Annotated in this window: 37 protein-coding genes, 2 tRNA genes and 9 pseudogenes (2 of these 48 running past the window's edge); 25 read left to right on the top strand and 23 right to left on the bottom strand. The window is 34.2% G+C overall.

What is annotated here, in order from left to right; genetic code table 11:
• Positions 1–160: the start of an alanine--tRNA ligase gene (alaS, locus tag OPR50_RS07120; protein WP_265023999.1), read on the bottom strand. It extends 2,474 nt beyond the left edge of the window; only the first 160 of its 2,634 coding nucleotides appear in the window; the start codon lies at positions 158–160; its stop codon lies off the left edge, out of view.
• Between the two features lie 165 nt (positions 161–325).
• Between alaS and OPR50_RS07125 the strand changes: the two genes are divergently transcribed.
• The 7 genes from OPR50_RS07125 to gpmI all read left to right on the top strand — a co-directional run bounded on the left by OPR50_RS07125 (position 326) and on the right by gpmI (position 5,706).
• Positions 326–769: a PAS domain-containing protein gene (locus tag OPR50_RS07125; protein WP_010962890.1), complete on the top strand. Its 444-nt coding sequence runs from the start codon at positions 326–328 to the stop codon at positions 767–769.
• A 98-nt stretch (positions 770–867) separates the two neighbouring features.
• Complete coding sequence (gene rpmI, locus OPR50_RS07130) at positions 868–1,074, top strand: 50S ribosomal protein L35 (protein ID WP_007548610.1); 207 nt, start codon at positions 868–870, stop codon at positions 1,072–1,074.
• A gap of 20 nt (positions 1,075–1,094) precedes the next feature.
• Entirely contained in the window at positions 1,095–1,460 is a 366-nt protein-coding gene (rplT, locus tag OPR50_RS07135) for a 50S ribosomal protein L20 (RefSeq protein WP_064125369.1), read from the top strand.
• A gap of 12 nt (positions 1,461–1,472) precedes the next feature.
• Positions 1,473–2,372 carry a methionyl-tRNA formyltransferase gene (fmt, locus tag OPR50_RS07140; RefSeq protein WP_265024000.1) on the top strand — a complete coding sequence of 300 codons (900 nt, stop codon included), beginning with the start codon at positions 1,473–1,475 and terminating at the stop codon, positions 2,370–2,372.
• A gap of 80 nt (positions 2,373–2,452) precedes the next feature.
• Positions 2,453–3,964, top strand: a complete 1,512-nt coding sequence (gene purH, locus OPR50_RS07145; protein WP_265024001.1) for a bifunctional phosphoribosylaminoimidazolecarboxamide formyltransferase/IMP cyclohydrolase — start codon at positions 2,453–2,455, stop codon at positions 3,962–3,964.
• A gap of 116 nt (positions 3,965–4,080) precedes the next feature.
• Positions 4,081–4,152 (top strand) — tRNA-Asn (locus tag OPR50_RS07150).
• A 33-nt stretch (positions 4,153–4,185) separates the two neighbouring features.
• Positions 4,186–5,706: a 2,3-bisphosphoglycerate-independent phosphoglycerate mutase gene (gpmI, locus tag OPR50_RS07155; protein WP_264339077.1), complete on the top strand. Its 1,521-nt coding sequence runs from the start codon at positions 4,186–4,188 to the stop codon at positions 5,704–5,706.
• 39 nt (positions 5,707–5,745) lie between these two features.
• On the opposite strand, the gene fabD is transcribed toward gpmI, so the two are convergent.
• Positions 5,746–6,726 (bottom strand): ACP S-malonyltransferase, encoded by a 981-nt coding sequence (gene fabD / locus OPR50_RS07160; protein WP_155969147.1) that lies wholly within the window; start codon positions 6,724–6,726, stop codon positions 5,746–5,748.
• A gap of 128 nt (positions 6,727–6,854) precedes the next feature.
• On the opposite strand from fabD, the gene rpmE reads away from it, so the two are divergent.
• The 3 genes from rpmE to OPR50_RS07175 all read left to right on the top strand — a co-directional run bounded on the left by rpmE (position 6,855) and on the right by OPR50_RS07175 (position 9,342).
• Complete coding sequence (rpmE, locus tag OPR50_RS07165; RefSeq protein ID WP_007548602.1) at positions 6,855–7,058, top strand: 50S ribosomal protein L31; 204 nt, start codon at positions 6,855–6,857, stop codon at positions 7,056–7,058.
• Between the two features lie 38 nt (positions 7,059–7,096).
• Positions 7,097–7,891, top strand: coding sequence for an NAD kinase (locus OPR50_RS07170; protein WP_006280584.1), 795 nt, complete (start codon positions 7,097–7,099; stop codon positions 7,889–7,891).
• An 83-nt stretch (positions 7,892–7,974) separates the two neighbouring features.
• Positions 7,975–9,342 carry a hypothetical protein gene (locus OPR50_RS07175; protein ID WP_264339076.1) on the top strand — a complete coding sequence of 456 codons (1,368 nt, stop codon included), beginning with the start codon at positions 7,975–7,977 and terminating at the stop codon, positions 9,340–9,342.
• Positions 9,343–9,539: 197 nt separating this feature from the next.
• Here OPR50_RS07175 and OPR50_RS08955 read toward each other — a convergent pair.
• The 3 genes and pseudogenes from OPR50_RS08955 to OPR50_RS07195 form a co-directional block, all read right to left on the bottom strand.
• Positions 9,540–10,282 (bottom strand): annotated as a pseudogene (locus tag OPR50_RS08955) (IS3 family transposase); the annotation flags it as partial.
• 291 nt (positions 10,283–10,573) lie between these two features.
• Positions 10,574–10,858, bottom strand: a complete 285-nt coding sequence (locus tag OPR50_RS07190) for a transposase (protein WP_041573518.1) — start codon at positions 10,856–10,858, stop codon at positions 10,574–10,576.
• Positions 10,859–10,930: 72 nt separating this feature from the next.
• Positions 10,931–11,583 (bottom strand): annotated as a pseudogene (locus OPR50_RS07195) (IS630 family transposase); the annotation flags it as partial.
• A 63-nt stretch (positions 11,584–11,646) separates the two neighbouring features.
• On the opposite strand from OPR50_RS07195, the pseudogene OPR50_RS07200 reads away from it, so the two are divergent.
• Together OPR50_RS07200 and OPR50_RS07205 are read left to right on the top strand one after the other, a co-directional pair.
• Positions 11,647–12,252, top strand: a pseudogene (locus tag OPR50_RS07200) (transposase); the annotation flags it as partial.
• Between the two features lie 197 nt (positions 12,253–12,449).
• Positions 12,450–13,775 carry an IS4 family transposase gene (locus OPR50_RS07205; protein WP_265024004.1) on the top strand — a complete coding sequence of 442 codons (1,326 nt, stop codon included), beginning with the start codon at positions 12,450–12,452 and terminating at the stop codon, positions 13,773–13,775.
• Between the two features lie 119 nt (positions 13,776–13,894).
• On the opposite strand, the gene OPR50_RS07210 is transcribed toward OPR50_RS07205, so the two are convergent.
• Both OPR50_RS07210 and grxC read right to left on the bottom strand, forming a co-directional pair.
• Positions 13,895–14,767, bottom strand: a complete 873-nt coding sequence (locus tag OPR50_RS07210) for a hypothetical protein (RefSeq protein WP_007550039.1) — start codon at positions 14,765–14,767, stop codon at positions 13,895–13,897.
• A gap of 115 nt (positions 14,768–14,882) precedes the next feature.
• On the bottom strand, positions 14,883–15,221 hold the full coding sequence (gene grxC, locus OPR50_RS07215) for a glutaredoxin 3 (RefSeq protein WP_007550037.1): 339 nt from the start codon (positions 15,219–15,221) through the stop codon (positions 14,883–14,885).
• 68 nt (positions 15,222–15,289) lie between these two features.
• Here grxC and ribF point away from each other — a divergent pair, with 68 nt between their 5' ends.
• The 3 genes and pseudogenes from ribF to OPR50_RS07230 form a co-directional block, all read left to right on the top strand.
• On the top strand, positions 15,290–16,222 hold the full coding sequence (gene ribF, locus OPR50_RS07220; RefSeq protein ID WP_182309507.1) for a riboflavin biosynthesis protein RibF: 933 nt from the start codon (positions 15,290–15,292) through the stop codon (positions 16,220–16,222).
• Entirely contained in the window at positions 16,219–16,695 is a 477-nt protein-coding gene (gene lspA / locus OPR50_RS07225) for a signal peptidase II (protein ID WP_006279329.1), read from the top strand. The genes ribF and lspA overlap by 4 nt, the downstream gene beginning before the upstream one ends.
• Before the next feature lie 29 nt (positions 16,696–16,724).
• Positions 16,725–17,864 (top strand): annotated as a pseudogene (locus OPR50_RS07230) (M16 family metallopeptidase); the annotation flags it as partial.
• Positions 17,865–17,878: 14 nt separating this feature from the next.
• Here the strand turns inward: OPR50_RS07230 and OPR50_RS07235 are convergent.
• Entirely contained in the window at positions 17,879–19,204 is a 1,326-nt protein-coding gene (locus OPR50_RS07235) for an IS4 family transposase (RefSeq protein WP_265023871.1), read from the bottom strand.
• 65 nt (positions 19,205–19,269) lie between these two features.
• Complete coding sequence (locus OPR50_RS07240; RefSeq protein ID WP_265024005.1) at positions 19,270–19,611, bottom strand: hypothetical protein; 342 nt, start codon at positions 19,609–19,611, stop codon at positions 19,270–19,272.
• Between the two features lie 904 nt (positions 19,612–20,515).
• Between OPR50_RS07240 and OPR50_RS07245 the strand changes: the two genes are divergently transcribed.
• From OPR50_RS07245 to OPR50_RS07260, 4 genes are all read left to right on the top strand, one after another.
• Positions 20,516–21,754 carry a hypothetical protein gene (locus OPR50_RS07245; protein ID WP_265024006.1) on the top strand — a complete coding sequence of 413 codons (1,239 nt, stop codon included), beginning with the start codon at positions 20,516–20,518 and terminating at the stop codon, positions 21,752–21,754.
• A gap of 103 nt (positions 21,755–21,857) precedes the next feature.
• A complete protein-coding gene (locus tag OPR50_RS07250; RefSeq protein ID WP_265024007.1) occupies positions 21,858–33,863 on the top strand; it encodes an ankyrin repeat domain-containing protein in 12,006 nt (4,001 codons plus the stop codon).
• Positions 33,864–33,904: 41 nt separating this feature from the next.
• Positions 33,905–35,179, top strand: coding sequence for an ankyrin repeat domain-containing protein (locus tag OPR50_RS07255; protein ID WP_265024008.1), 1,275 nt, complete (start codon positions 33,905–33,907; stop codon positions 35,177–35,179).
• Positions 35,180–35,473: 294 nt separating this feature from the next.
• Positions 35,474–36,940 (top strand): IS4 family transposase, encoded by a 1,467-nt coding sequence (locus OPR50_RS07260; protein ID WP_265024334.1) that lies wholly within the window; start codon positions 35,474–35,476, stop codon positions 36,938–36,940.
• A 17-nt stretch (positions 36,941–36,957) separates the two neighbouring features.
• On the opposite strand, the pseudogene OPR50_RS08960 reads toward OPR50_RS07260, so the two are convergent.
• The 8 genes and pseudogenes from OPR50_RS08960 to OPR50_RS07305 form a co-directional block, all read right to left on the bottom strand.
• A pseudogene (locus OPR50_RS08960) lies at positions 36,958–37,665 on the bottom strand (IS3 family transposase); the annotation flags it as partial.
• A 232-nt stretch (positions 37,666–37,897) separates the two neighbouring features.
• A complete protein-coding gene (locus OPR50_RS07275; RefSeq protein WP_264339614.1) occupies positions 37,898–38,704 on the bottom strand; it encodes an SDR family oxidoreductase in 807 nt (268 codons plus the stop codon).
• A gap of 5 nt (positions 38,705–38,709) precedes the next feature.
• A complete protein-coding gene (locus tag OPR50_RS07280) occupies positions 38,710–39,354 on the bottom strand; it encodes an alpha/beta hydrolase (RefSeq protein ID WP_320110178.1) in 645 nt (214 codons plus the stop codon).
• Between the two features lie 397 nt (positions 39,355–39,751).
• A complete protein-coding gene (locus OPR50_RS07285; protein WP_064125381.1) occupies positions 39,752–40,117 on the bottom strand; it encodes a hypothetical protein in 366 nt (121 codons plus the stop codon).
• Positions 40,118–40,238: 121 nt separating this feature from the next.
• Positions 40,239–41,906, bottom strand: coding sequence for an aminopeptidase P family protein (locus tag OPR50_RS07290; protein WP_265024010.1), 1,668 nt, complete (start codon positions 41,904–41,906; stop codon positions 40,239–40,241).
• Positions 41,907–41,914: 8 nt separating this feature from the next.
• Complete coding sequence (mnmG, locus tag OPR50_RS07295; protein WP_264339611.1) at positions 41,915–43,837, bottom strand: tRNA uridine-5-carboxymethylaminomethyl(34) synthesis enzyme MnmG; 1,923 nt, start codon at positions 43,835–43,837, stop codon at positions 41,915–41,917.
• Positions 43,838–43,947: 110 nt separating this feature from the next.
• On the bottom strand, positions 43,948–44,391 hold the full coding sequence (locus tag OPR50_RS07300; protein WP_264339610.1) for a hypothetical protein: 444 nt from the start codon (positions 44,389–44,391) through the stop codon (positions 43,948–43,950).
• 65 nt (positions 44,392–44,456) lie between these two features.
• Positions 44,457–44,532, bottom strand: a tRNA-His gene (locus OPR50_RS07305).
• 150 nt (positions 44,533–44,682) lie between these two features.
• Between OPR50_RS07305 and murJ the strand changes: the two genes are divergently transcribed.
• Both murJ and OPR50_RS07315 read left to right on the top strand, forming a co-directional pair.
• A complete protein-coding gene (gene murJ / locus OPR50_RS07310; RefSeq protein ID WP_264339609.1) occupies positions 44,683–46,170 on the top strand; it encodes a murein biosynthesis integral membrane protein MurJ in 1,488 nt (495 codons plus the stop codon).
• 3 nt (positions 46,171–46,173) lie between these two features.
• On the top strand, positions 46,174–48,717 hold the full coding sequence (locus OPR50_RS07315; RefSeq protein WP_265024011.1) for an AsmA-like C-terminal region-containing protein: 2,544 nt from the start codon (positions 46,174–46,176) through the stop codon (positions 48,715–48,717).
• A gap of 54 nt (positions 48,718–48,771) precedes the next feature.
• Here OPR50_RS07315 and OPR50_RS07320 read toward each other — a convergent pair.
• A pseudogene (locus OPR50_RS07320) lies at positions 48,772–49,764 on the bottom strand (phage portal protein); the annotation flags it as partial.
• Positions 49,765–49,855: 91 nt separating this feature from the next.
• Between OPR50_RS07320 and OPR50_RS07325 the strand changes: the two are divergent.
• On the top strand, positions 49,856–51,181 hold the full coding sequence (locus OPR50_RS07325) for an IS4 family transposase (RefSeq protein WP_265023871.1): 1,326 nt from the start codon (positions 49,856–49,858) through the stop codon (positions 51,179–51,181).
• A 12-nt stretch (positions 51,182–51,193) separates the two neighbouring features.
• Here the strand turns inward: OPR50_RS07325 and OPR50_RS07330 are convergent.
• From OPR50_RS07330 to lipB, 4 genes and pseudogenes are all read right to left on the bottom strand, one after another.
• Positions 51,194–52,207 (bottom strand): annotated as a pseudogene (locus tag OPR50_RS07330) (phage terminase large subunit); the annotation flags it as partial.
• Between the two features lie 107 nt (positions 52,208–52,314).
• Positions 52,315–53,780, bottom strand: a pseudogene (locus OPR50_RS07335) (IS4 family transposase).
• A gap of 374 nt (positions 53,781–54,154) precedes the next feature.
• Entirely contained in the window at positions 54,155–55,180 is a 1,026-nt protein-coding gene (locus OPR50_RS07340) for an LD-carboxypeptidase (RefSeq protein WP_182309597.1), read from the bottom strand.
• Positions 55,180–55,797: a lipoyl(octanoyl) transferase LipB gene (gene lipB / locus OPR50_RS07345; protein ID WP_265024013.1), complete on the bottom strand. Its 618-nt coding sequence runs from the start codon at positions 55,795–55,797 to the stop codon at positions 55,180–55,182. Before lipB ends, OPR50_RS07340 begins: the two co-directional genes overlap by 1 nt.
• 251 nt (positions 55,798–56,048) lie before the next feature.
• Here lipB and OPR50_RS07350 point away from each other — a divergent pair, with 251 nt between their 5' ends.
• The 3 genes and pseudogenes from OPR50_RS07350 to OPR50_RS07360 all read left to right on the top strand — a co-directional run.
• Positions 56,049–56,282, top strand: a complete 234-nt coding sequence (locus OPR50_RS07350; protein WP_010081986.1) for a DUF6290 family protein — start codon at positions 56,049–56,051, stop codon at positions 56,280–56,282.
• A 65-nt stretch (positions 56,283–56,347) separates the two neighbouring features.
• Complete coding sequence (locus tag OPR50_RS07355) at positions 56,348–56,521, top strand: type II toxin-antitoxin system RelE family toxin (protein WP_231115917.1); 174 nt, start codon at positions 56,348–56,350, stop codon at positions 56,519–56,521.
• A gap of 235 nt (positions 56,522–56,756) precedes the next feature.
• A pseudogene (locus OPR50_RS07360) lies at positions 56,757–56,966 on the top strand (phage portal protein); the annotation flags it as partial.
• Positions 56,967–56,980: 14 nt separating this feature from the next.
• Here OPR50_RS07360 and OPR50_RS07365 read toward each other — a convergent pair.
• A protein-coding gene (locus OPR50_RS07365; protein ID WP_265023871.1) for an IS4 family transposase crosses the window boundary here: on the bottom strand, positions 56,981–57,671 show its 3' portion. It continues 635 nt past the right edge of the window; only the last 691 of its 1,326 coding nucleotides appear in the window; its start codon lies off the right edge, out of view; the stop codon is at positions 56,981–56,983.

Here is a 57,671-nt window from a genome sequence, read left to right on the forward strand (position 1 = left end):
TTTGAGCACCAGTAAAAATATTTTTAAACTGCACCATACCAGCATTTGTGAACATGAGCGTTGGGTCATGTTCTGGAATCAAAGGAGAAGAAGAAACCTGCTCGTGGTCATTATTTACAAAAAATTTTATAAATCTTTCTCTGATTTCGTTTAGCTTCATCGTTTTTATTGAGGTTATCTATAAATAATAAGTTGTAATGGAAATAAAATCAATACCACTCTCTAGATCTCAGAACTTCTAGTGACATGCACCTTGTGGTAAGAAAAAATCAATATATTCACGATAAATTTACCTCATATCTGTGTTTTATATGTGGAAATTGGAATGGAAATTTATGTAGGCAAAGAAAAAAGAATAGCAAATGTGGTGACTCAACACTGGAATGACATAAAAGGATCAGACAGAGATTGGCCAGAAAGGCATGAAATAGACACTGCAGAAATAATGGAATCATGGCAGCATTGTTTTGTCATTGAAGTCAAGGATCAAGGTTATATTTGTGAAAATGCAGGAGAAAAGGCTGTTGAATTCTATGGTTTTGAGAAAAAGACGCGCATTGATAATAAGTATGCAATTGATGCACCATTTTTGCGACTATATAAAATAGATGCAGTTATTGATAAACTTGATACTGTAATAGAGAGTAAATGCCCGATCAATGAAGAGGAAGAAAGTGAAAGTGTTAAAATGAGGCAAGTATTGTTGCCACTTGGGAATAAAGAAGGTATAACACACATATTGGGCGTAATTACTTTTAAACTCCTTTAATATACAATTTTAATTTGATTCTTTAATAAAATTATTTATACTAATGCTTAATTACTATTAAAGAACTCAATAGTAGTGCTTGTAAATTTATTTGGAATATGAAGAAAATAAAATTAAAAACCAAATCTTCTGTGAAAAAGCGCTTTCACCTTACAGCTAAGGGTAAAGTTATTTCTACTCAGTCAGGCAAAAGGCATGGCATGGTAAAGAGAAGTAAATCTAATATTCGTAATCAGCGCGGTACAACGATTCTTGGTAAATCTGACTCGCGTATAGTTAAGCTTCATATGCCTTACGGTATTTAACAAAATGGAGGTAAAATAAAATGGCTCGGGTAAAACGTGGAGTCACTACTCACGCTCGTCATAAAAAAATATTGAAACTGGCAAAGGGTTATAGAGGGCGCGCAAAAAGTTGTTATAGAATTGCATTACAAAGAGTTGAAAAAGCACTGCAATATGCTTATAGAGACAGAAGAACCCGTAAACGTGATTTCCGTAGCTTATGGATAATACGTATTAATGCAGCAGCAAGAGAGCATGGGCTTACTTATGGTAGGTTTATGCATGGTCTTACACTTGCCGGCATTGATTTAAATAGAAAAATTCTTGCTGAGATGGCCGTTAATTATAAGGATGATTTTGCCAAATTAGTAGAAGCTGTAAGTGGTAAATTAGCAGAGAATTCTTAAAGCAAAGACACCATGAGAATTATTTTCATGGGGTCACCAGGATTTGCTGTTAATTCTCTGAGCTTGTTACTGAAATCAAAGAGCGAAGTGGTGGCAGTATACACCAAGGCTCCAAAACCTTCGGGGCGTGGACAGAAGCCAACGAAATCTCCAGTACATGTTATCGCTGAAGAAAGTAACATAGAGGTATGTACTCCTATCTCTCTAAAGTTTTCGGCAGAGCAAGAAAAATTTAGAAATTTCAAACCAGACGTTGCAGTTGTAGCCGCGTATGGGTTGATACTTCCAAGAGAAATTTTGAATATTCCAAAATATGGTTGTATTAATATTCATCCTTCATTACTACCAAGGTGGCGTGGTGCAGCCCCGATACAGCACACAATTTTAGCAGGAGATCAAGAAACCGGGGTTAGCATTATTCAATTGGATGAAGGATTAGATTCCGGCCCTATTTTAAAACAGGAAAAATTTCTTATCGAAAAGAACGATAATTACAAGACATTGCATGATAAATTATCTAAGCTAGGCAGTGATTTACTGCTGAAAGTGCTAAACGAAATTGAAAAACAGCTTCCCTTAAAACAGAACGATAACAATGCATGTTACGCTGACAAAGTGGAAGACTATAAAATTTATGCAAGTGATGCCTGTGAAGTTGCTTATAGAAAGGTTAAAGCGTTTTACCCAAAAGCATTCATTAAGATAGAAAGTAAACGTATCAGGATACTTGATGCTGACTTTGAAGCTCTCGCTTCAGAACAAGGTAAGATTGTTAACGATAATATGCACATAAGTTTAAAAGGTGGCACTTTAATTCCTAAAGTTGTACAAATGGAAGGGAGAAATCCTTGCAGTATTGAAGATTTTATTCGTGGCTTGAAATCAAGCATGGTAAAAAAATTTATAGAATAGACTGCTTTAAATTAGTGTAGAAATGTAATAGCTAAATTTCCTTTTCTTAGATATAATCTTAAAAAACTTTCCATATAAAAATGAAAATAAAAAGAGCTTTAATATCAGTATACGATAAAACGAATATAATTGATCTTGCATCGTTTTTAACGCAGCAACAAATAGAAATTCTTTCAACGGGCAATACTTATAAAGTGCTATCTAGTGCAGGAATAAAAACACAAGAGGTCTCAGATTACACACAATTTCCAGAGATACTGGGTGGTAGAGTGAAAACTTTACACCCTAAAATTCATGGAGGAATACTTTATGATCGAGAAAAGCATAAAAAGGAAGTGCAAGATCTAGGTATTGAGCCAATAGACCTGCTGATAACTAACCTATACCCATTTTGGGAGACAGTAAGTAGCGGCTCAAATGAAGAGCAAATTATAGAACAAATTGATATCGGCGGAGTGGCGTTAATTAGAGCTGCAGCAAAAAACTTTCGTTTTACTTCAGTTATTTCTAGCATTCAAGACTACGAAGCACTAAAAGCTGAGATGATAAAAAATAACAATGAAACAACATTGGAATATAGAAAACACTTAGCAACCAAAGCATTTGCTCTCACTGCACACTACGATTCTAATATTCACAGTTGGTTTTTATCCCAGAGTAAAAATAATGAGTTACCAGAGTTTTTCGCACTATATGGGCATAAAGCACAAGAATTAAGGTATGGTGAAAACCCTCATCAAAAAGCTGCATTTTATAGCAATCAATTCACCAAATATCCGCTGGAAAAAATACATGGAAAAGAGTTGAGTTATAATAATATAGTAGATATAGAGTCCGCACTTAACATAACTTCTGAATTCGAAGAACCTGCAGCAGTGATAATCAAGCATAATAACCCATGTGGCGCTGCTATTGGTAATAATGCTTTGGAGGCATATGAAAAAGCTCTATCGTGCGATGAAGTAAGCAGTTTTGGTGGTATAGTTGCCTTAAACCGGGAGATAGATTTAAAGCTAGCAGAAAAATTAAACGAGATATTTTTGGAAGTAGTGATAGCACCATCGGTAAACAATGAGGCACTAAAAATTTTACAAAGAAAGAAAAATTTAAGAGTGATTATTCATAAATCTTTTCAACAAAATGTGAAATACCAAACTAAAAATGTTGTTGGTGGGTTTTTGGTGCAAGAAAATAATGACCACACAATAAAAGCAGAACAAGTAACAGAATGCACTGCAACAGACAAAGAAAAAAAAGATCTTATTTTTGCCTGGAAAATATGTAAGCGTGTGAAATCCAACGCAATAGTTATAGCAAAAGATGGTTGTGCTATTGGCATCGGTGCAGGGCAAACAAGCAGAATAGATAGTGTGAACATTGCAGTGAAAAAAGCAGGTGAAAAATGTAAAGGTGCAGTGCTTGCTTCAGATGCATTTTTTCCATTCCCAGATAGCATAGTAGAAAGCGCAAAACATGGAATTACAGCTATAATTCAGCCCGGTGGCTCGCTGAAAGATCAAGATGTGATAAAAGCTGCAAATGAAAATAAAATTGCTATGTTTTTCACCGGCATTCGTAGCTTTTTTCATTAGGCTTGTATCTCATGTCAATGTACACTTTTTCGCGCATTTAACATTGTTTTGATCATAATTGTATACAAAAACCATTTACAATCAGCGCTCAATATGATAAATTGAAACCAGTTTATTCCTCGGTAGCTCAGTGGTAGAGCAGTTGGCTGTTAACCAATTGGTCGCTGGTTCGAATCCGGCTCGGGGAGCTCTTCTCTGTGAAATTCTAGTATTGATTTTGTATGAACATTAAATCAGTCGTTTTATGTATACTAGATGGCTGGGGAAATGGAGTAGAAAGCAGTAAATACAATGCTATTAGCAACGCAAATCCACCCTGTTGGCAATATATTAGCTCTAATTATCCAAAATGCAGTTTATCCGCCTGTGGAGCTGATGTGGGGTTACCTGGTGGTCAAATAGGTAATTCAGAAGTTGGCCACATGAATATTGGCAGTGGTAGAGTAGTAATGCAAAGCCTTCAGCGCATTAATCAAGAAATTGGAACAATAGAAAACAATGCAAATCTACAAAGTTTTATTAGTAATCTAAAAAGTAAGAACGGAGTATGCCATATAATGGGATTAGTGTCAGATGGCGGTGTTCATTCGCATCAAAAGCATATTTCAACTTTAGCAAATAAAATATCACAGCATGGAATAAAAGTGGTGATACATGCATTTTTAGATGGCAGAGACACATTGCCAAATTCAGGAAAAAAATGCATTCAAGAATTTACAAAGAGTATAAAGGGAAATGACACAAGAATTGCTACTGTTTCTGGGCGTTACTATGCTATGGACCGTGACAACAGGTGGAAGAGAACAATCGAAGCTTATGAGGCTATCGCATTTGCAAAGGCACCTTGTCATGATAATGCAGTATCGTTGATTGAGAATAACTATCAAAATAACATAACTGATGAGTTTATCAGGCCCGCAGTAATAGGTGATTATCAAGGTATAAAACCAGAAGATGGAGTGCTGTTGGCTAACTTTCGTGCTGATCGAATGATACAATTAGCAAGTATTTTGCTTGGCAAAACAGATTACGCTAAGGTAGCAAAATTCTCTTCAATTTTAAGTATGATGAAGTATAAAGAAGATCTCAAAATTCCTTATATTTTTCCTCCTACTTCTTTCGCTGATACTCTAGGACAAACAATAGAAGACAATAAATTACGACAATTACGTATCGCCGAAACCGAGAAATACGCTCATGTGACTTTCTTTTTCAATTGTGGAAAAGAAGAACCTTTCTCTGGTGAAGAAAGAATACTCATTCCCTCACCAAAAGTTCAAACTTACGATTTGCAGCCCGAAATGTCAGCCTTCGAGCTCACAGAAAAGCTTGTAGAAAAAATTCACTCCCAAGAATTCGCACTGATAGTTGTAAATTACGCTAATCCTGATATGGTAGGACATACAGGTAATATAAAAGCAGCCGAGAAAGCTGTGCTAGCTGTAGATGATTGTCTTGCAAAAGTGCTGAGTGCTGTTAAAAAGTCAAGCAACACCGCGTTAATTGTCACTGCAGACCATGGTAATGTGGAATGTATGTTCGATGAAGAAAATAATACACCTCATACAGCACACACTCTAAATAAAGTGCCATTTATTGTGTCTTGCAATAATCTAAAACTAAGAGACGGAAGGTTATCTGACATTGCCCCTACTATTTTACAGCTACTTGGAATTAAAAAACCAAACGAAATGACAGGCAGTTCGTTGATTTCTTGCATTACCCTCTGTCATTCCAGCTAGGCAGCGTTATGCACCGGAATGACATCAAATAGATGTGTTTTAACTTAATCCAACTTTTAAATTTTTCGCTGTTAGTACTAATGATTCATTAAAGAAGCTGTCAATATCACCAATACTATCTATATTTTTTGTACTGATAGATTGGTCAATTCTTTTGACCAAATTAGATAAAACTTTATTAGGGCCAATTTCAACAAATTTGTTAATGCCACGGCTTGACATATACAAAACCATTTCTCTCCATTTCACTCTGCTTACAACTTGCTTGGCGAGTAAAGTTTTTATAACTTTGGGATCACTCTCCTCTTTAGCTGTAACATTTGATATCAAAGGAACTATAGGACGGGTTATTTTAATACCCTTCAAAAACTCCAAAACTTTTTCATCAGCAGGTTTCATAAGAGATGAATGAAAAGGCCCACTAACCTGTAATTTAATTAGTTTCCTCACACTCGAGTTTTTGAATAAATCGGGTAACATTTCAAGAGCTTCTCTAGTGCCACTTATAACCACTTGTCCGCCACCGTTATCGTTTGCAATTTCACAAATTCCGTCAATTTGAACTGATTTCAATATATCTTCCACTTCATTTATCTCTGCTCCAAGCAACGCAACCATTCCGCCTTTACATTTCAGTGAAGCTTCATGCATTGCTTCGCTGCGAACTTTCAGCAGCTTGATTGCAGACTCAAGCGTTAACGCTCCTGCAGCACACAGCGCTGTATATTCGCCAACTGAATGCCCACAAACATATTTAACATTGTGATCAGTGAAAAGAGATTTGCCAAACACATGCTCCATAACACGTAGCATTGCAATTGATACTGCCATTATAGCTGGCTGAGCGTTTTCTGTAATGGTTAATTCTTCAATAGGACCGTTGAAGATTAAATGAGACAGCTTTCTATCCAATATGCTATCTACTTCATTAAATACTTGTCTTGCAACGGAAAACTCACTATATAAGCTCTTTCCCATTCCTACAAACTGAGAGCCCTGACCAGGGAAAGCGAAAATCATGATAATTATTACTTATTCCTTATTAAGTATAAGATTTTATTTATTTTTTGTCAATATTTTAGAATAATGATTGACTTAGTGAATTAAGTTCACTAGAATGTTAACTGACTAAAAGTTTATAAACAACAATGAATTATCATAAAATTATTATAGTTATGACAGACGGTCAAGAGTTTGAAACTCGTTCCACTTATGGAAAGGAGGGAGATAGGGTAAAACTTGATAGAGATCCTCTTACTCACCCTGCATGGACTGGAAGTTTGACAAGCGGGTTAGCAAGTAAAACTAGCAAATTAGCTAAGTTTAACGATAAATATGGAAGCATTTTCTAATTCTCCTCCTCTTTAAGTTTTAGAGAGTTTACTGAAGCATGCATAAATACAAAAATATAGGCTATGTTGCTTCTCCATCACCAAAATCGCAGGAAGTATCTAAACTATTAAAGAAACTTAATTTTATCAATATAACAGAAGAAAATAAGTCCGAAATCGATCTATTGATAGTTGTTGGCGGTGATGGCTTTATGCTACGCACTTTGCACAATTACGTCATAGAAAATAAAAACATGCATGTGTATGGGATAAACACTGGCAATGTTGGGTTTTTGATGAATAAATGCTTTAGCTGCAGTGAAGATTTAATTGATCATATAGAGCATGCAACTTCAACTCAGTTAACTTTGCTAAAAATGGAAGCAACAGACACAAGTGGCAAGAGATATCATTACATAGCAGTAAACGAAGTATATGTTTTTAGAAAAGCAAACCAAATAGTAGAAATGAATATCACTATTAATGATAAGCTAAAAGTAGAAAAATTTAGAGGGGACGGAGTAATATTATCTACTCCCACAGGTAGCACTGCATATAACTTCTCTGCCGGTGGCCCAATCTTGCCGCTAAATTCAAATTTACTTGCATTAACCTCTATCAATAGCTATTACCCAAGGCATTGGAATGGAGCGTTAATATCAAACGATACAATCGTACAAATTGACATTAACGACACAAAAAACCGTCCAGCACTTGTAGTATCAGATTACAAAGAATTTCATGATATATCACAGATAAAAATACAAAAAGACCATGAGAACACAATCACTTTGCTTTTTGACAAAGATTACCCTCTGAATGAAAGAATCTTTGATAGACAATTTCTATACTAATAATTATCCGTAAATTGGTATTTACTATATCTTAATAACTATAGCGTAATCAATGCAGCATAGTAATTAATTTTGGAGTGAATATGCCTGGACCAGTAAATGAAGAACAAACAGTAACATTAATTTCTTCCACATCAATAAGTGAAGATGGCGAGATAACACCAGGAATTTTACCAATACCAGCACTTAGGACAAGTACTCCGAAAAAAAATGATGAAAATACAGCTTTAGAAGCTTTGTTAGAGGAAGAATTTAAAGAGAAAAAAAACAGCAATGCTAATTCAAGAGATCCGTTAACTCTTGAGACTCAAGTATCACCTCCTTCCCTAGAAGAAACAAAAGGTGAAGAAACTCATGTTGACGTGCCACAAAATTCAACTCTAAGCAGATCACCTTCTCAAGAGACAGTATTTAGTCCACCTTGGAATAGTGAAATATTAGAAGATTTACAAAGAACTAACAGCTCAAGTATACCTCCAACTGGCTCACTACCATCATACACAAGCGCAGCAGATGGCTCTAAAAAGTCTTTGCTTACAAATAGTAAATTTAACATAAATGACGATGCAATTTTAAAAAATAAAAAAACAAACAGATTCTTGCCAAGAGCAAAGTATGCCATGCAGCAGAAGGGTTTTATAATTTTTGGTGCAAGTGCTATTATACTCAGTATATCTGCAGCTTTATTATATTTACAAGATAAAGCAAAATTTATTGCATTTTTTACAAACAGCCCAAAATATATCACTATACCAGTTATCGCACTTGCTGCATTGCTTGCAATTGGTCCAATATTTTTTGCAACAAGGCAATTTATAGATACTGAAGAACATTCCATTCAAAAAAAAGATGCGGATAAAATTTTAGCTGAGGTGTTGGAGCACCAGCCAAAAGATAAAGCTATAAAATCTGTAAGACTGGAATATAGCAATGGCACTCATTCAAATTTTGTACTTAATGCTTGGGAAGCTAAACAAGGCTTCACTAACATTGACGAAAAAGTAATTACTAGAACTAATAAAATAAAATCAGTAATTAACGACAGACCAATATTTACTGCATTATTTACTGGTGTAGTTGCTGCAAATATAGCGTTTCCTCTAGGGCTACTTGCAACACATGGTGTTAATGGTGTACAAAAATTTTACCAAAACCCTTTGACTAATAACATAGGATTATCATTACTTATAGGTTCTGGTATACTTGCATTATCAATTATATGTCTTGGCGTGCATTATTATAGAAAAACAAATTGCACTAACCTTATATATTCTGAAGAAGAGATTGATCCTAAAGATGTTAATGGGAAATTCATTGAGGAAATAAAACGAGAAAGAACAAATGTTCTTGGGGAAAATCACAGTAAAGACGCTAAACGCAGCAGCTTAACGCTTGAGCAAGTTGTGGTTCAATCTCATAATTGTAAGGATATTGTTTATAGTGTCGGTTAATAAAATGCATGATATAGCTAGTGCAGCCCTACGTCATACCGCTGCAGACCGTCATACCGCGATTCATTCGCGGTATCTCTAGATCCCGCTAACACGTAGCGGGATGACGATTGTCAGGGTAGCACCTCCCTCCCCTGTCATCCAAGTAGCTGACTGACCTTACCCAGAAAAAGTGGAGAGAAAGTTTGGAATGTTTTTCACAAAGAGAATGATGAATCAAAATGCTCAGGAATGCAATAGTTAATAGTGACGTTGTTTGTTATAAAAAATTTCTATGTATTCAAATATTGCAGTTCTAGTTTGTTGAGCAGAGTGTTGTGAAGTATCAATAAGTATTTCTCTTTTCAATGAGCTAAAGAAGCTTTCCACAACAGAATTGTCGTAACAACAACCTTTATAACTCATCTATGTTTTTTATGGATAAGAGATATTGATAACCTTGCGAAGTATATTGTGAACCTTGATCACTATGTAATAGTAGATTTTTGGCAGGTTTACGCTTGTTAACGGCCATTAATAAAGAGTCCATAACCAATTGTTTATTTATTGAACTGCTCATTAACTACCATGCGTGAATATAGATCGATTATTGTTGCCAAATATAGCCATCCTTCTTTGGTTTTTATATAAGTAATCCCATACTTTATTTGGTTGATCGACAATAAAGTTTTGGTCTAATATATTGGGAGCTACTGTCCGTTTGTTGTTTCTTAATTTTAAATTTTCTTCTCAATATAGCCTGAATACCATTTTTCTGCATAATACTTTGCACTGTTTTTAAGTTGCAACTTTTACCCAAAGCCTTTAATTCAGCATGAATTTTAGGAGCTCCATATCTACATTTAGAAGCTTGATATATTTTTTGAATATCTGCTAATAACTCTTTATTTGCTGATTCTCTACTGCTTATTTTCCTTGTAGTCCACTTATAGTACTTACTATTACCCACAAATATAAATGTTTGTTGCATAGCTCTTAATGGCATAACTTTTGCTTGAAATAACTGTTTATATGGTGCAATTTACAGCTTTTAGTTGCTAAAATTATAACTCTTAGTTTAATAATTTTAATCTAATAAGCTTTCAGGTTAATAAAATTAAATTATTTGAGTAAATACAATACTATGTTTTTATTTGTGGGTAATAGTAAGCTTATAGTAGCCACTAGCAGAAAACCCTACATAATTCCTGCACTTTATAGTGTTTACTATGCTCTTTTATGAAAAAATATTTTACTCTTTTTGACTGGCCAGGGCTTTTTTTAAAATGTCTCTTTCTCTTGTTACTTTTGCTAACTCTTTCTGTAAATCAAATCTCTCTTTGTCATAAGGTGCTACATCTGGAAATGCATTTGCCGCTGACTTTTTTTCGTTATATTTCTTCATCCATTTTCCTAATACACTATCCCTTATTCCTAGATCTCTTGCTACTTTTGCAACTGGTTGACCTACCTTTCTTTGTTCATTTGCCAGCTTAACAGCTTCCAATTTGAATTCTGCCGTATATTCTCTTACCATTTCTAATCCTCCAAAATTTTATTTTACCCGAAAAAACTCCTTTCTTTCTCTCCACTTTTTCTGGGTAAGGTCAGTCTGTCCAGGTTCCAAGATCGGTGTCAAAAATTGCTCAAACCATCCATTAAAAACATCCATATTACAGTGGCCTTCAAAGGTTAACGGAACAACTATCTTTCTTCCACTTAAGGCTGCAACCATACTGATTCGTTGAGTTTTCTTTCCAGATTTTAAGGCATAAAACCGCTGTCCTTTCTGGCAATATCCGTAGGGGTAGTCTTCGGTGTTATCAATGCCAGACTCATCTATATACACTAAGTTTTTAGGTTCTTTTGTCGCTATAATTTTCAAAAATTCAGCACGTTTTTCTTCGTTTCTTTCCTTGTATCCATATGTCTTTTTTTGCGCGTAAATCCAATTTTTTTAAGGGCTCGATAGATCGTTTGGATACTAACGTTGTTCCAAAGTTTAGCCATTTCCGATAGAGTCTTTCCTCCGTGTTCTCTGGCAAATTTGGCAAGGGTATCCCAGTCGGTAATTTTGTGATTGTAACCCCCATTTCCAAGTTTTTTTGATTGAAAGTCTCCTGTTTCTTTTCTTCTTTGCTGCCACTCCCATAAAGTAGTTCGTCCAATCTTAAATCTTGCTGCCACTGTTTCTCTGCTTTCTCCTTCGTCTAGCGCTTCCATTGCTTTTTTTCTTAAATCATAACTATATGCTGCTGGCATTCAACCTCCTTATCATCATCTACCCTTATCCTATCACATCCGGACTTTTATGGAAAGAGCTATAATATGGAAGATATCGAAATTGCTATAGACAGTACAGGAATTAGTATATACAACAACACACAGCAAGGAAAATAGCACTGACAGAAAATATCGTGGCTATGAGCAAACGAGAAAATTGCACGTAATGTTGAATATAAACAACAAAAAAGCCATAGCTGTAAAATACAGTAACGGTGTCTACTCTGATCACTATGGAGCTTGTGATTTGCTAAAAGAAGTTGATTTTCAGCATGCTATAAAAGCACTATATGCAGATAGAGCGTGTGATAGGCGCAAGTTTTATAAGTTGTGTAACGAATATGATATAAAGACAAAAATTCCACCAATAAACAATGCGGCAGAACATCCAGAAATAGATTATATGTCTAACAGGAATGCTGCTATTAGGTTAATAAAATTATACGGTGAAGATGGCATGAAAGAATGGAAAAAAGAAGTAAATTATGGGAAAAGATCTTATATTGAAGGGTTTTTCTCAAGATTAAAGCAAATATTCGGATTTAGTTTTAGGAATAAATCTGAGATAAATCGAGAAAAAGAACTAAATGCTATTTGCTTAATAAATTCACTGATATTGGTATGGCTAAATTTGAGATAGTTACATGAATTTACCATAAATCACCATCTCATAAAGTGTGATGCAACAAAGCCATCCCAGTGTCAAGCACTGGGATGACATCATCCTTTTTTGGATTCCAGACTGGAATGACAGCCATACGCGTCAAGTTAAGGAAATAAAGGTATGAAAGAGATAGAATAATAAGGTATAAGTTCTCCCAGATATACTTTTAGTGAGAGAACCAATGAATAAAATAACTTGCTTATCAAAAAAGCTCAAAGAATTTTTTAATGAAAAAGCAGAGAAAATCTCAATTACAACAAGGTTTATGAAAAGAAAGAGAAAGCTAAAAGGTTCATCATTCGTAAAAGCCATGGTCTTGGGTAATATAGGAGTTGATAATTGTAGCGTAGAAACAATGTGTCAATTACTAAACGAGGACTCGATAGATATAACAAAACAAGGTTTGGATTTTAGATTTACTGAAGAAGCAGTGGAATTTATGAAAAGGATGTATAATGAATCTGTGATTCTCTTTAAAAATATCTTGCAAGTTGATTGCAAAATCTTACAGCAATTTAATAGTGTTAAATTATTGGACAGTAGCTATATTACTCTACCTAACAGTATGGAAGAGATGTATAAAGGTTATGGTACTAGCTACAGTGGCTATGAAAGCAATACTAAGTCTGGAATAAAGTTACAATTAGTTTTCGACTACATGAATCAGATAATAGACCAACTTAATTTAACGGAGGGGGTAAGATCAGACCAGGGATATAGGAAACATTTAAGTAATATATTAAGCAATGATTTGCTAATATCTGATCTCGGTTATTTTGTGCCAAGTTCTTTTAAACAAATCAATGAAATAGGAGCTTATTTCATAAGTCGTTATAAATCCGATACCAACATATATGATGTAGAAACAAATCAAAAAATGGAGTTATTAGAATGTTTAGAGGATAAGTTATTTTTAGAAAACGAGGTATTGTTAGGAAAAGAAGCAAAAATTAGAGTAAGAATTATATGTCAGAAACTAACTGAAGAACAGTCTATGGCCAGAAGAAGGAAAGCTAATAGATTAGCAAGATCGCAGGGATATACATCCTCTAAAAGAAATCAAAAATTGTTGAACTGGTCAATATTTATAACTAATGTTCCAGAAAATAAAATTAGTGCTGAGCAAGTATTAACGATTTACAGAGTAAGGTGGCAAATTGAGTTATTATTTAAATTGTATAAAAGCCATATCAGGCTTGATAAGCTAAAAGGAAAGCCATGCAGAGTATTATGTGAACTATATGCTAAATTGTGCGCAATTCTTATATTTCACGGCATAGTTGGTTGCACAGAAGTGAAAAAGAATACAGAACTTAGCTTAACAAAGGCATTTATTGAGCTAAAAAGGCGGGTTAGAGAGTTATTTTTAGTATTAACCAAAATTAATAGTTTAAAAGCATTTCTTAAAAAACTCACTATAACTTGGTCGCGATTTTCATTAAAAGACAAACGTAGAAGGGCTAGAGTATCCACTTTAACCTCTCTAAATTTGCTCACAATCTCTTAACTTGACGCGTATGGTTCATACAGCTATGTACATAGCTGGAACCCAAAAAAAGAACCAAGTAGCCAAGGCTACTTGGATGACAAAAGGTAATACAAGAAATCTATTGGCTCTCGTATATCTTAGTGAAACTTAACAAGTTTATCTATAGTTTTAGTGATGATTCTTGGAGTATCCGGAGAAACTGCTGAGCTCAGCCTATTTAACCGCTCTATAGCGAACTCGCTATTCTCATTTGCTATGAAATCACATAAAATATTTTCTATATCCTTAGTAACACTTTCATGCTTTCTCAGAGGATGATTATGTGGATACCTACTGATGGTTTTGATACTGGAATACTCAACAAAAGCTTGATCCTTAAAAGCAAGTTGTCTCAATTTCTCTTTGAATTTTCCTTCTTCCTCTTTTGCTAAAAGGCGAGACTTTATCAGTGATTTTATAATCAAATTTATAGCTTGATGTATTTCAGAATGCACTATAACTTTAATGGTATTTTCTTCTACTATACAATCATAAATATTTTTTTCGCTCTGTAACGACTCTATTAATTTCTTGCTACTTTGTGAATTCAATTCCAAATTCTCCTCACTCATAGGAGTTATTATGAAGGTGTTCTTACTCACTCTGATGTTAAATTGTGGAGAGCCTTCAGAAAAGGAAAATGCTACATCCTTAAATTCAAGTGCATGATTGTATGCAGCAAAAAGGGTGTGTGCTATAACACTGCTGGGCACCTTCATTCCATGTTTACTCAGGTGGTTCAATACATTTTCAACCTCATGATATGTAAAGTCTGTATCTTTTAGCAATTCAACAACTTCTATGCCGTTGTGTTGTTTATACTCTATTCTCACTTCTTCTGTAAAAAGTGTTTTAGCTGCTATATGTTTATCAAGCACTGTGAAAATCTTGATGAAATTCTCTAAATCTTGTTTGTTAACTAATTCGATACTAATTAAGTTTCTGCTAATAATTGAAATATTTTTTGTCATTTTTTCCCACTAAAAAAACTCACTTAATGAATTGTATTTTTAATTCATTAAGAATTGTTTAAAGTGAGCATACTAGTTTTCATTTACGTATTACACGACAAAACAAGATAAAAAGTTACATAAAATCATCATGTGGTATAACACACTCTCCACATTCATCATTGCTGTTTGTGTAGGTTGTGACATCAGTGTGATTGTCATTATTATTTAGCATATCATCCAACTTTCCTTCTTTTTCAAGATCCATCAATTTGTCACACCCCCCAATGTGCTTATCGTTGATAAAAATCTGTGGAACTGTTCTAACGTTATACTTTGATTTTATGTCGTTAAATAGATCTGAGTTTTTGAGCACATCAATTTCTTCATACTTCACACCTTTTTTATCTAGTAAATCCTTTGCCCTTATGCAGTATGGACAGCCCTTCTTTACATATATCACAACATTTTTCACAATTTATCTCCGTAGCTTACTAAAATATAGTTATTATATATAAGAAACATGTAAAAACATCAAATTGTATGAAAATTATTTATAATTGTGAGCAAGGAATAGAAAATAATATAGCACTAACCTTCGGAAATTTCGATGGCATTCATTTAGGACACGAGTTTGCAATTTCTACTCTAAAGAAGGTAGCACAAGAAAGAGGATTACCCTCTGCAGTTTTAACTTTTGAGCCTCACCCATCAACTGTTTTATTTGGTAGAAACAATTTTAGGTTAATAGACCAAGAACAAAAAAAGGAACTGATCAGCAGCTATGGTATAGATTACTTGTATATTATTAATTTTAATAGAGGTTTTTCTGAGGTTGGCTGCGATGACTTTATCAGTAAGATTTTAATAGATAAATATGGCGCTAAACACATAATTGTCGGAGAAAATTGCACTTTTGGTCATAAACGATTGGGTAATATATTAACTCTAGAGAAATATTCTGAAACGTATGGATACTCTTTGACTAAATTAGAGCCATTAATAATTGACGGCAAAATTTGCTCTTCTTCTTCAATAAGGGAGTATGTACAAAGGGGCGAAATAGAAATTGCTAATAAATTGCTCGGCAGGCCTTATCAAGTTTCTGGTGTTGTGACACAAGGTGCATGTAGAGGTAGAGAAATAGGATTTCCAACCATAAATATTCCTATAGAAGATTGCATGATAAAACCTAAATTTGGCACATATTACGCTAGAGTGACTTTTCCTGATAGTAATCCAAATTGGTTATATGGAGTAGTCAATATTGGTATGAGACCTACTTTTAAGGATCTGAAAAAGCCTATAATAGAAATGCACATATTCGATTTTGATGAAGACGTATATAGTCATAAAGTCAATATACAACTTTTAAAATTCATAAGGTCAGAAAAAAAATTCCATAGTATTGAGGAGTTAACAAAACAGATAAATTATGATATACTTAAAGTTTATAGGTTAAAGGCAAATTTATGAAAAAGTTATGCTTAGTTGTTATATTAATTATAGTATTGATTGACCAAACGAGCAAATTGTACATAAACTCATTGATTGATGAAGGAGAATCAATTGAGATCGCTAGTTTTATAAAACTAGTTGAAGTTTGGAATTCAGGTATTAGTTTTGGAATGTGTAGCGCTTTACCACATGGCGGTTTCTTTTTTTCAGCATTTTCAATACTAATAATTGGTATACTTGCATATTTGATATACAAGTCTGACGATCAGTCAACTTACCTTGGTTTTTCTCTGATGATTGGTGGAGCAATCGGAAACGTAGTTGATAGGATCTATTGGGGAGCTGTATATGATTTCATATATTTTCATATTGATGATTGGTATTGGCCAGCCTTTAATTTAGCAGATTTATCTATAGTTTGTGGAATGTTTACATTGTTATATAAGTGGTATATATACGATATGCTTATTTCTAAACAAAATGAGGAATAAAATAATTGTTTTTATATTAGGTCGAAATAATGCTTCATAAGTTTTTTAGTTTTCTTATACTACCTGTACTTTTTTTTACTTACCCAATTTCTTCGAATGCTTTAAACATAGAGCACAACATAAAATATACTAAACTCAGTAACGGACTAGATGTTTATGTTGTTTCTAATCATCGGATTCCAGCCGTTTTACATGCAGTAATATACAAAGTTGGGGGAATGGATGATCCAATCGGCAAAGCAGGATTGGCTCACTACTTTGAACATTTAATGTTTGAAACTACAGGAAAGTTCACAGATATAGAAGCCACTATGAGTAGCATTGGGGCTCAATTTAACGCGTTTACCACTAAAGAATATACCTGTTATTATGAGTTGGTCCCCAAAAAAGATTTACCACTGGCAATGGAAGTTGAAGCAGATAGAATGGGAAACTTTAATGTTACTCAAGACAAAATAGATAGAGAAAAAAACATTGTACTGGAAGAAAGAAAAATGAGATTTGATAACCAACCTCATAACTTGTTGTGGGAAGAAATGGATAGTGCATTTTACCGTAATGGCTATGGTAGATCTGTTATTGGCTGGGAGAGCGATATCAAAACTTACAATCAGAATGACATAGTGAGGTTTCACGATAGTTATTATCACCCTGGTAATGCAATATTGCTGATTGTGGGTGATGTGGAGTTTGATGAAGTAGTGAAATTAGCAGAAGAAAAATATGGCGAAATTAAAGCTAAGCCTGTAATGAGACATTACCCAAATCAGGATCCAGTGCATAATGCAGGTCTATCGGTGACCTTAGAGAGCACTGAAGTAAAAGAATCAGTTTTATATTTTCGTTATCGTGTTCCCTTATTTGATCACATAAATGAAGCCTCTGCTGCTCATTTAGCGGTTGACATTTTAGGTGGCGGCAAATCCAGCAAACTGTATAAAGATTTGGTTTTAGATAAAGATGTGTCAGTATCAGTGTTTGCTTATTATAATAGCCTAGCTTTTAGTGATGGCTACATTGATATTATGATAATTCCAAAAAGTGGCGCTAATTTAGATATTGTTGAAAGAGAGTTAGATAATGCTATTAATGGCTTCGTATCTAAAGGGGTGACGAGCGAGGAATTACAAAGCTCAAAATATAGGTATAAGGCAGCACAGTTTGATAATCCATACGCGTCAAGTTAAGAGATTGTGAGCAAATTTAGAGAGGTTAAAGTGGATACTCTAGCCCTTCTACGTTTGTCTTTTAATGAAAATCGCGACCAAGTTATAGTGAGTTTTTTAAGAAATGCTTTTAAACTATTAATTTTGGTTAATACTAAAAATAACTCTCTAACCCGCCTTTTTAGCTCAATAAATGCCTTTGTTAAGCTAAGTTCTGTATTCTTTTTCACTTCTGTGCAACCAACTATGCCGTGAAATATAAGAATTGCGCACAATTTAGCATATAGTTCACATAATACTCTGCATGGCTTTCCTTTTAGCTTATCAAGCCTGATATGGCTTTTATACAATTTAAATAATAACTCAATTTGCCACCTTACTCTGTAAATCGTTAATACTTGCTCAGCACTAATTTTATTTTCTGGAACATTAGTTATAAATATTGACCAGTTCAACAATTTTTGATTTCTTTTAGAGGATGTATATCCCTGCGATCTTGCTAATCTATTAGCTTTCCTTCTTCTGGCCATAGACTGTTCTTCAGTTAGTTTCTGACATATAATTCTTACTCTAATTTTTGCTTCTTTTCCTAACAATACCTCGTTTTCTAAAAATAACTTATCCTCTAAACATTCTAATAACTCCATTTTTTGATTTGTTTCTACATCATATATGTTGGTATCGGATTTATAACGACTTATGAAATAAGCTCCTATTTCATTGATTTGTTTAAAAGAACTTGGCACAAAATAACCGAGATCAGATATTAGCAAATCATTGCTTAATATATTACTTAAATGTTTCCTATATCCCTGGTCTGATCTTACCCCCTCCGTTAAATTAAGTTGGTCTATTATCTGATTCATGTAGTCGAAAACTAATTGTAACTTTATTCCAGACTTAGTATTGCTTTCATAGCCACTGTAGCTAGTACCATAACCTTTATACATCTCTTCCATACTGTTAGGTAGAGTAATATAGCTACTGTCCAATAATTTAACACTATTAAATTGCTGTAAGATTTTGCAATCAACTTGCAAGATATTTTTAAAGAGAATCACAGATTCATTATACATCCTTTTCATAAATTCCACTGCTTCTTCAGTAAATCTAAAATCCAAACCTTGTTTTGTTATATCTATCGAGTCCTCGTTTAGTAATTGACACATTGTTTCTACGCTACAATTATCAACTCCTATATTACCCAAGACCATGGCTTTTACGAATGATGAACCTTTTAGCTTTCTCTTTCTTTTTATAAACCTTGTTGTAATTGAGATTTTCTCTGCTTTTTCATTAAAAATTTCTTTGAGCTTTTTTGATAAGCAAGTTATTTTATTCATTGGTTCTCTCACTAAAAGTATATCTGGGAGAACTTATACCTTATTATTCTATCTCTTTCATACCTTTATTTCCTTAACTTGACGCGTATGCTTGGACTAATAGGGTAATTTTTCCAATATAAATCACTATCATCAGTTTCACTCTGATACGACAATGTATGTTTTACACATGTGTCAACAGCCTCCCTAGTTTCATGTCTCTGATCAAGGTCATAACATTCCGAACGATTACTTATTCCTTGAACAAACAAACTATAATCATCTAAATCTGTTATGTCATCTTCAGGCGTTGGTCCCTCATTGCTATTACACTCAATTTTTGAATACCATGGCTCAGTATTTAATTCCTCTCCTAGCTTTTGTTCACTGATAGATTCTACAACATATTTTACTGACTCTGTAACCATACTACCTCCTAGCCTAGATATAGAATATATTATGTACAATATATAATATTGGTCAAGCTAATTTCAACACAATCTTTTTACTACTCATATTTTTGTTAAGTTTTTATGGTGAGTAACAATGGAGTATATAGAGAGGTTAAAAGTTGCTTATGACTCCAAATTTTAGCCAGTTTTACTATAGATCAACAAAATTGAGAAGCACTAGCGATATTTAATATATAGGAATATGATGCTTTAAAGGAGTGCAAAAACTGCTGAAGCTTATACAGTAACCTGCGGAGCCACTTCAGCAGAATAAACAAACATATGCCAGTATTAGTAGAGAATTATTTATAAGTCAACTAACTTTTTAAAAAAATATTTTAGTGAAGATACCATGCTAGCTAGTGTTATAAAGAATTCAATTGTTTACTCCTTCAAAAAAGGGCGTATATTTGTGAGAACAAGTTGCGTAAAAATAGGGTTGTAAAAATAGAAATTTGAAATCTTTGCAATAAAGTTAGGCAAAATAGTTCGTATGTAGATATGGATGAAATGCGCTAATATGGCTAGCTTTAGCGTATAGCAAAATCACTATATTAAAAAGTTCGTATGGTACACATGGTAGACCATCCCATCCCAAGAAAAACACTTCTCACCGCCCCTGGTTTTGGGTCTTGGAAATGGTTAATTTGCTTGAGATTTTAATAATATATTTTGCTGAATTAATATTGATTTACTTGCGGAAGAATAATTAAGGTAGACTTATAAAAAACAGAATTAAAAAGTGAACAAAAGACTGTATATTAAGCCTTTTACTGAAGACTACTTTAGGTTAGAAAATTTTTCTAAAATAGTAATTGACAAAGTTTTAAAGGTAGAGCAATATGCCTAAAATATATTAAATCTTGTTAGGGCGGTAAGTATGGATTACAAAAATGTACAAAAGGTATTACTAACATCTATCAAAGAAAACGATCCTCATAAAGGATTCAAGGAATTAGAAATTAAGAGGTATTGTATTACATATCAGACGTTATTGCGTAAATGGGATAGGACAATAATAACACCATTTATTAAGGAAATTTTAGAAAGCGAAATTTGTTGGAAAGCCGATGATACCTTAGGTTATATTAAACTCGATAGGTATGCACTAGGGAAAAAATTGTTAGACTTGAAAACTGAAGATGAACAGAAATCTCTTCTTGATTCCTTTGACCGTTACAGAATTGCCTGCTGGTGTTGTTTTGAAGACGAGATAAGAGCTATTTTTGAGGAATTTAAATTAACATTAGGTAATAAGCCAGTAGAGAGTTTAGTTAAGGGATGTGATAACGGGGCTTTAATGGTCTACTGGTCACATGCTATGAATAACCAGGAACATCAGTTAGAATTAAATAATGAGCATCCATACGTTTACGCTTTTAAATGTGCAATGCTGGAAAAGCATGTTGAAGCTTTGGAATTCTTCTGGAATAAGTTACAGTCAATTGGTTCTGTATCCCCAAAAAGGAAAGAAGATTTATTAATGGAGGTAGCATATAATAAAGGGCGTTTTTCCACTGACGATGTTGGTATGGTTGATTTCTGTCTACGTTACCTTCATGAAGATAAGTATCATGAGTTATTGAAAAGGGATTTTAAACAACATGGGTGTTATTATACTTTAAGTATATTAAGAAGAAACCATTCTTTCGAAAATGCTAGAAAGCTATTTGAACATTTAAAGCCAGAAGATTTATCTCCTGAAGCTTATAGTACATCAATGTTTTCGGCATTAAACTCGCTTGTTTCTGCACCAGATGATAATTTTATCAAATCTGGTAGTGATATGCTTACCTCTATGTGGAATAGTCCTGGCTTTGAGTCTCATAAACAACACTATTTAAATAAGCTAAGCGAACAACTCTCATCAACCAGAGATTTGGTTGCTTCTCTTATTAAGGGAAATAAAGCTGTTAAAATATTATCTGAAATTGTTAACTCCCTTAGCCAAGAGCAAATGTACTCTATTATGGAAGAAGATAAATCAGAATATGAGCTGTTTATGAGAGTTAGAAACACGCAATTGCATCGTGGGGCAGGTGATACTCAGTTACCAAGTTCATCATTAGATGTAGAAACTATACAGCAGAAGGTAAGTGGTGTTAGAGGCGAAGTGTAGAGTTTCTCTTTTGGAAAATTCAGTTACTTGGACTTATAATGAAAGCATGCAAAGAGTTTAAATAAGAGTAAAAATTGTAAAAGGTTAAAATCAGGAGGAGGTTATGGTTGATAACAATCAACAGCAAGAAAAACCACAAGGTTTCGAGTTAATTGAGTTGCTTTTGGGGAAAGTAGATTCTTCAACTTCTAATGCAGTAGATCAATCTTTTGAAGCAAGATATCAGTCGTTGGTTGATCAAATACAATCTTATTTACATTCTAGTGAAAAGCCTGGCTTTTTTCCTCATCGATTTTTAGGTTCTTTTTCCAGTGTATTAGATACTAAACTTAATGACAAGTTAGGCATAAAGAAATTGCACTTTCGTTTTGAGGGGGCGAGAACTTTAAAAGTTGTAGCAGAAACAGAATCCAAAATACATGTTTTTATTTTCACTGAAGATATAGAAGCTCAACATTCTAAACAAACAAATACTAAGAATTTCGAATTCACCACAGGTGAGTGGAAGAATGTGATGGGTAGAGATTATACTAAATCAGATGCGCATAAGCTTCAAATTGATGTAATAAAAATTTTAAAAGATAAGTATGAGTTAGTAAAAAGCAAGCCTAAATCAGACAAAGATGTTAAATCAAAGAAGTTATACTTATATCTGAAAAGGGATGGTGTGCTAGAGTATAAAGCTAAGAATGTATATGGTAATGTTAAAACAATCGAGGTTAGTCGTGACCAATTGAAAGGCAAGGTTTTCGATGAAGTCAAGCAGTTTCTAGGTAAGCAAGGTAAAGATCTTAGTGATGATGCCAGGAAGGAGTTATCAAGAATCACGTCAGCAAAAGGATATACCTTAAAGAGTGATGGAGAAGATGAAAAAATAAACATTAAGGTAGAAAGTAAAAAGAAGATTGTAGATCAACCCATCGAGCCTATAGTGAAGTTTCAGGAAGTGACAAAAAGGTTGGGTAAGTCTGTTTATTTAGAAAGTTATATTGAAAAGCTTGCTAACCCAGATGCAGAAATAGATCAAGTTCAGGAAAATCTTAAAGCCATTCTAAATTATATTAAAAAAATTCATACCAATTTAGACTTACAAGCTAATGTTTATGGCATTAAGGCTCGTGAAGCTGATCAACATGGTTTTGTAGCAGGAATATTCGATAATTTTCGATATCGTGATAATACCAAACTCTATTTGGAACAATTTGCTGGAGGGGGTTACGCTGATATTGTTTTGCTTGTTCGTGGGCCTAATCGTGCTGTTGATTCAGTTCCAATTCTTATTGAACTCAAGGCTGGAACTGAAGGACAAATTGATCCAAGTGATGCACTTGAGCAAGCTAAAGATTATATAAAAGGTTTTAGAGCAAATAAGATGAGGATTTTAACCAATGCAGATAATGCCATTGCTGTTGGGTTAAATTTAGATGACGCGGAACCGTTTAAAACTGAAGTACAACCTATTAAACAACCACCAGCTCCTTTGATGGAGGAATTTGTAAAATTAGCTCAAAGATGGAATAATCAACAAATTTCTGAAGAAGATTTTAAGCAGGAGATAGCAGGTTTGTTATCAAGTGAATACCATACTTTTCCAGCAAATAAAGAAACAAAAGATCATTACTATTTCAGTAGAGATATGTTAGGTCAATCAATTTTAATCAACAAGATTGGTCAAGATCGGGGTAACGTAAAAAAATATATATACTCATATGATGAGTACCCGCTCGAATGGTCTCGGGGAACAGAATACACTTTATCTAAAAGCCCGGTTATGACATTAATATTTGTTCAAGGTAATGAAGGGCAAGAGAAAACAGCATTTATTTTTCATATACGAGAGTCCAATACAAAAGAATTCTATGCTAATAAAAAAATTCCAGTGCTGGACATACCTGGAATAGGAATAGTAGGTAATGTCATAGAAATTAAAATGAGTCTCAAAAAACATGAGACAGGGTCAAATTTTGAAGAACTTTTTGAGATAAAGCAAATAAGTAACTATAGTCCAAGTGGCACCGTTCAGCAATTTAGAGGTAGTTTTCTTGAGATACCTCATGCTGATGAATTAAGGGCAAAACTTGATCAAGCAATCACTTCTCAACATGCTTCTGACGGTGAGGGTTCATTGCAAGCGTATAAAGTGTTGCTTACTGAAGTAGCAGATACGATTTACCCTATTAAAGATTTGATTACTAATGAAGCAAGGTTACAAGCTGTTCTTAATGGTTTACTTAGTAGTTACAGTGATTTGAAGCTAAAAGAGACTTCTACAAAACAACAAGATTCTGCAAAGACTGTAATTATACCTGAATTTCAAGTAGGAGCAGGTGGTCGTGTAGATATGGTAATTCAAGGTATTGGTCCTTCACCTCAGGGTACTAAAGAATACACTCCTATAGCGCTAGAATTTAAGCTTATAGATAAAAACTTAGATGAAGAAGGAATGAAAAAAGAAGTTGATAAATTAACAAAAGAACAAAATGTTAGATATGCTAAAGGGGCGGCACTGAAAGCAATTACAGATAGTGATAAAATGTTTTTCATGGGTGTGGTTGTTAATATGAAGGCTAAAGATAAAAATTCTTTAATATTAACGAGTGATGAGTTTGTTTCTGCTATAGTAGTTCATAGTTCTATTGACATAGCTAAGAGAAAACATTTAGAAGAAATACAAGAGGTAACTCAGAGACTCAAAAATATTGGTATACAAGAGGAGAATTTACGTACATTAGAATCTGCAACAGCAGAACGAGATTATCATTATTGGCTGCAGCAACATGATATAGCTGATATTGCAAGAATAAAATATGGTTATGGAATTGACACATTGTTTGAAATAGTGGGATCACCAGAACATATAGTTAATCAATTGCAACAGTTTCAAGATAGCGTAACAACAAGAGGTGAAAGAAGGCCATTAACTTTAATTGTTAATTTAGATAATAATCACTGGGTTACGTTGGTCATCTCCCATCAAAATGGGCAGTATAATGGATACTATGTAGACTCGTTGGGTAATAATGTTCCAGATAATATTCGTCAAGTTTTACAACAGGCTCAAATTACCGTTAATGATGTTTCTGTTATTCAACAAAGAGATGGTTATAATTGCGGCTTATGGGCGTTAGAAAACGTTAGAGATATTAATACTGTGTTGCAAGGAAATAGATTAAGTAATATTCCTGATGAAATACGTAACCATTTGCGAATTCAAAGAAGAGAAAATCATTTTATACGTATGAGAGAAGGTATTTCAAACACATTAAGTATAGATCCACAACGTATAGCTAACTTAGAGGCTGTACTTGCTGGGACACAAGCACCTAGAAAGAAATTTGACCTGAATAATTGTGTAAAACAAGGTAGTAGAAAAAGAAGAAGTATTAATCCTTGTTTATTTTCATTGGATGATGTAAAAAAGTTTATTAAGGGAAGGGTAGATGAAAATAATATAGATAAGATTATAATTGATAGTGAAAAGTTCCTAACTTATGTCAAAAGTAGTCAAGGTGAAAAGAAAAATGCTCAGCTAGTAGAGTTTGTTGGAGACAAAAATATCGAAGGTAATCATAAGTACTTATTTGATAAGGTAGTTGAAGATCAAGGGTACGGACGTTATATTGAAAATGAACGTATTAAGAATTTGCACGGTGACATTTCACAGCAAAATAGTGGTTTAATAAAAAGCCCGAAATTAAAAAGCAGATTAATGAATGCTGCAGGTGGGATACAATTAATAAGAGGAATCCATGGTGCCATTGTGTCTTGTAAGGATGGAACAGCAACAGATTGTGGATTAAATTTAGGTGGGATAGGATGGTCTTTTGCGTCTCAACCAATTGAGAATGTAATGGTTAAAATTACTCCAAAAGTTGTAGCATCAGCTGAAAAGGTTGCAGGAAAAATTGTATCAGGCACTCTGGGTAAACAGACAAAATTTGCTATTCGGATTGCAGGTGTAAAGTTTGGAAGTACAATAGCAAAAGGTACGGCAGGAGCTATAGCTGGTGTTTTTGATATTGTTGATATAGGTATGTCAGCAAGTAATCTTGTTGATTGTAAAAAAAGAGAGGATAGTGATAATCCATGTGGAGAAAAGGAAATAAGAGATAATATAGCATCTATATCTTTTTCTGGTGTGTCATTTGTTTCTGGTGTTGCTCTTACAGCAGCAAGTATGCCGGTAGTTGGTATTGCAGTTGGGTTTGGGCTCATGGTAGGTTATGGAATTTATAGTGGTGTTAGCAATATCGTGGAGTACGAGAAAAAGTATGATACAACCCATGATGAAAATTGGCGTATTTTTTGGCATACATTTGTTTTTCAACCTGTACCACAAGATGTACAACATCTTGCAGCAAGAAAGGAAATGGTTAATAGTCTAGCTAAAGGAGTTTGGAAAGCTTTAAATAATGACCCTAGTAATGTTGTTGCTTATAGTATTGGTCTTGGAAAAATAAACGGTAATACTCTTCGTCCAGATTATGCAACGATTATGATGAATAGAACAAATGCCAATACAAAAAATCTTTCACGTGTTGTACCTGATTATATCAAAGGTGCTGACAGGATTTGTTTACCACAGATTACTAATCAAGATTATGAAAAAGGTATTAAAAGCTCAGTTAAGTCGGCTGTATACTACTGTGAAAATGCAATGATTATTGACCACGGTGGTAGAGTAAAGATGAAACAGAAAGACAAGACGATTGTTTACGATTTACAAAATGTGGACAGAGGTACCATTGCTGGAAGTAATGTGTGGAACAATAATTTTCTAATTTACTCAGGTACAGCAGGAATAACTGGTGGCAATAATGTAGCAAACAGATTTGTTCTTGTAAATAACCCTAGCTTTTCAGGTAAAATTATTGGTGGAAGCAACTCTACTAATATACTTGATTTAAGCCAGTTAACAAAAGAGAAAGTTATAGGAGTAAATGTTGACTATCGTTTTAAGCCTAGTGCATATGGAAGATTAAAGGTAAAAATAAATAGTCGTTTGTTGATTGATGATTATGTTAGTAATAACCTCTTTAATTACCATTATGTTGGAAGGAAGGACAAGGTAGATAAGATCTTGTGCATGGGTTATTCTGAACACTTTACAGGAACCGATGATCGTGACGTTATCATAGATAGTGGTGGTGGCTCTAACAACAATGAGAAAGATGTAGTTGAAAGTTGCAAAAAAGTAATTATTTCGCCGTATACTAGAGTCAAAGGTAGAAAAAGCAATTATACTTTTTACGTAAAAACTGCAGACTATAAGGGTAGGGGGTTATATTCAGAAATTGACGTAGATGGAACAGGAACTGTAAGTTTTCCTGAATTTGATTTATTAAGTGATTGTGATCAAATAACTTACTCTAAAAACAGTAATACTTTATCTTTGAAAATAAATTTTGGTCAAAATAATCAATTTACTCTCGATATAAAAAATTACGTTGAGCGAAGCAGTAATAAGCCTTACTTTGTACTAATAGATAAAAATGGTAGTAATATTGTTCCTAAGATTGAAAGATCAGATTCATCAACTATAAAAATCACCTCATTTGAATTACATTCAGAACATTCTCTAAAGGGTTTTAGAGCTGTAGAAAATCATTACAAGAAAATTCTAAATAATCATAAGGGTTATAAAGTCTTGAGCGTTGTTAGAGGTAAAACACAAAGTCAAAATAATAGTGTAGTTTCACACATGGTTTTTGGTTCTTCAGGAGATGATATAATTAACTTCGATCAAGGAACTATGTTTGCTAGGGGAGGAGGAGGAAGTGATGTGTATTTTATTAGCAATGATATAAATAGTAGAGAAGTAAAAATTGATAATAACTCAAGTGATAAAAAACTAGATACACTATTTATGTCGGCAGTTGAGAAAGATTTTTCAATCCAGCAATGTGATCTGTATTTAAAATACAATAATAGTAACATTCGAGTGAAAAACTACTTTCAAGATCCTAATTATAGGCATCTTATAATTATGAACAAAAAAGGAGAAACTTTTATCCCCAATATACAATCAATGTCTTGTTCTCCCTTTTCTTCGGGAAAGGATAAATTAGTTCCTTTTTTACAGGCTACACAAACTCAGAATATGTTTTTATTGCCTAAAGATTTTGAAGATGATCATGTAGTGATAGATTCCCGTCTTGAAGATATTGAGAAATATAAAGATAAGGATGATCTCTTATTAATAAGAGAAAGTGAAAATCCTTTTATCATTAGAATAGAAGGATTCTATACTGATCGAAGTAAATGGGAAAATATTTCTTATTCTTTATGGAATAATAATGACCTTTTCCTATCTTCTGGCTTATTAGAAAATGTTGATAATGTAGTGGAGTATAAGGATAAACTTAGAGGTGATTATGAAAGAATTGTAAAAGAATATATTGAAGACTTTAGTGATTCTACTAGTATCATTCAGCACAATCAAAAATTAGAAAAAAATATCTCTACTTCTGTAGGACAAGATGAGGAACGAATAGGAGTAATGGTACTAAAAAATATTACTCCGGATCAGGTTGAAGTTTCTAGTAGTGGTACAGATCTGATATTTCGTGATAAGAAGTCTAATCATACGATCAACATAAACAATTGGAATAATTCTGAATCTTATAGAATTTCCACATTGGAATTCGATCTGGGTTTAGAACCAATAACAATCCGTAAGTTAGATAGGTTTAGTTTGCCTGAGGTAAGAAAAATACAAGCTTTAATTGATAAAGCTTCAGAAAATTATCAAAATAGAAGTAAATATACCCCTAAAGTAGAAAATGACTTTAAATGTTTAATATCAGTTGACGATTTTGAAAGAGAAAATAGAGATCCAGTACATCAATGTCTTGGTTTTCCTTCACTGCAAGACCGGGTTAGCTTTACAGAAAGTTCCTGTAGTTTAGAACAAATTGAGGAATTAAAAAATAAAACGCCAAGTAGTAATCAGATTTTAACATTGCTTGAAAAGTTAGAAAACAACCTTTTGCTGAATGGCTATGATTCAAACATAATAGATCAGTGCAATAAGTGGATGATCACTTCAGGATTGGGAGTATTGAAACCTTTGGTAAGCACAGCAATTTATGAAGGTAAATGGGATGAAGTTAAAACTCTTCTTGATAAAACTGCTAGAAAAAGTAAAGCTGATGTTGAGTATAAAAACCAGTGTTCAAAGAACTGGACGACTTTGAATCATGCTGTTTATAACGGTAATGTGAAATTAAGCGAAAGTATATTTAAATCATTTTTAGAGAAGAAAGGTGACATTAATGCCTTAACTAGTTGTAACAATGATAATTGGGCACTTTTACACTATGCTGTTCATTACAGCAACTTTGATATGGTTAGTTTTCTTGTAGATAAAGGTGCTAACATTGAAATTAGAAGTAAGGAGGGTCAGACACCCCTGCATTTGGCTGTTGAAGAAGCCAAGCAAAATATAATTAATCTTCTTCTTGATAGAGGTGCTGATATCGAGGCTAAAAACAACGATGGTAGAACACCTCTGTACTTAGCTGCTTACAATAATGACTCAGGTGTAATTGAACTTCTTTGTAACAGGATCAAGACTAAAAGTAATGACGCATCTAAAATGATAAAACAGGTTGGATTTTTAAAGAAGGAAGTTGTTAACCAAGCAAATATTCCATCTAATGCAAAAAGATTGGTAGAGTCTTGTATAAGTAGTTTAAGAGATTCAATAAAAAGTGCAGCCAAAAAGGTGCTAAAGGAGGGTATACTGCATAGTCGTAGTGCTTCGACTATTGAACTCATAGATAAGGTTTATAATTTCGATGAAAGGTTGTTTAATGAAGCAATTAAGGAAGCTGTAAATGACACATACGCGGGTGTAGGTATAGAAGGAATATTAAGGTTTATACGCAGTCACCATTATATTGGTCAGTTTATTCCAGGTTATATAGCTGCGTTTGACAAAATACCAAAGAATGATGGTGCAATGTTCAAATTAGCTTACTCTATTAGAGAGACCATGAAAATGCCTAGGGTCAATTCAGAAGAGAAATCTGATCTTGAAAGGCTAAAAAATAAATTACCAGAATCAGTGAGAAATGCAGTATTTTCATCAGAAGTATGTATTAAAAATGTTGAGTATGGAAGGTACTTGTACTCACCTAATAATGATTGTATGTACCACTTAAACAATTGTGACAGGGATAGGCGGTATGTGTTCACTTGGCCTTCAAATGGAAATGGTGATCAATTTAAGTGGAAGGTTGAGCTCAATGGCGATAATGTGTATCTAAAGAATGTTGAGTATGGAAGGTACTTGTATTCACCTAATGATGATTGTATGTACCACTTAAACAATTGTGACAGGGATAGGCGGTATGTATTTACCTGGCCTTCAAAGCTAGGAAACAATGGCAAGTGGAAAGTTGAGCTTGATGGTGGTAATGTGTATCTAAAAAATGTTGAGTATGGAAGGTACTTGTACTCACCTAATAATGATTGTATGTACCACTTAAACAATTGTGACAGGGATAGGCGGTATGTGTTCACTTGGCCTTCAAATAGAAATAATGATCAATTTAAGTGGAAAATTGAAGATTGTGGATCTACTCGCAAGAGACGTAGCATACAAGAATTAAATGGTTATAATCAAACTGTAGTAGACTATCAGTCAATATTGACTGAAGAAAATAGTCAGCAAATAGCAAGTAGAATATCTGCTATAGTTGAAGATGTTGAAAGGCACACCTTTTTAAATCAGTCAAAAAATAAGTTAGATTTAGATATTTATTTAAATAATAGAGGGAGAAGCAATGCTGCGGATTCTATGAGGAGAGATGTATGTAGTGAACTCAATGCAAGTGGGAGAAGAAATATTGTTCTAAGCGGAAACGATGTATGTGCAATTACTTCAGGTTATGAAACACTTGATATTGAAAACTTCCCTATTCAAGAAGTAGTGATTAATGATGATGTCAATGGAAAGAAAAGTTTAAGAAGTACATTAGATTTACATCAGTTGGTGCAACAAGTAGATAGGGATTTGAGTATAAAACCGATACCAACAGTTATTAAAGACAAAAGTGATTTATTAATTAAGTTATCTATATCAGCTACCGGCTTGCAGCAAGATGTAGTAACAGTTAGGCTAAAAGATGCCCTTGTAAATAAGTGGTATAAAAAATTACAAATTATTCTTGATAATGCACCGATGGAAATAGATGATAGTTTAGGTTTAAAGTCTTCGTTCTTTATTTCTGATGAGAAAATTATTGTAGTAACACCTCAAGACGTGGAAGAAAAGAATAAACTAATCATATCTAAAAAAGCAGGGCAGTATACCTATCTTCATGATAAATATGATCTGATAGTTACCAATGCCTTTAATGCTGATATAGAAGCAAGTGAGTTGTGTATTATACATTTTAAAGATTTTTATAAAGAACTTAAAATGGAAACATTATCTATAAAATTTGCTGACAAAGAAATATTATTAAGTAACGAAATAGATAAAATACGTAATTCAGATAGTATTGATGAATTAAATAATGTGAGTTCTATTATTAATTCACAAAAGAATTCTATACCTTTAGAGGCTCCAAACAGTGGAGACATAAATGCTCAAGGTAAACTTGGTAGGACATCTTTGCATCTTGCTTCTGGAGCTGGTGAATGGGATAAGGCCAAACTTCTTCTTGACAGAGGTGCTAATACCGAAATTCAAGACGAGTTTGGTTACACACCAATATTTCTTGCTACTCAGTCAGGTAAATGTAGTATAGTAAAACTACTCCTTGATAGAGGTGCTAATATTGATGCTCAAGATAAGGAAGGTAAAACACTTTTACACTTTGCTGCATCAGGAAATAATTTGGATATGGTTCAATTCCTTCTTGACAGAGGTGCAAGTATCGAAGTTCAAGACGGGCGTGATTGGACACCGATACTTTATGCTGCTCAGTCAGGTAAATGGGGTGTGGTCAAGCTTCTTGTTAGTAACGGTGCAAAATTTAATAATGAGATAACGTATCAGGGAACGCCTTTACATTTTGCTGCTCAAGAGGGTAATCTGGATATAGCTCAATTTCTTCTTGATGAAGGTGCTGACATAGAGTCTCAAGACGACCATAATAGAAAACCTCTACATCTTGCTGTTGAAGCAGGAAGGTTGAACGTAGTAAAACTTCTTCTTGATAGAGGCGCTAGTGTCAATGCTAAAGATGAGAATAATAAAACACCTTTAGACTTAGCTACTAAAGGAGATATGATAGAAATTTTGAAGAAGGCGGAGTTGGATCAAGGGTTATTAATTAATGCAAGGGATGGTAATCTTGATAAAGTAAAAGATCTTATTGCTCAAGGTGCTAATTTAGAAGCTAAAGATAATAATGATAATACTCCTCTACATAATGCTTGTAATAATGGTCACTTTAACGTAGCAAAATATCTTATCGAAAAGGGAGCTAGTTTAAAGGCTAAAAATAAAGACAATAAAACACCTTTAGAGTTGGTTGAGCAAAAGGGTTACACAGATATAGTGGAAATTTTAAAACAAACACAATTAAATCTGGATAGAGAATTATTGATTGCTGTAGAAAAAGAAGATCTTGGTAAAGTTAGAGACAATATCAGACGAGGTGCTAATGTTAATGCTCAAAGTAGGCTGGGTTGGGTCTCTGTGTTCTGGGCAATTCAAAAGGATAATTTAAATATAGTTAAACTTCTCATAAATAACGGTGCTGATATTAATGCCAAAGATAATGAAAGTTGGATGCCTCTTCATTGGGCTGTTCAATTGGGTTCATTAGATGTAGTTAAGTATCTTGTTGAGAGAGGTGCTAATATTAATGCTTTAACTGCCGACGGTAGAACACCTTTAGACTTAGCTGCTCAAAAGAATCGCGTAAATGTAATAGAATTTTTGAAAAAAGCACAGTTAGATTTGGATAAAGAATTATTGACTGCAGTGCAAGATGGAGATCTCAATAAAGTTGAAGGCCTTGCAAATCAAGGTGCTGGATTGAATACTAAAGGTAGTAATGATTGGACACTTTTACACTTTGCTGTTTTTAGCAACAAGTTCGACATAGTTAAGTTTCTTCTTGATAAGAACGCTAATATTAAAGCTAAAGATGTGTATGGTAATACACCTTTACATGTGGCTGCTCAGTATGATAGTAAGCTTGAAATAGTTGAATTTCTTTTAGATAGAAATGCTAGTGGCATTAATGATGTAAATAATAACGGTTCAACACCTTTACATTTAGCTATACAAGGAAATAAACCAAGTACAGTCAAACTTCTTCTCAATAAAGGTGCTAATATTAACGCTAAAGACAAGGATGGTAAAACACCTTTGGATTTGGCTGTGCAAGAAGGTTATACAGATATAATACAAATAATAGAACAAGTACAGTCAGATTTAGATAAAGAATTGCTGACTGCAGTACAAAATGGCGATCTCAATAAAGTGAAGAGTCTTATTAGTCGAAATGCTAATGTTAATACTAGAGATAAGTACAGCTGGACACCACTACATTGGGCTGCATACAAAGGTCATTTAGAAGTTGCAGAGTTTTTGGTAAAGAAAGGCGCTGATATTAATGCTGCAGATAAAGGCCCTTATGGTAAAAAGTCTATACATGTTGCTGCTGAGAATAATAGTAAAGATATCATAGAGTTTTTTCTTAGCAAGGGAGTAAGTATTAATGATACTGATAAACAAGGTTACACACCACTGCACTATGCTGCATGGAGAGGACGTTTAGAGGTTGCAAAGTTTTTGATAGAAGAATACGCTAATTCAATATTTAAATACAATAATGGTAGCACTCTTCCATGTAATGCTTCTTTAGGTAATCATTTAGATATAATTAAATGTTCTATGGGTGAGAAAAATATTTTAGAAATCAGAGATAATAGTGGCAGAGTTCCCCTGCACTGTGCTGCTTCCAACGGTAAATTAGATATAGTAAAATATTTTATAGATGAAGAGAAAGTCGATGTTAATGTTAAAGATAACAATGATGATACCCCTCTGCACCTTGCTACTGGTTATTTGGATGTAGTAAAGTACCTTATAAGTAAGGGAGCCAATATTAATCTAAGTGCAAGGCTGGTGCAACACCGCTAGATATTGCTGCCTATCAAAAACTTAGTGATGTTGTAGAATATTTGAAGCAAAGGCAATTAGACTTAGATAAAAAATTGTTGATCGCAGCAAAAGGTGGTGATCTTAATAAGGCTATAGATCTGATAAGCAAGGGAGCTAATGTTAATGTTAAAGATAACAATGATGATACCCCTCTGCACCTTGCTGTTGGTTATTTAGATGTAGTAAAATACCTTATAAGTAAGGGAGCCAACATTAATGCTAAGTGCAAGGCTGGTGCAACACCGCTAGATATTGCTGCCTATCAAAAACTTAGTGATGTTGTAGAGTATTTGAAACAAACACAATTAGATTTAGATAAAAAATTGTTGATCGCAGTAAAAAGTGGTGGTCTTAATAAAATTATAGATCTTTTTAATCGAGGTGCCAATATTAATGCTGAGAATGAATATGGCAAAAATCCTATACATATTGCTGCTGAAAGCGATTACAAGAATATTATAGAATTTCTTCTTAGCAAAGAGGGAGTAGGTGTTAATGATACTGATGAGCAAGGTCATACACCACTGCACTGGGCTTCTTGGAGTGGTCATTTAGGTATGTTGGAGTACCTAATAGGTAAGGGGGCCAACATTAATGCTAAGTGCAAGGCTGGTAAAACAACGCTAGATATTGCTAGAGATAAAGGATATAATAATATTGTGGAATACTTAGAGGGAAAACTCAAGGAAGAAAGAGAAAAACCTGCACAACGTAAACGCCGTCATCACCATGGAGATCATGATCATCATCGTAGTCACTTATCACGTAATCTTCTTGCTATAGATTCAAGTGGTCAACCTGAAATAGCAGCAAGTAGTGGCACAAGACCATCTTCATGGATAAATGGTTTATTGGGTTGGGTGAAAAGTTCTGTAGGTGGATTATTTTATTCTAGAGCTGCTTTACCTGAGGAAACATTAAGTACTACAAGTTCAATCTCACAAGTTGATGCACCAATAGATGTAAATGGTACAATAATGTTGCTTGACTTATTAATTAGAAAGGTTACAGGTCAGAAGTACATTTTTACAGTAGACCAGTCTATATCTCCACTAGAAGCACAGGGCTATGCATTGAACATTAAAAAGGGATTTAGGAAAGTAGTAGAACAAGCTGCAAGGGATAGCAAAATATCAATACATCGATTAGATATTGACTTTATAAAAGTACAAGAAGAAATTACTAGAAAAGTCATGGATGGTAAATTTAATGAGATTTCAGGGATTTTAAACTCACATCTAGAGAAAGCATGTCCTGGTAGGGAAGCTTACTATTACCCACAAATAAAAACATAGTATTGTATTTACTCAAATAATTTAATTTTATTAACCTGAAAGCTTATTAGATTAAAATTATTAAACTAAGAGTTATAATTTTAGCAACTAAAAGCTGTAAATTGCACCATATAAACAGTTATTTCAAGCAAAAGTTATGCCATTAAGAGCTATGCAACAAACATTTATATTTGTGGGTAATAGTAAGCTTCTAACCCTTACTATTACCCATAAGTATATAAATAGTAAAAAAGCTGATATTTTACTAATTCAACTTTCTATTATAAATGGATCTATGGTCTAAAAATGGAATATATGATGAAAAGAACTATAAATACTTCAACTGGCGAATGGGCAGAAAGTGAATTTGGAATTGTTAATTTTGGTGATATAAGATTAAGTAAAAGGCTTCTAAAAATAGTTAATAGTTTTGCTGAATCGCCTGAGCGTTCAATAAATCAAGCTTGTGAAGATTGGCATCAAAGTAAAGCAGCTTATAGATTTTTCCAAAACGATGCCATTTCTGAGAGAAAGATATTAGAAAGTCATATAATTAAAACTGTTGAAAGAGCTAAAGAATACTCAACTATCTTAGCTATCCAAGACACGAGTTATATCTCATATAAAAATCATAAAAAGACCGAAGGATTAGGGATTATAGCAGCAAGATTAACATCTAAAACAACTAATTTTAAAACACATGGATTAGTGATGCATACAACGTTTGCAGTTACAACAGAAGGACTGCCTATAGGATTATTGGATCAAAAAATTAGTACTAGACCCTCCTTAGCTGAAGACCTAAAAGAGTTGAAAAGAAGAAGCCATAATACTGCTGTTCCCATAGAAGAGAAAGAAAGCATACGGTGGATAGAATCACTTAAATATTCTACTAATCATCCTGGATTAAAGGATATCAAGGTAGTTACCGTCTGTGACAGAGAAGCAGATATGTATGATTTATTTGAAGTTGCTTCCACTAATCAATCTCTTTTTGTAGTAAGAGGAAATCAAAACAGAACAATAAATAAGAAGTCGACTTATTCTGAAAAAGGTGGTGAAAGGTTGTGGGATCTGATGAATCGCATGTCTTGTCAAGGAGAAATACAAGTGAATATTCCTGCTCGCAATGATAAACCTCAAAGAACAACAGTTTTAGAAGTAAAGTTTAGCAACTTTGTGATGAATGCATCAAAAAATAACGCTAGACGTAAAACCCAAAAACTTCCTAATTTAAGTTTAAATGCTGTCTATGCTATAGAAAAATACCCCCCATTTGGCGAAGAGCCTGTGAACTGGATTTTGTTGACAAATATAAATATTAATAATTTTGAAGAAGCAGTAGAAAAAATACAATGGTATTGCTTAAGATGGAGAATAGAGGTTTTTCATAAAATTTTGAAATCTGGTCTTAAAGTTGAAGAATGTAGGCTCCAAGCAGCAGATAGATTAATCCGCTTTCTTACAATAATGAGTATAATTGCATGGAGAATATTTTTTATCACACTAGTAGCTAGAATAAATCCAAATCTTTCTTGCACTTTCATACTGACTGACGACGAATGGAAGGTTTTATATACCAAAATGCTTAAGACAAAAAACTATCCTGAGACACCACCACCTATAAGAGAAATTGTGAGGTGGGTGGCCAAGTTAGGAGGGTTTTTAGCTCGCAAAAATGACTTAGAACCAGGCCCTATAGCTTTGTGGAAGGGATGGAAACGTCTCTTTGATTTAGCAGAAGGATGGAAACTTGCTCATGAATTTTATACTTGTGGGTAATAGTAAGATTAACTACCATACGTGAGAATTATTGCTGCCAAATATAGCCATCCCTCCTTGGTTTTGATGTAAGTAATCCCATACTTTATTTGGTTGATCAACAATAAAGTTTTGGTCTAATATATTGGGAGCTACAGCTCTATTATCTGTTTGTTGTTTTTTAATTTTAAACTTTCTTCTCAGTATAGCCCTGATGTCATTTTTCTGCATAATACTTTGCACCGTTTTCAAATTGCAACTTTTACCCAAAGCCTTCAATTCAGCATGAATTTTAGGAGCTCCATATCTACATTTAGAAACTTGATATATTTTTTGAATAGCTTCGAGTAGCTCTTTATTTGCTGATTCTCTACTGCTTATTTTTCTTGTGGTCCACTTATAGTAGCCACTAGCAGAAAATCCTACATAATTCCTGTACTTTATAGCAGTTACTATATAAAAAAATATTTTACTCTTTTTGACTGGCCAGGGCTTTTTTTTAAATGTCTCTTTCCCTTGTTACTCTTGCTTTGTAAATCAAACCTCTCTTTGTCATAAGGTGCTACATCTGGAAATGCATTTGCCGCTGACTTTTTTTCGTTATATTTCTTCATCCATTTTCCTAATACACTATCCCTTATTCCTAGATCTCTTGCTACTTTTGCAACTGGTTGACCTACCTTTCTTTGTTCATTTGCCAGTTTAACAGCTTCCAATTTGAATTCTGCTGTATATTCTCTTACCATTTCTAATCCTCCAAAATTTTATTTTACCCAAAAAAACTCTTTTCTTTCTCTCCACTTTTTCTGGGTAAGGTCACTATTTCTTAAGTAATTTACACTTCAGAGTTTATCTACTTTAAAGTTTACTCTATTCTGTTTCAGCATTTGTCATAAATCCTTAATTATTTCTGACTTTTTAGTTCAGTTTTTAACCATTCTTTCCTTAACTTAATGGCAGTGACAATAAGCCTATCTATCATTCTGATGTGATTTCAGTTTTGTTTACGTGCAAACTCTCTAATCCCACCTTGTAGTTAGGATAAATTAGAGAGACATTAAGATCTTTTTTAATTTTAACATTACTTACTTTTTTTGATCCTAAATAAAAACTCTGTGCATAATCTGGTAACTCAATTGGCTCTGGAGGGCTAACATTGAGAAGTTTGGCCGCATACATTATCACTTCAGATCGTGTAGTGGGTAAATCGTCTGCACAATTGTATATTTCACCAGGTTTTATGTTTTGCATGGAAGAAAATAAAATATTCGATATATCTTCAACGTGAATACGAGAAAAAAAATGCCCTTCTTTTTTCACATTTCTTGCTTTGCCAAGCTGCAAGTCAATTAACACGTTCCTACCAGGACCGTATATTCCAGCTAAACGAAAAATATGTACAGGCAATCTGCTATTTAGCCACTTCCTTTCAGATTTAAGGCGCTTTTCTCCTCTGATTTCTATAGGTTTTGTTTTACATTCCTCATCAACCCAATTACCAGAGTGATCACCATAGACGCTAGTTGCAGACAAATAACCAAGCCATTTAACATTTTGCAGGCAATCACCGTATCTCTCCACAACATCATCGCCATCTGGAGGAATAGAAATTAAAACGTGCGTTGCACTTTTTAGCAGACCTTGGCTAACTTTCTCATAATTACAGAGGATTACATTTTGTATATTTTTACTTCTTGATGTGCCACTAACTTTCCAACCTAAGTTCAGTAGTTTTTTCGATAAAAATTTAGCTACATATCCATAACCAAAGCAAAACAAGTGCATGAAAATTAATTTTTAAAGTTCTTCTTGATAAATTCTACTCCTAATTTTATTCCCTCTTCATTGATAATATGCCCTAATCCATGAATTGGGTGCCCTTCAACATTTACTCCATTTTCTTTCAGAGCTTTAACCGCTAAGTCGAGGGACGAAAAAGGTACCACGTCGTCAGCATCACCATGGATAACACATATGTTAGGTTTTGATTTGATCTCTGGTGCAGTTTTTGAAGGTAAAAGAAACCTACCAGAGTATGCAACAACTGATGCACAGGATTGAGAGCGGGTGAGAGCTGTATGTATTGCAAGCATTGCTCCTTGAGAAAATCCAACTAAAGAAAGTTGCGTATCTTTTAAATTAAGCTCCTTTAATTTTGTATCAATGAAATGATTTACAATTGATGTAGCATTTTTTACTCCATTATATAGCGCTTCCTCACTACGATCTTCCAAACTGAACCACTGATAATCATCACCTATTTCTCTCTCAAACGGAGCATTGGGTACTGCAAAATATGAACCCAGTAAAAACTTGCTCATAACTTTGGCAAGGTGAATAAAATTATCGCCACTTGAGCCCCAACCATGTAAAAAAATAATCAAATTTTTCTTATTTCCGCCTGCACAAATTTCTGGGCCTTTAAGTTCAATCATTTCTTTTCCTTTTGCGTTTATATTTTTATTTAACACTAATTTTCACATTTGTAAAACCAATGTGCAATTACGTTCCCGATACTACAGATAAAGTAACTTAGGTTCATCGACGATTTGAAAAACCGTCATTCCGCTACTCGTTAGCGGCTGAGATACCGCGAATGAATCGCGGTATGACGTAGGGAAAACCTTAGCTATAAACCTCAGAAATAAGAAAACAAACTAGAAAAAATACCTCACTATAACTGCAGCCTTAAGCAACGTACCTTATTTATTTACGAAAACTGGTATAAATGCTATGCAAGTAGCTACACCACTTGCATGGCATCAATAATTGACCTCGACTTACCGTCCAACTAGAAAGTTGTATATAGAATGACAGAAATCCAGATGTTATTTACTTACTTTCGATCTTTTCTATCAATTTTTTAACTAAGCCTCTTAGCTTTTTACTGGATTCATCAAGCTCTTGAATCTGCGAGCTGTGCTCTTTCATTAGTTCCTTATAGTTACCTCTTATGTAGTCAATCATTTCCTTCATCTGAGCAATCATCTTGTTAACATCCATACTGCCCAAATCAGGTATCATGCCAGGCATAGCCCCTTCTAACATACCGCCAGCCATAAGCTGCTGAGACATTTGCATAAATGGTTTTAAAGTCTGATTAAGCAATTCAGGATCCTTGGCTAATTTTTCTATTTGCTCTTTGCAAGTATCCATATACTGCTTCATAAATTCATCTTCTTGCCCTTTGTCTATCATAATTATAACCTACCTAAAAATACGTGTTCTTTATTATATATTATTTTAAAATTAAAAACAATACAAAATACCTGTCACAATTGCATTAATACTTTTTAAATAATAAAAAATGCTCCTTTGCTTATAAAGGGTCACATACCTTCTTTAACCATTCCTTATCTTTTACGCTATTTTCTAAGTTTTTATAGACAAATTGATGGTAGCCATTTATCCATTCAATTTCATCCTTAGTAAGCATTTGCACATTTATTAGTCTTCTATCATATGGAATAGAGGTCAGTTGTTTAAAGTTTAAGAAGCCATTCTCTTGCCTGTCAACATACATCAGATTTTCAATTCTTATTCCATACTCTCCCGGAATGTAATAGCCAGGTTCGTTGGATAGTATCATACCTGGTACTAATTTTACTTTATTACTTTTTGATATTGCTTGTGGTCCTTCGTGTACTGATAGGTAACTTCCTACTCCATGCCCTGTACCATGCATATAGTCCATTCCAAATTTCCATAAATGCGTACGTGCCAATATATCCAATTCTCCACCAGTAGTGCCGGGGGGAAAGACGACACTTGCTATAGCAATGTGAGCTTTGAGTACTATTGTATAGTGGGTTATTTGTTCATCAGTTGGATTACCAACTACTACAGTTCTTGTCACATCAGTTGTGCCGTCAAGGTACTGGCCACCAGAGTCAATCAAATATAGTCCATTTTTCTGAATTACCTTATTCGTCTTACTGCTTGCACGATAGTGAATTATTGCACCATTTTCATTAAATGCGGAAATTGTTGGAAAGCTCAATTGTTTAAACAAATTCTGCTCTTTTCTGTATTCTAAAATCTTTTCTTCAGCTTCAAGTTCTGTACCAACATTATTTTCAAGCCAATATAGAAAATTTGTAACTGCCACTCCATCTCTGATATGCGCATTTATAGCCCCAGCTATTTCAGTTTGGTTTTTTGCTGCTTTATAAATTAGACAAGGATCTTCTCTCTCAGCTACCTGTTTATCTTTTATTACAGCCATGATACTCATTGGAGTTGTGTTTGGATCTATAACTATTGAATTTAGCTTGTGCAGCGAATTTTCTAGCTCACTAATATCAAAAATATTTATATGGTTGCCTAAATTTGCTTCTATAGTTGAATGTTCTTTATCTTGAATAAACAAATCAACATTACCGCTTTTATACAATATAGCACGGCCCAATATACATGGAGTATATTTAGCATTTTCATTTCTTAAATTTAATAACCACGAAATTGAATTTGGATCAGTTAAAAGCACTGCTTCAGCTTCTTTATCTATACTTTTAGCGACTTTTTCACATTTGTCCTTACTACTTTTACCAGCATATTTAATAGAATGTAAAACCACTGCTTGTTTTCGATAGTCACTTTTTTTTCCAGCTAAACAGGGTATTAATTTACAGATATTCTCATACTTTCTTATATCTTCGATGGTAAAATATTGCAAATAATAACCTAGTGAGGCAGTCGATGTTAAGTTTGCTTTTATCCATTCGCGTGGATCCTCTTCTTGTATATTATATACTTGAAAATTGCCCCGATCGAGCTGATTGCGAGCTTGTGTAATATAGCGTCCATCCGTAAAAAATGGGCACTTGTTGTCTTTTGTAACGATAAGTAGCCCATTTGTTCCTGTAAAGCCACACAGCTTTGTTAGCTCCTCTGAATACTCATTTAAATATTCATCTTTAGTATGCAACATAAATGCATCAACGTTTATCTCGTGCATAAAAGAACGAAATTCTTCGATTTTTGACATAGAACACCTCATACAAAATTAGCAGCCACTTTCGTTTTCCTGTTTCTCAAATACACTAATATGCTCACTATTGCTGCAGGAGTGATGCCTTGTATTTGCTTTGCAATGCCAATCGTCGCTGGTTTTATCGTCTGCAACTTTTCTATTACTTCACTTGACAGGCCTTTAACTTGTGAATAGTTAAAATCAATTGGAATTTGAGTGTTAATTTCCTCTCGTAAAAACTTCATATCCGCTTCTTGTCTTATTAGATAAGGTTTGTATTTTGCTTCAATTTCAACCGCTTCACATATTTCATTCTTAGTTATGCTACCCATTGCGGTGCCATCCCAGCGCGTGATGCTGCTTAACTCCGGCCATATTTCTTGTAATTTATTCCAGTCGATGTTTGGATAGCTAAGTAAATCTAGTGCCGTTTTTCTTATCCCATCATAAGATATTTTGATACCATAAGACCTAAGCTGCTCAGGAGTAATCGTCAGACTCCCTAACTTCTCTTCAAGCTGCTTAATGGATTCAAGTTTATTCTGTAAAACAGAGTATCTCTCATGCGAAACAAGGGAAATATCATAACCTTTTTGTGTTAATCTTCTATCTGCATTGTCTGACCTGATAGCTAGCCTATATTCTGCACGTGAGGTAAATAATCTATAAGGTTCGATCACCCCTTTGGTGACTAGATCATCTATCATTACGCCGATATATGAGTCTGTGCGATGAAGAACAAAGCTTTCTTTTTTTTCAGATGCAGAGAGTGCTGCATTAATTCCGGCAATAATTCCTTGCCCTGCTGCTTCTTCATATCCAGTAGTGCCATTAATTTGGCCAGCAAAATATAGGCCTTTAATTTTCTTGGTTTCAAGAGTATGGCTTAGTTCTCGTGGATCAATATAGTCATACTCAACTGCATATCCAGGTCTTAGTATTTCTGCATTTTCAAGTCCCTTGATACTCTTTATCATTTCACACTGCACTTCAATAGGCAATGAATTTGAAATTCCGTTCGGGTATATAGTATCATCATTCAAGCCCTCTGGTTCTAAAAATATTTGATGACTACTTTTTTCTGCGAATTTTTTAACCTTAGTTTCAATGGATGGGCAGTATCTTGGTGCTATAATATCATCCAAATACGAAGAAGCTGACCTGTGCAGATTCTCTCTAATTATTTTATGCGTGTTTTCATTAGTATGGGTAATAAAGCATGATACCTGAGGTTGGTTAATTTTTTCTGTGAGATAAGAAAACGGCACAGGTGGATTATCACCCACTTGTTCTTGCAATATTGACCAGTTTATAGTGCCACGATCAAGCCTTGGCGGAGTTCCGGTGCGCAATCTACCTAATTTAAAATTATATTTCTTCAACGTATTTGCAAGTTCTACTGCAGGCTTATCTCCCATTCTCCCTGAAGGAGTTACCTGCTCTCCTATATGAATTACACCTTGCAGGAAAGTTCCCGTAGTTAAAACAACTTTACCTGTTAGTATATGTTCCCCTGAGCTTGTTATTACAGCTTTAATGCACAATTCTCCATTGTTATTACTCTCTATAAGGAAATCGTCAACCGACTCTTCTTTTACCGTCAAATTGTTATAATTTAGAATAATTTCCTGTATTGCTTGCTTGTACAATTTTCGGTCTGCCTGTGCACGTGGTCCCCACACCGCCGCACCTCTGCTGCTATTTAAAATGACTGAGTGTATACTTGCTTGATCGATTGCTCTTCCCATTATTCCATCAAGAGCGTCAACTTCCCTGACTACAACGCCCTTTGCAACTCCTCCGATTGCTGGATTGCAGGACATTTCCCCTATAGTTGAAATTTTATGAGTTATAAGCAGCGTGTTTGCACCAAGGCGAGCTGCAGCAGCAGCAGCTTCGCACCCTGCATGACCACCACCTACTACTACTACATCATATTTATGCATGCCTTCTTGAGTAGTTCTTACTCTACTAATATTCTAACTATTAGCGGTTAATGTCAAATCTTGTTATTCCAATGTTGCACACTGGAATAACAGAAACCTTTTTGGTTAGCTTAAACGTCCTGCTTTTTTGAAGAAAAACACTCAACTATAGGAGAGATGATGTATTCATTTACTTTTTCAGCAGCAGATAGTGTAGCTATGGCTGCAAAGACCCCTGCAATTGGTGCTATGGCTCCTATTACAGCACCTGCTAAAGCTGCAGAGCCCATTCCAAGCATTGCGCCAGGAAAAATAGCAGTTGCGGCTGCAGCAAGGCCAACTCCAATTGCAGCACTTGCAACGCAGAAACAAGCAAGCATGAAAAGATCTGTTTTGGAGAATTCTCCTATTTTTACATCATTGTATATCAAATATGCAGCGAATAATATTGAAGGAACGGCAGCAACAATTCCACCTATAACCAAAGGTGACAAAGCTGTAAAACTCAATCCCAAACCTGTCAATGCTCCTATTACTGATACTGCACCTAAAAGTATTAAATCTCCTTTATCCATACAACCTCCATAATAAATTGATATATTACCATTTGTTCATATTTCTGTAAAGTAGAAAACTTTAGTGGGGCGAGCGACCAGGATCGAACTGGCGACATTCAGTACCACAAACTGACGCTCTACCAACTGAGCTACGCCCGCCAAGGTATAAAATTTCTAACATAAGAGCGCAAATAGTCAATTGATTATTTAACTCTCCTTTTGCAGAGGGTTTTAAGTTTAGCCAATAAATATTTTCATTGATACTTTTACCATTATAGTTAATTGTATTGACACTAATGAAGTAGTGGTATGTTTAAAAGTATTTTCACATTTAGTTTTTTTACGGCTATTTCAAGGATCTCAGGGTTAATAAGAGATGTATTGATTGCTACGGTTATTGGTGCAAACTCTCTTGCAGACATATTTTTTTCTTCGTTTCGCTTTGCCAATCTATTTCGAGCATTTTTTGCAGAAGGAGCGTTCACTACCTCATTCATACCGTTATATTCGACAGAATCATATGATAATAAAAAGGCATTTAATTTTGCAAGTAGTGTAATATCCATTACGTTTATCATCTTAGTAATTTTTTGCCTTATCATGCAAACTTTCTCCCCTTATATGATTCAAATTTTTGCTCCTGGATTTGACCAAAGTAAGTTTACCCTTACTGTTACTTTATCAAGAATTATGATGCCCTACATAATCTTTGTTTCAATTGCATCACTTATTGGTGGAATGCTGCAAGTAAAGCAGCATTTTGCTTCAACAGCTATTGCACCAATCGTTTTGAATCTCTGTTTAATCATCAGTTTGTTTGTGCCTTACGTAAAAACTCCAGCGCACAACCTTTCTATAGCTGTCCTTATAGGAGGAATTTTCCAGCTACTTTTGATACTATTTAGTGCATACAAGTTAAAGGCAGCTTTTTCTTTTAGCCTTGAATTAAGCAATGAAGTAAGGTTGTTTTTTAAGCGTGTGGTACCTGCAATTATCAACAATTGTGTAACTCAAATAAGCTTATGGATTGATACAATCATGGCGAGTTTTATACCAAATGCGGTGTCCTATATATATTATGCCGATAGACTAAATCAACTACCGCAGGGAATAATCGGTACTGCAATTGGTACAGTGCTTCTTCCTTTAATTTCAAAACAGGTGGATAATACTGAAAATATAGTCAAAATACAGAACAAGGCTCTCAACATAGGATTAATGTTAATTATGCCAACAACTGCTGCCTTTATCATTATTCCCGACATAATTTTACTTACGCTTTTTTCTTACGGCCGGTTTGATCATTATGCAGTGCAGCAAACTGTTCCTACTTTAATAGCATTTTCTCTTTCTTTACCTGCATTTATTATAAATAAAGTATTGCTACCTACATTTTTTGCTAAAGGCAATCTGAAAATACCAACCATATTTTCGCTAATGTGTCTTGGAATTAATGTAGTGCTAAACCTTTTGTTAATGAACGAGTATCAGCATACGGGGATTGCTATTGCTACTTCCGTTTCCACTTGGATAAACTCTATTCTATTAATTAGTTATTTAACAATAAATAAAATGTATAAGGTTAGCCAAGCGTTATTGTTAAATGTCATGAAAATTTTTGTAGCAACGGCAGTCATGTCAATAGCCCTTTATATTTTTAATTCTTTGTTGGCAGGATTATTTTTTGATAAAATGTTGGCTCGTATTGTTTATTTAACGACTTTAATAGCTTTGAGTGTTATTGTTTATTTTGGTATTCTCTATTTAATATTTAAGGGAAACTTTAAGCATGTGTAAATTATGAGACTTTCTTTATATGCTATATTATCAATCTCACTGCTATTAATTCTCATGCATGTTGCTGCAACTTTTAAGGATTGGAGTGGCTACAGGAAATATATCATAAAAGAGTTAGAGAAGACGTATGATGCTAAAGTGCATATTGGGGGAAAAATTAAAGTTTCGTTGATTACCCCAAAGCTCACTATTTATAATGTATACGTACAATACAACGAAAATAAAGAGCAAAAGTTGTCAGATTTAATTAGTGTAAGAAAAATTGAAATAAGGCCATCGTTCCTATCGTTGTTTTTATTTTCGTTGCAACCAAAGTCAATCACATTGTTTGGCATGAAAAGCAACAAAGAAAATTTACTTAATATTATAAATACAAACGCCAGTGGTAACACAGTCAATATAGTAATAAAAGACAGTCAAGTAAGTTTCAAGAATGATTTCGCTGATATTGTTAACATAAAGGAAGTTGCTGTAAAAAAAAATAAGCAGTTTTTTGGTAAAGTAAAGGTAGGTGATAATAATTACGATTTTTCAGGAAAGGTTAATATCACAAAAAGGAATGTACACATTAGTGTTGAATCAAATTTTGTAAATTTGCTATTTACAGGTAATAGAAATCAAGAAGAACTCCAGGGTAATTTAACATTAACAATTAATAACAGTTCCGGTTCTGTGAGTGATTTAGCAAAAATCATTAATCTTAGCTTTCTCTCTTGTGTTATTCCTAGCGAAAATATCAAGATATCATCCAATATAAGTCTTAATGAAAGTGAGTTTACGGCAACTGACTTAAAAATTGATTCCAAAAGCATGCAAGCCAGCGGTACAATACAAAATGATAGAAAAGGCAATCACACTAATTTCAATATTAGCTTCAGTAAAGTTGATTTAGATTCCATACAAAATGATTCACAAAGAACAATGAATATGAAGGATCTTCTGGAATGTTTTAGAGCAGTTGTGCCAAAGAACTTGAGCTTAAATTTTAATATGGAAGCTTCTAACATTCAATATCAAAACAAAATATTGGACAATTTCCGTGCTGTACTAAAATCCACTGATGGCAAAGTAAAAGTTAATACGCTTCTTAAATTTCCTGGAATCAATAATATATCTTACTTATCAGGAGAGATCTCAAACAATAATGTCCTATCTGAATTCAACGGCGATTTATTAGTCGAAGGAAATGATTTTGGGTCATTCATTTCATGTTTTTTCCCTTCTATAAAGATGAAAGAAAACCAGAAAAATCAATTTACACTAAGTTCTAAACTGCACCTTGCACCAAGAATATTATCTATCTCAGACATTAGACTGCTAAATAATAAGGAATCCTTGCAAGGGTCAATTAGAGTAAGCCATACAAAAAAACACAATGTGGTCAATGGTGAATTTAGCATGCATAATCTTGATGCAGATAAATATGATCATTCATTATTTAGCAGTTTACCTAAAATGCAATGGCTGAAAAATTTTCAGTATGATGCAAATATAAAGGCCCGTGTTAATAACCTTACATTGAATGATACGAAAATTAAAAATTTGGATTTTTTGCTGAAAATGGAAAAAGGTAAGCTAGTTTCAGATAAAATAAAACTATCTGGAGAAGATTTCGATATTACCGGTAATGCAAAAATATTAGCAGATCAAAAATACGCCAAACCTTTATTAGATGTTAACCTTACGGGCAGTAAATTTAATGGAAAAATTATTACATTACCAAATTTAGTAGAGACGAAAAGAAATTCAAGAAATGAGATAGATCAAATTCAATGGTCAACAAAGCAGCTTGATTTTTTGGATGACAAAGAAGGCTTTGATGCAAATGTGCAAATCAATACTGCAGAATTTAAAACCGAGCATAATGTTTTGAAAGATTTTAATTTGGATGCGGTAATGAGAAACAACACTATCACTATCAGGCAGGCAAGTTACGTATTAGAACGCGGGCAAGTGTTTTTTCAGGGTTATTTAAGATCAGACTCAATAAATACAAGGTTTTCTATTGTAAATTTGGACACTAAAAAGATTGGTAAGGTTATAGGAATTGACAATGTAAATGGTCAGGTAAGCTTAAATGGTGAAATCAAAACTCAAGGAAAAAGTTTTCATGATTGGGCTAGTAACTTATCAGGAGATATAAATTTACAAGCACAGGGAATAGAATTTACTAATGTGGATTTTAATTCATTTATCACTAATTTGTTAAGCAGTAAGAATAAGTCTGAAATTTCCACACTTGCTTATATTGATATATATAATGGTAAAACATTTTTTGAAAATATTAGCGGAAAAGCAAGTATTAAGAGTGGTATATGTTCAACTAGTTTACAGTTCGGGATTGATCAAGCATCAGGATCAATCTCTTCTAATTTAACCTTATCTAACTTCACTTTAAATTCTATATTCAGGTTCTTTTTCATATCACCAGGTTATAGTAATCCAATCTATATCGATATGCATTTGGATGGCCCTATTTGGCGTCCTAAGATGAGTTTTGATGTAGACCAAATCTTCACCGCTCTGGTTGGCAAGAAAAATAGTTGATTTACTTAGGCGTACGGTTTAGGGGACAATGAACTCATCTGAACGGATACAAACTTAACCTAACTCATCACCACCTGGCAGTGGTGGCAAGCCAAATGCTTCTCTCTTTTCGTTGAGCGTCATGAAGCTTGCGTTTTCTACGTATTTCCACAACTTTTGTCTTTTTTCCATGAGAATTTCTATTGCATCTTTGTCATACGACAAGCACAGATCTTCACCAAATTTTGGTGTTAGCCAAGAATTCAGGTGACAGATAATATTTTCTAGCGTTGGTAAAACCGTCTGCTCCCAGAGGGATAAGCGTGCTTCGACTAAATTACTATAAGTGTTATCACCTGGTATGCCAAGCAACTGCGGCGGAACGCCAGAAGCCAGGGCAATATCACGAGCTGAACTGTGTTTGGACTCAATGAAATCCATATCCCTCGGCAAAAGACTCATCTCCTTCCACTCCAAGCCTCCTTCAAGCAATATCGGTCTCCCAGCGTTTATAGAACCTGAATAATGATCATTTATCTGCACCTTTAAGCGTTGGTACTGCTCTTGACTTAAACTTCCACCACTTCCATCTTTTGCTGATTTTACAACTATTGCACCACTTGGTCTTGCCCCATTTTGCAACATCGCTTGATTCCAAGCACCCGCCTGATTATGTTGATCTATGCTATATGCAGCTGCCTCAATTGGTGATAACCCATACCAATCATTCAAAGGATTAAAGGTCTTTAAGTGCAACACTGCTGAACATCCAGTTAGTTTATCAACTTTAAAGTCATAACTGTTGTTATTTATGGTATAACGATAGATATAAGGAACGTTATTTCTCCCTGGAACAATTTCAACCCTATCTGGGCGCAGAAGATAAAGCTCTGTTGGTGGTTTTCTACTATTCTGTGACTCAATCATCAATATATAAGAATTGCCGTTAACTAACCGATAAGTTACAATCCCCTCAATAAATTCCGATTTTGATGTCATTGGATTAGGAGAATAAAGTAATTTCAGTAATGGATGGGCTTTTAATTGCGATTTTCCCTGTTCAGTAAGCCATACGCGTCAAGTTAAGGAAATAAAGGTATGAAAGAGATAGAATAATAAGGTATAAGTTCTCCCAGATATACTTTTAGTGAGAGAACCAATGAATAAAATAACTTGCTTATCAAAAAAGCTCAAAGAAATTTTTAATGAAAAAGCAGAGAAAATCTCAATTACAACAAGGTTTATAAAAAGAAAGAGAAAGCTAAAAGGTTCATCATTCGTAAAAGCCATGGTCTTGGGTAATATAGGAGTTGATAATTGTAGCGTAGAAACAATGTGTCAATTACTAAACGAGGACTCGATAGATATAACAAAACAAGGTTTGGATTTTAGATTTACTGAAGAAGCAGTGGAATTTATGAAAAGGATGTATAATGAATCTGTGATTCTCTTTAAAAATATCTTGCAAGTTGATTGCAAAATCTTACAGCAATTTAATAGTGTTAAATTATTGGACAGTAGCTATATTACTCTACCTAACAGTATGGAAGAGATGTATAAAGGTTATGGTACTAGCTACAGTGGCTATGAAAGCAATACTAAGTCTGGAATAAAGTTACAATTAGTTTTCGACTACATGAATCAGATAATAGACCAACTTAATTTAACGGAGGGGGTAAGATCAGACCAGGGATATAGGAAACATTTAAGTAATATATTAAGCAATGATTTGCTAATATCTGATCTCGGTTATTTTGTGCCAAGTTCTTTTAAACAAATCAATGAAATAGGAGCTTATTTCATAAGTCGTTATAAATCCGATACCAACATATATGATGTAGAAACAAATCAAAAAATGGAGTTATTAGAATGTTTAGAGGATAAGTTATTTTTAGAAAACGAGGTATTGTTAGGAAAAGAAGCAAAAATTAGAGTAAGAATTATATGTCAGAAACTAACTGAAGAACAGTCTATGGCCAGAAGAAGGAAAGCTAATAGATTAGCAAGATCGCAGGGATATACATCCTCTAAAAGAAATCAAAAATTGTTGAACTGGTCAATATTTATAACTAATGTTCCAGAAAATAAAATTAGTGCTGAGCAAGTATTAACGATTTACAGAGTAAGGTGGCAAATTGAGTTATTATTTAAATTGTATAAAAGCCATATCAGGCTTGATAAGCTAAAAGGAAAGCCATGCAGAGTATTATGTGAACTATATGCTAAATTGTGCGCAATTCTTATATTTCACGGCATAGTTGGTTGCACAGAAGTGAAAAAGAATACAGAACTTAGCTTAACAAAGGCATTTATTGAGCTAAAAAGGCGGGTTAGAGAGTTATTTTTAGTATTAACCAAAATTAATAGTTTAAAAGCATTTCTTAAAAAACTCACTATAACTTGGTCGCGATTTTCATTAAAAGACAAACGTAGAAGGGCTAGAGTATCCACTTTAACCTCTCTAAATTTGCTCACAATCTCTTAACTTGACGCGTATGGTTGAAACTGCAGTGTCCCAGCTCTGAGTGACATATGAGAGACTATCAGAAAAATTTCTATAGCGCTTCAGCCACTCTCGTTTAATTATACCACTTGAAAGTGGCAGAGGGTTTTGTTGATATTGTCCAGCAAAAGCGTAACTTCCAAGTTCAACCTTTATCATCTCAACTTCTTCTTTTCCTCCATCGAGGGGATATAGCAACTGACCTTCTTCTCTTGAGTATAATATTACGGGTGGTGTCATTCTAGCACTTGATGCTGTAATCCAGCTTTTGTACTCATTTGTAGTTACTCGGGTGACAGGAACAAGAAAAGGAGGCGCTGGCTTTTTGATTGAATAGATAATCTCCTTATTTTCAGATATCATCGGTAAACAAGTATGGTTCCATATGTTTTTCGGTTTGGAGAGAAGGTGCCCGGTTAAATCTTCTTGATGTAGCCTATGCATCACAAGAACAATTACTCCTTTTTTTCTATTGTTGAGCCTGGCTACTAAAGTCTGGTCAAACCAATTTGTAGCACGCTTTCTAAACGTTTCACTCAAAGCTTGGGCGGGACTCAGTGGATCATCCACGATGATGAAATCACCACCTTCACCTGTTAACGTCCCTCCAACTGACGTTGCGATTCTGTATCCTCTCTGCACTGTTTGAAATTTGTATTTGGTATTCTGATCTTTGGATAGTTCTACCTCTGGAAACAGCTCTCTATACCAACTAGACTGCATTATGCATCTTGTATCGAGCGAGTGCTTTTCGCTAAGCAGCCGAGAGTAGCTTGCAACTATTATTCTTGCAGTTGGCTGATTTCCCAGTATCCATGCGGGCCACGCAACACTAGCGCACAGGGACTTCATTGAACGCGGAGGCATATTGAATATTATTCGCCTCATTTTGCCAACATTTGCCGCTTCAAGTCTGTCTGCTATGACTTTTATATACTGATAATCATTATACTCACACCCCGGCACTACCGTTTGAAAACACAGTTCAATGAATTTTAGAAAGTTCATGATATAATGTTGAAACCAACGCGTGACGCTGGGATGACAAAAAAAGGAGCACTGAAGGCTATAGGTGAGACGTTGCGGTATCTCTAGATCCCGCTAACAACTTACTATTACCCACAAATATAAAGTTCGTGAGCAAGTCTCCATCCTTCTGCTAAATCAAAGAGACGTTTCCATCCCTTCCATAAAGCTATAGGGCCTGGTTCTAAGTCATTTTTGCGAACTAAAAACCCTCCTAATTTTGCTACCCACCTCACGATTTCTCCTATAGGTGGTGGGTCTCAGGATAGTTTTTTGTCTTAAGCATTTTGGTATACAAAACCTTCCATTCATCATCAGTTAGTATGGTAGTGCAAGGAAGATTTGGATTTGTTCTAGCTACCAATGTGATAAAAAATATCCTCCATGCAATTATACTCATAATTGTAAGAAAGCGGATCAATCTATCTGCTGTTTGGAGCCTGCATTCTTCAACTTTAAGACCAGATTTCAAAATTTTATGAAAAACCTCTATTCTCCATCTTAAGCAATACCATTGTATTTTTTCTACTGCTTCTTCAAAATTATTAATATTTATATTTGTCAACAAAACCCAGTTCATAGGCTCTTCACCAAATGGTGGGTATTTTTCTATAACATAGACAGCATGTAAATTTAAATTAGGAAGTTTTTGGATTTTACGTCTAGCGTTATTTTTTGATGCATTCATCACAAAGTTACTAAACTTTACTTCTAAAACTGCTGTTCTTTGAGGTTTATCATTGCGAGCAGGAATATTCACTTGAATTTCTCCTTGACAAGACAGGCGATTCATCAAATCCCACAATCTTTCACCACCTTTTTCAGAATAAGTCGATTTCTTGTTTACTGTTCTGTTTTGATTTCCTCTTACTACAAAAAGAGATTGATTAGTGGAAGCAACTTCAAATAAATCATAAATATCTGCTTCTCTATCACAAACGGTAACTACCTTAACATTCTTTAATCCAGGATAGTGAGTAGAGTCTTTAAGTGATTCTATCCACCGTATGCTTTCTTTCTCTTCTATGGGAAGAGCGGTATTATGGCATCTTTTTTTCAACTCTTTTAGATCTTCAGCTAAGGGAGGTCTAGTACTAATTTTTTGACCCAATAACCCTATAGGTAGTCCTTCTGTTGTAACTGCAAATGTTGTATGCGTCACTAATCCATGGGTTTTAAAATTAGTTGTTTCAGATTTTAACCTTGCTGCTATAATCCCTAATCCTTTAGTCTTTTTATGATTTTTATATGAAATATAACTCGTATCTTGGATAGCTAAAATAGTTGAATATTCTTTATCTCTTTCAACAGTTTTAATTATATGACTGTATAATATCTTTCTTTCAGAAACGGCATCATTTTGGAAAAATCTATAAGCTGCTTTACTTTGATGCCAATCTTCACAAGCTTGATTTATTGAACGTTCAGGCGATTCAGCAAGACTATTAACTATTTTTAAAAGCCTCCTACTTAATCTTATATCACCAAAATCAACAATTCCCAATTCACTTTCTGCCCATTCACCAGTTGAGGTACTTATATTTCCTTTCATAATATATTCCATTTTTAGACCATAGATCTATTTATAGTAGAAAGTTAAATTAGTAAAATAGCAGCTTTTCATCATTTATAGATTTATGGGTAATAGTAAGTTGTTAGCTGGATCTAGAGATACCGCGAATGAATCGCGGTATGACGGTTCGTGGTGGTATGACAGTTCGTGGCGGTATGACGGTTCGCGGTGGCATGACGATAACTTCGTCATTCCGCTATGTGTTAGCGGCTAAGAGATACCGCGGCGGTATGACGGTCTGCGGCGGCATGACGGTTAAGCAATTCGTCATCCCGCTACATGTTAGCGGGATCTCTTGTTAGCGGATGAGATACCGCGAATGAATCGCGGTATGACGGTTAAGTACGTGTTAGCGGCTAAGAGATACTGCGGCGGTATGACGTAGAGCTCGCGTTAGCTATAAGATTAGCTAAATTCTGCACGTCCATAAAAAACAAACCTTCTTTTTCGTCTTGAACGCTAATAATAGCGTGAGTGTTAAAAGGTAAAGGATCATTTGTATGTCCATGGCCTACCCCTTTCATAGTAAATACAGGAAAGTTAACACTTTTTGCAAACCTTTCTTTTACAACTTCAACAAGGTTATCGTTATAGCAGTTAACGAAATCCCCAAAGATTACTGCATGTACTCCATCAAAGATGTGAGCTTGTTTTAGGTGATCTAAACTGCGCTCTATTGCGTATGGGTAGACTCTTATGTCCTCTAAAAATAGAATTTTACCTTTCGCATTTATTTGCCAAACAGTTCCTATACTGTTTTCAACTAAAGTCATATTACCACCGATGATTTTAGACTCTAATCTGCCATCTTTTAGTCTAATGCCATTATTTATCGTCTTTAGGTTATCAAATCTGATAGAATCCCGCTTGTTAAGAATTAACTCTTTCAATTTTTCAACAGAGCTTTCAGAAACGGAGTTATTTACTATCATTTCCAACATGGTGCCGTGAAGAGTTTGCCAATCATATTTAGCTTGTAGATAGATGTGCAAGGCAGTTATATCGCTATAGCCTATGAGGATCTTTTTGTTTTGAGCAATCCTTTCTTTTTTATCATTGGGTAACTTTTCTAGATAGGGAATTAACCGAGAAGCCCCTTCTCCTCCTCTGATACACCAGATTATTTTACTATCACCGGTTAGTGCACTAATCAAATCATTTGCTCTGAATTCATCAGAGTTGGAATAAAATGGATTATCATTACTATATATTTTCTCCGAAATATGGGGATTAAAATCCAAAGCTTCTACATATTCTTTTATAGTAGTCAGATCTAATTCTTTTCCCTTCGAAGAAGGAGCAATAATATCAACTTGGTCGATTGCATGAATACCTGTGTTAGCACATAAAGTGAGAATGAAATATAAAAGGTAAACAATCATTAAAATATCTTATAAAACTCTTTTTTTAGTATATCATCCAATTCAGAGAGTGGAACTTTCACTCCTAGTTCTTCCATTGACGTGACGCCATAACCTTGCAACCCACAAGGAATAATACCCTTATAGTGAGAGAGGTCTGGAAAGACGTTAAGCGCTATGCCATGATAAGTTACCCATTTTCTTAAACGGATACCAAAAGCTGCAATTTTTTTTTCTACTCCGTTATGGTTTACCCAAATGCCTATTCTATCTTCTCTAAACTCTCCAAGTATATTAAATTGCTTTAAAACATTTATGATCCACTTACTTAGATCTCTAATATATAGCTTTATATCGCATTTGTTTCTTTTTTTAAGGTTTAACATTAAATATATAATGCGCTGTCCTGGACCATGATATGTGTGTTTACCACCCCTTCCTGTTTTATATATGGGAAATAGTTTTTCAACAATATCATCAGCTGTTGAACTGATTCCTGCAGTGTAAAGTGGAGGGTGCTGGAGTAGCCATACTAATTCGTCTGCTGAATTATTGTGAATTTGTTGAATTTTCTCTTCCATAGATTTTACGGCACAGTTATAATCAATAAGCTGATTAGATATTAGCCATTCTGTCATGTTCAATTTCTTTTTTTTTAGTATAGCAGTTCGTTTTTTCCTGTTATTCCAGTGTGTGACACTGAGCGCAGCCTTTCTTATTCCTAATATACTTAATACTAACTTCTGTGCTATTTCTCCTTAACAAACATAGTACATGACAAATGTTTAATTATTTGTCAACACAGGTCCTCTTTACGTATAGGCAACTTTTTTTATTGAAAAATTCAGAAAAATGTTGTATAATTATTAGTAGATTTTAGGTAAAATATATGGCAAACTCAAAGTTTAGCATAACTTTCAACAACGAAATTTCAGAGTGTCTTGCTGGACTGGCTAAAATAAGAAATAAGTCCATTAAAGAACTAACAGAGAAGCTAATACAAGAAGCAATTGAAAATGAGGAAGATAAAATACTAATTGAGCGTGCTGCTAAACGTAATGTTTCAGGTGTAAAGAAAATTAGAAGTGAGGATGTAGACTGGAATACAATATTATCTTCATAGAAAGCGTTCTTGAGAAAGACCTTCCAGCTCTTCCAAAAACAATAAGATTAAGGATCATAAATGCGATAAATAAGCGCCTTACAGTTGATCCCATTAACCTTGGTGAGCCATTATATTACAGATTTAAAGGACAAAGAAGATTAAGGGTAGGTGATTATCGCGTTATCTATTCCGTAAATATTATAAAATATGAAGTGGTTATCACAGAGATAGGACACAGAAAAGATATTTATAAGTAAGTACATCATATAAATATTAAATATATTTTTACTCCTTCCTGATTCATTTTCTACCTTAGGTGGCTTCGCTCAGCTCAAAAAAAAAGCTCATTCTTTTTGCTACCCCTTATTGTGCCTGCCATTTAACTACTGTGTAGAGATTGCTCTCAAACATAATGTTCGTACGTTAGTATATCCTTCCTGTGACACCAATTGATATAATTCTACCACAAATTCAATTTTTTAGGAGGCATATATGAATCTCAATATTTTTCAAAGAAAAAAAAGCGCAGTATTTACTAAATATTCTGCTTTGCAGCTAATGATGGAGCCAAGTTGGAGTAAGCGTGATTATGTAAGTTTTGCTGAGGAAGGTTACATAAAAAATGTTATTGCCTTTCGAGCAATTAATATGATTGCAAGTGCTGCATCTTCGGTACCTTTTACTCTCTGCCAGCTTACTGAACCATACGCGTCAAGTTAAGAGATTGTGAGCAAATTTAGAGAGGTTAAAGTGGATACTCTAGCCCTTCTACGTTTGTCTTTTAATGAAAATCGCGACCAAGTTATAGTGAGTTTTTTAAGAAATGCTTTTAAACTATTAATTTTGGTTAATACTAAAAATAACTCTCTAACCCGCCTTTTTAGCTCAATAAATGCCTTTGTTAAGCTAAGTTCTGTATTCTTTTTCACTTCTGTGCAACCAACTATGCCGTGAAATATAAGAATTGCGCACAATTTAGCATATAGTTCACATAATACTCTGCATGGCTTTCCTTTTAGCTTATCAAGCCTGATATGGCTTTTATACAATTTAAATAATAACTCAATTTGCCACCTTACTCTGTAAATCGTTAATACTTGCTCAGCACTAATTTTATTTTCTGGAACATTAGTTATAAATATTGACCAGTTCAACAATTTTTGATTTCTTTTAGAGGATGTATATCCCTGCGATCTTGCTAATCTATTAGCTTTCCTTCTTCTGGCCATAGACTGTTCTTCAGTTAGTTTCTGACATATAATTCTTACTCTAATTTTTGCTTCTTTTCCTAACAATACCTCGTTTTCTAAAAATAACTTATCCTCTAAACATTCTAATAACTCCATTTTTTGATTTGTTTCTACATCATATATGTTGGTATCGGATTTATAACGACTTATGAAATAA

It is taken from the genome of Wolbachia endosymbiont (group A) of Epagoge grotiana (genome assembly GCF_947251775.1).
In the GTDB taxonomy this organism is placed as follows: domain Bacteria; phylum Pseudomonadota; class Alphaproteobacteria; order Rickettsiales; family Anaplasmataceae; genus Wolbachia; species Wolbachia pipientis.

Excerpts from the sequence above, each read along its gene's own strand:
- OPR50_RS07125 (WP_010962890.1), top strand. The coding sequence starts at position 326 with ATGGAAATTTATGTAGGCAAAGAAAAAAGAATAGCAAATGTGGTGACT.
- rpmI (WP_007548610.1), top strand. The coding sequence starts at position 868 with ATGAAGAAAATAAAATTAAAAACCAAATCTTCTGTGAAAAAGCGCTTT.
- rplT (WP_064125369.1), top strand. The coding sequence starts at position 1,095 with ATGGCTCGGGTAAAACGTGGAGTCACTACTCACGCTCGTCATAAAAAA.
- fmt (WP_265024000.1), top strand. The coding sequence starts at position 1,473 with ATGAGAATTATTTTCATGGGGTCACCAGGATTTGCTGTTAATTCTCTG.
- purH (WP_265024001.1), top strand. The coding sequence starts at position 2,453 with ATGAAAATAAAAAGAGCTTTAATATCAGTATACGATAAAACGAATATA.
- gpmI (WP_264339077.1), top strand. The coding sequence starts at position 4,186 with ATGAACATTAAATCAGTCGTTTTATGTATACTAGATGGCTGGGGAAAT.
- fabD (WP_155969147.1), bottom strand. The coding sequence starts at position 6,726 with ATGATTTTCGCTTTCCCTGGTCAGGGCTCTCAGTTTGTAGGAATGGGA.
- rpmE (WP_007548602.1), top strand. The coding sequence starts at position 6,855 with ATGAATTATCATAAAATTATTATAGTTATGACAGACGGTCAAGAGTTT.
- OPR50_RS07170 (WP_006280584.1), top strand. The coding sequence starts at position 7,097 with ATGCATAAATACAAAAATATAGGCTATGTTGCTTCTCCATCACCAAAA.
- OPR50_RS07175 (WP_264339076.1), top strand. The coding sequence starts at position 7,975 with ATGCCTGGACCAGTAAATGAAGAACAAACAGTAACATTAATTTCTTCC.
- OPR50_RS07190 (WP_041573518.1), bottom strand. The coding sequence starts at position 10,858 with ATGGTAAGAGAATATACGGCAGAATTCAAATTGGAAGCTGTTAAGCTG.
- OPR50_RS07205 (WP_265024004.1), top strand. The coding sequence starts at position 12,450 with ATGAATAAAATAACTTGCTTATCAAAAAAGCTCAAAGAATTTTTTAAT.
- OPR50_RS07210 (WP_007550039.1), bottom strand. The coding sequence starts at position 14,767 with ATGACAAAAAATATTTCAATTATTAGCAGAAACTTAATTAGTATCGAA.
- ribF (WP_182309507.1), top strand. The coding sequence starts at position 15,290 with ATGAAAATTATTTATAATTGTGAGCAAGGAATAGAAAATAATATAGCA.
- lspA (WP_006279329.1), top strand. The coding sequence starts at position 16,219 with ATGAAAAAGTTATGCTTAGTTGTTATATTAATTATAGTATTGATTGAC.
- OPR50_RS07235 (WP_265023871.1), bottom strand. The coding sequence starts at position 19,204 with ATGAATAAAATAACTTGCTTATCAAAAAAGCTCAAAGAAATTTTTAAT.
- OPR50_RS07240 (WP_265024005.1), bottom strand. The coding sequence starts at position 19,611 with ATGGTTACAGAGTCAGTAAAATATGTTGTAGAATCTATCAGTGAACAA.
- OPR50_RS07245 (WP_265024006.1), top strand. The coding sequence starts at position 20,516 with ATGGATTACAAAAATGTACAAAAGGTATTACTAACATCTATCAAAGAA.
- OPR50_RS07250 (WP_265024007.1), top strand. The coding sequence starts at position 21,858 with ATGGTTGATAACAATCAACAGCAAGAAAAACCACAAGGTTTCGAGTTA.
- OPR50_RS07260 (WP_265024334.1), top strand. The coding sequence starts at position 35,474 with ATGATGAAAAGAACTATAAATACTTCAACTGGCGAATGGGCAGAAAGT.
- OPR50_RS07275 (WP_264339614.1), bottom strand. The coding sequence starts at position 38,704 with ATGCACTTGTTTTGCTTTGGTTATGGATATGTAGCTAAATTTTTATCG.
- OPR50_RS07280 (WP_320110178.1), bottom strand. The coding sequence starts at position 39,354 with ATGATTGAACTTAAAGGCCCAGAAATTTGTGCAGGCGGAAATAAGAAA.
- OPR50_RS07285 (WP_064125381.1), bottom strand. The coding sequence starts at position 40,117 with ATGATAGACAAAGGGCAAGAAGATGAATTTATGAAGCAGTATATGGAT.
- OPR50_RS07290 (WP_265024010.1), bottom strand. The coding sequence starts at position 41,906 with ATGTCAAAAATCGAAGAATTTCGTTCTTTTATGCACGAGATAAACGTT.
- mnmG (WP_264339611.1), bottom strand. The coding sequence starts at position 43,837 with ATGCATAAATATGATGTAGTAGTAGTAGGTGGTGGTCATGCAGGGTGC.
- OPR50_RS07300 (WP_264339610.1), bottom strand. The coding sequence starts at position 44,391 with ATGGATAAAGGAGATTTAATACTTTTAGGTGCAGTATCAGTAATAGGA.
- murJ (WP_264339609.1), top strand. The coding sequence starts at position 44,683 with ATGTTTAAAAGTATTTTCACATTTAGTTTTTTTACGGCTATTTCAAGG.
- OPR50_RS07315 (WP_265024011.1), top strand. The coding sequence starts at position 46,174 with ATGAGACTTTCTTTATATGCTATATTATCAATCTCACTGCTATTAATT.
- OPR50_RS07325 (WP_265023871.1), top strand. The coding sequence starts at position 49,856 with ATGAATAAAATAACTTGCTTATCAAAAAAGCTCAAAGAAATTTTTAAT.
- OPR50_RS07340 (WP_182309597.1), bottom strand. The coding sequence starts at position 55,180 with ATGATTGTTTACCTTTTATATTTCATTCTCACTTTATGTGCTAACACA.
- lipB (WP_265024013.1), bottom strand. The coding sequence starts at position 55,797 with ATGACAGAATGGCTAATATCTAATCAGCTTATTGATTATAACTGTGCC.
- OPR50_RS07350 (WP_010081986.1), top strand. The coding sequence starts at position 56,049 with ATGGCAAACTCAAAGTTTAGCATAACTTTCAACAACGAAATTTCAGAG.